Source organism: Butyricicoccus sp. Marseille-Q5471 (assembly GCF_951230135.1).
GTDB lineage: Bacteria > Bacillota > Clostridia > Oscillospirales > Butyricicoccaceae > Agathobaculum.
In genome coordinates this window covers 228,769-286,439 of the sequence record NZ_CATNVC010000002.1, presented here as the reverse complement: position 1 = coordinate 286,439, position 57,671 = coordinate 228,769, and the positions used below count along the sequence as shown (strand labels likewise).

The window sequence follows — 57,671 nt, the reverse complement described above, 5'->3', positions numbered from 1 at the left end:
AAGATTGGTTGAAGTATGTGTTAGTAATGCACTTCAAACCGATGCTTTCGATTGATACTTGCGCTTGCGATTACTACACAAGTGCTTTCGATTACCGAGAATAGTTTCATTAGTATTAAAATTATCAACCTTTGCCATGTCGAATGTTCATAAGGACAGTGAACATTCGGGAGATAGGAGTAATCGAAAGATTGCTCCTATCTTTCTTTTTATCCGTTTTTCAATTTGCGCAACTTGGTATACCTTATCCTGTGTCCCAAAATCGGTTAGAAGATTCTATGGAAAAATCCACTCGTAAAGTACATTAACCTCTTATTTAGCCGTCCGGATTCACCACGAAGAAGGCAGCAAGTATAACACTTGCTGCCTTCTTTTGTTTGCATTTTTCGGACAAGCACGGAACAATCCGTTAGTTGTCACAATCATTTCCCGCGCAGGGCGCGAGGTGCAAGGTAAACATCCCGTTATCCAGTTCCAGAATTCCCTCTTTTTTCAGGCGATTAAGTTCCGTCGAAAGCCCGCTGCGGTCGATAAACAGATAGTCGGCCAATTCCTGCTGTGTAAACGGAATGGCAAAGGGGCGTCCGTCTACCAGCTTCGCCTGCTCAAACAGGTAGGACAGCAGCTTCCGTCGGGTCGTTCTGCCGGATAGATGCACCATCTTTTGATTGAGCGTTACATATTTTTCAGCCAGCATGTGCACCAAATTTTCACTCAGCAGCTGATGCTGTCTGCAGGCATGGGGACAGGTGTGCAGAATCAAATCCACATCAATCAGCAACACCACACAATCGGTCTGCGCCACAACGTGAACAGGCAGATACTGATCCTTGGTGCAGCAGAAGGCATCGCAAAATAGCTGCCCGGGGTTAATTGAGCTGATGATACTTCTCCCGCCGAGCACATCCTCATACAGCGTATTGATGCGGCCGGCGAGGACGATGCCGAGCTTTGTCACCTGCTCGCCGGCCGCAAAAATCGTAGTGCCTTTGGTATAGGTGCTCTTTTTGGCCTGCAGGCATTGCAATAGCGGAAGCAGCGACGTTTCCTCCACGCCGGTAAACAAGGGATTGTCCTGATATAAATCTATGTGCTGTTCCATACCCATCCTCCTTGTTGAATTTTCAACATCATGATGGTTCTATTGTAATACAACCTGCGCATCCGGTCAAGTCCAACCGATATACGCAAAACCGGCAGCGGGAGCAATTGGGTGTCATAAAAAAAGTCATGGCCGCACCACTTAGGTGCAGCCATGACTTTTCTTTTTGGAAAACTAAGGTTGCGCTCATTTTTTCTCGTTCACCGCAATCCAGATTTCACAGGTGTAATTCGGGTTCTGCGTATCCGCTGAGGGGTAAACCTCTAACTCTACACCGTTGCCGTACTCATAATTACTCTGCGGAAAAAACTCCGTACAAATCTGCTGATACGTCTTCTGAAACGCGTCCGGCATTTTGCCTCTGCATGTAAAGACCGCGTAGGTATGCGCCGGAATCTCGATAAGCTCCAGACCCTTGTCCGTGACAGCCGTTCCATTATACTGCGCGCCGATTCCATAGGGAAAGGCTGAGTTGTCCATCTCGCCGGAGAAACAGATTCCAAGGATACCGCCGAACGCCTCAAAGCTGCCATACCTGCACAGAACATCCATCGTGCCATCCGCGCTGCACGCATTCCAAAATGCGGAGATATCGGCCGTAGCGGTTTCGCCTTGGGGCTTTGCAACCTGCTTCTTCTTGCAGATGACCTGAAACGCGTCTTTTGTCTCAATCCTGTAATCCATCGTGTTGCCTCCTGTTAAAATTAATTTGACTGACAGTCTGGAGAAGGATTTTACACTTCCGCCGTGCCTTGCATCGGTGGGACTGATCCCGTGAAACCTTGCAAACGCCCTTGAAAAGCTTTCCGGCGTGTCATACCCATATTTCATGGCAATGTCGATAACCTTATCGTTTTTTTGCTGCAGCTCATAGGCCGCAAGCGTCAGCCGACGCATACGAATATAATCGCCGAGCGAAAAACCGCAAAGCATTCCAAACATCCTTTGGAAATGAAACGAGGAAGAGCAGGCTTGCTTCGCCACTTCCTCGTAATCAATTTCTTCGGTCAGATGTGCTTCCGTGTAATCCAGCGCACGCTGTATTCCGGTAATCCAATCCATGAACCATTCTCCTTCTGTATGTCATTGATTATCGCAGGTTTTGGCGGAGAAAGCCTGACTTCCTGTGCGGTGTGATGTCAGATTTCAAAACACCACGGACAATACAGACCGTTCTTACACTGCCTTCACAGCACGCAGCTCAATATACCCCCGCTCTCCTCTGGGTTCCAGCTGAATCCGTGGATTGGTATCGTCCCACACATAGCCGATCACAGCAGGATCATAACGGTTCATCGCCGCCTGCACTGCCTCGATGGCCTTGCAGTAATCCTCCTCGGCAAAGGGCTCTCCCTGAAACATCAGGTACTTTGCAGCCGGCAGGTTGATGCTGTCAAAGCCTTCCGGTATCACGCCGTTGTAATCCGGCTCTACCTCAACACCCTGCACATATTCCGAGGTGCCCGGCGTACGGTACGCCATCGGCAGCCACAGACAAACCGGTTCACCGCAAAGCGACTTCATGCTGGTCAGGATTCCCCATACCTCACACCCGACCTCTTGGCAATAGTCAAAATATCCCGCTGCTGCCGTGCCGCGCTTAATAAGGACTCGCCGTGCCGGCTTATCGATAAGCTGAACAAATACATTTGCAACTGTTTCCATCTCATTTGGCTCCTTCCACAATTCACGAAATTTCACACCGTAGGCGGTGAACAGTGGCAAAGGCCCCGGGCATCGCGCATATTCACCGGGATTGCAGCCGAATTCGCGCAAGAATGCACGCTGATAGCCATCAACACTTTCAAATCCCGCATTATACGCTGCGTGAATGATTTTGCAGGGCTCATCCCGCAGCTGCAGCGCGGAGTGAGACAATCTAACCCGCCGAATATAGTCCGCAGGGGAAAGTCCGGTGAGCTCCTTGAAAATTCGCGCAGCGTAAAACGGCGAAAATAGCGCAGCATCGGCAAGCTCGGCCAGTGTGATTTGCTCGGTAAAATGTGCCGCAATATAGTCCTGCATTCTTTGCACGGCTCGGGTTTTCTCTGTCATCTGTTTCACCTCCTGACTCCTTGATTATCGCAGAGTGGAAAGAAAATTTCTCGACCATTCTTGCTGTGTTCAGTTTCAGACGGGTCTGCTGCTCCATTCACATCGGAGCTGTTGAAATCCAGTGTATCACAGATTGTACCGCATAACAAAAGAAACCTACACCGGAGGATTTTGACGAGTTTGGAGAGTCTCTTCAAGAAATCAATTGGCGGAAGGCGCGAAAGAAAGGAACATCGTCTTCTATGCTCGCAACTCTTCTGCTAGGCAGATTGACAGAACATCAAAAATCAACTAAATACGTGCGATGAGTATGCGCGGCACAACGGATAATCGTAGTATATTGGCCGGATCATTTCCCCCCTAGACCATCGCGCGGAGTTTTGCGCATGATTGCGGACGGGGAAAAGGAGCTGCTTCAAGCGGTATATTGGCGGCTCCATCTACCGGGGGGGCAGAAGTGCCGGACGGTCTGTCCCGCATTGTCGGCAATGACCTGTTCTGTAAGGTATAGGATTATGATGGAGAAAAAGAAAAAAGCCCCTGCGCGCGCAAAGGCTTTGAAGGTTACATGTTGAGTGCCAAGCTATTCTGCGGCCACTGTCAGGCAGCCATGACCGGCAAAACTTCTTTAGAAGAAAAGGTCGGAAACTGTTCACCAAAGAAAACGAGAGAGACAAAATCGCTTTAAAGCCCTTGAAACTGGCCAAAACATCGATGTGCTTACGAAGCGTATCTCTCGGATGCAAAATGGCTGTCCTGTGTAACACAGGACAGCCATTCTGATGTGACCATCGACGATTTGAGTTCGTTTTGGGTCAATTTGGTGGACCTGAAGGGATTCGAACCCTCGACCTCTCGGATGCGAACCGAACGCGCTCCCAGCTGCGCTACAGGCCCAAAAGATACTTTTCTCCGGTCAGCGGAGATATCTCCGCTTTCCCTTGACAATTTATAATTATACAGGTAGAATATTTGTATGTCAAGCCCTTTTTATGAAGGAGCTGGCAAAAATCGAGCGTATCAGCCAGATGCGCCAAAGGAGAGTAAAAATGAAAAACAGCGAAAAGACCATGGAAAAAATCGTCGCCCTTTGCAAGGGCCGTGGCTTCGTTTATTCCGGTTCGGAAATCTACGGCGGCCTTGCAAATACGTGGGATTACGGCCCGCTTGGTGTTGAGTTTAAGAACAACGTCAAGGCGGCATGGCGTAAGAAGTTCGTGCAGGAAAGCCAGTGGAACGTTGGCCTCGATTCTGCAATTCTGATGAATCCGACCACTTGGGTTGCTTCCGGCCATGTCGGCGGTTTTTCCGATCCGCTGATGGATTGCAAGGAATGCAAAACCCGTCACCGTGCCGATCAGCTGATTGAAGATACCACCGGCGAGAATCCAGCCGGCTGGTCCAACCAGAAGATGAAGGACTATATCGATGAGCATCAGATCGCCTGCCCCAACTGCGGCGGTCACAACTTCACCGATATTCGTCAGTTCAACCTGATGTTTAAAACCTTCCAGGGTGTTACCGAGAACGCAAAGAACGAGCTTTTCCTGCGCCCCGAGACGGCACAGGGCATTTTCGTCAACTTCCAGAACATCCAGCGCACCACTCGCCGCAAGATTCCCTTCGGCGTAGGTCAGGTGGGCAAGTCTTTCCGCAATGAAATTACACCCGGCAACTTTACCTTCCGTACCCGTGAGTTTGAGCAGATGGAGCTTGAATTCTTCTGCAAACCCGGCACCGATCTGGAGTGGTTTAAGTATTGGAAGGATGCCTGCCACAACTTCCTGCTTGCACTCGGCATGAAGGACGAAAATCTGCGTCTGCGTGACCACGATCCGGAGGAGCTCAGCCACTACTCCAATGCCACCACTGACATTGAGTTTATGTTCCCGTTTGGCTGGGGCGAGCTGTGGGGCATTGCCGACCGCACCGATTTCGACCTGAAGCAGCACCAGAACACCTCGGGTGTTTCGATGGAGTACTTCGATCAGGAAGCAAACGAAAAGTATATTCCGTACGTCATCGAGCCTTCACTCGGCGCAGACCGTGTGGCGCTTGCATTCCTGTGCGAGGCGTATGATGAGGAAGTGGTCGGTCAGGACAAGAACGGCAAGGACGATGTCCGCACCGTGCTGCGTCTGCATCCGGCACTTGCACCCTTCAAGGCCGCCGTACTGCCGCTTTCCAAGAAGCTGACTGAGCAGGCGATGCCGATTTGGCAGCAGCTCGCCAAGCAGTTCTCGGTGGACTTTGACGACGCCGGCTCAATCGGCAAGCGTTACCGCCGTGAGGATGAAATCGGCACGCCGATTTGTGTCACCGTGGACTTTGAGACCGAGCAGGACGGCTGCGTGACCGTGCGTGACCGCGATACGATGGAGCAGGAGCGCATCAAGATTGAGGATGTTGCGGCTTATATCGCAAAGAAAATCGAATTCTAATCCTGGTGGAGAGGGCGGTATTGCCTTCCTCATCCGAAAACGGACGCAACTGCGTCCGTTTTCTTTTTGTATGCGGACATAGGTGTGAGAAAAGGTAAAATTTGTGCAAAATCCGTGTTGTATTTTGATGCGCAATCCCCTATACTGTTTTCTGACTGAAAAGGGGGAGAAGGATGGATCGAAACGTAATTGCGAGCGCAGTGCTGTGCGGAGGCATGTTCTGGCTGCTCGACCTGACGCTGCGTATCATGACGGCAAGCTGGGAGTACTACCCGATATACATGCCTGTGCCGCATCTTTTTTCGCTGTGCTGGGGTGCGCTGTGCATGGTGCTGCTGTCATTTGTGCCGCATCACGCGGGGCAGGTGATGTATGGCCTGTGCTATGCGCTGTGGGGCGTTTATGCGGTTGTGCAGTATGGATATCATCGCATTTTCGATTCCTTTTTGTATCTATCCGACTTTCGCTTGGCGGGGGAGGGGGCAAATTACCTCGGCTTTGTGCGTCAGATTGTTGATTGGCAGTTCGTGTTGTTCGTGGTTTTGACGGTGCTTTTCGGTGTCATCGGCTGCAGCGTACTGCCTGATTTATCGGCTTTTCCAAAATGGAAGACCGGAGCGGTTTCCATCATCGCACTGGCAGTACTGCCCATGCTGTACGGCGCTGCGCCGGACGCAGCGGACTGGGATTCGTGGCAGTCGAGCGCGTATGAATACAGCCGATTTTCCTCATCAAGCTTTGATTTGGCGCTGACGGGCTTATATCAATATGTCGCCCGAGATGCGCAGCTTGCCTTTCGTGACGGGACAAATCAGCAGGTGCAGGCCGAGGCGGTCGATGCATTTTTTGACCAGAAGCCGCCGCATGAGAAAAACGAAATGACCGGTCTGCTGAAGGGCAAAAACGTCATTATGGTACAGCTCGAGAGCATAGACGACTGGGTTGTAAGCGATGAAACAACACCTACTCTCGCGCGTCTGATGCGGGAAGGCATAAGCTTCAGTAATTTTTATACTCCGCAGTACAGCTCGGGCTATACGTTCAATACCGAATTCGCCTGCCAGGCCGGCGTTTATCCGCCGGCAAGCGGAAACGCGGCTTATTCGCTCGGTAAAAATGTGTTTTCTCACTCGCTGGCCAACCGACTGGCAGAGCAGGGGTATACAACTGCCTCGTTCCACAAGAGCGAAAAGACCTTCTATAACCGCGGCGAGATGCATCGTGCGTTTGGCTATTCAGCCTATCATTCGGCGCTCGATTATGCCGAAGATGAGCTGCAGGCGGGCGTGGATCGCTTTCTGGTGGAATGTGATGAACTGTATGAGAAAATGACCGTGCGGCAGCCGTTTTGCGATTTTCTCATAACGTACAGCGGACATCTGGGGTATGATGAGCGGGACGAACTGACCTCTTACGCACTGGAGCAGTATCCGCAATATGCAGACCCCGACCGGGCATATGAGGTCAATGGCCTGCTTGCAAAGGCACGGCTGACGGATGATTTGTTTACCGCTCTGCTCACGCGATTGGAGCAGGACGGGCTGCTCGATCATACCGTGCTTGTGGTTTACGACGATCATTATGCCTATGGCCTGACCGATTCCGACCTGCTGCAGCGCTGTTCCGAGCAAGCGGGCAGCAGCATCTTGGAGAAAACACCTGCCTTTGTCTGGTACAAGGGGTGTACGCCGCTCGCAGTTGAGAAAACCATGCAGACGGTTGATTTGCTGCCGACGCTGCTCAACCTGTTTGGTTATGATGTGCCGCGCGAATTGCCCGGATATGATGCGTTTGATCTGAATTACGCAGGATGTGCAGTCTTTGCCGACCGCACATGGCTGACCGACCAGGCCTATGTCAAGAACGGCACGGTGCAGTGGAATAACGGCCTGACAGATGAGCAAATTGGCGAAATGAATCAATACGCCGCGCGGTTTGTCTCGGCCAATCTTGCCATACTGGACGCGGATTACTACCGTGACACTACCGCTTAAATGCCGCCTTTGGCGGCTTTTTTCTTTTTGGGGGTTGACAGGAAGAAGATTCCTCGCTATAATCATATCATTCCTATAATAATTATATGAAATGGAGGCGCGGGTGATGGGATTCTATTTTGATAAGCTGCTGCGCGCCAATTTCCGCTTCGGTCGAATGTGACGCTGCTTTTTGTACAACAATCCACCTATTGAACGACAAAAAGGAGCATTCTATTATGGCTACGATTAAGAACACGGAAAACTGGGCGTTTGAAACCAAGCAGCTGCACATTGGACAGGAAAGTCCCGACCCGGCGAGCGATGCGCGCGCTGTGCCGATTTACCAGACGACCTCTTATGTATTTCGCGACTGCGCACACGCGGCAGCGCGTTTTGGACTGACCGATCCGGGTAATATTTACGGCCGCCTGACCAATTCGACGCAGGACGTGCTCGAAAAGCGCATCGCGGCACTTGAGGGCGGCGTAGCAGCGCTGGCAGTTGCGTCGGGCGCGGCAGCACTGGCATACACCTTCCAGAATCTTGCCTTTGCGGGCGAGCATATCGTCGCAGCGAACACGATTTATGGCGGCACTTACAACCTGCTCGCGCACACGCTGCCCGAATACGGCGTAGCGACGACCTTTGTCGACCCCGATGCGCCGAACAGCTTTGCAGACGCGGTGCGCCCGAATACCAAGTGCATTTTTATTGAGACCATCGGTAACCCGAACGCCAATCTGATTGATATTGAGGCGGTCGCCAAGGTTGCGCATGACAACGGCATCCCGCTGGTCGTCGACTCGACCTTTGCAACGCCCTTCCTGCTGCGCCCGATTGAGTACGGTGCGGACATTGTTGTCCATTCGGCGACCAAGTTCATCGGCGGCCACGGCACTTCACTTGGCGGTGTAATCGTCGACAGCGGCAAGTTTGACTGGAAGGCATCGGGCAAGTTCCCGAGCCTGACCGAGCCGAATCCCAGCTACCACGGCGCGGTGTTCAGCGAGGTTGCAGGTCCGGCAGCCTTTGTTACCAAAATCCGTGCAGTGCTGCTGCGCGACACCGGCGCGGTGATTTCGCCGTTCAACGCATTCCTGCTGCTGCAGGGACTGGAGACACTGTCCCTGCGCGTCGAGCGTCATGTGGAAAATGCGCTGAAGGTCGTAGACTTTCTGAAGAATCATCCGCAGGTTGCGCGCGTCAATCATCCCTCGCTGCCGGAAAGCCCGTACAAACCGCTGTACGACCGCTACTTCCCGAACGGCGCGGCTTCGATATTCACGTTTGACATCAAGGGCGGCGCGGCAGAGGCGCAGGCGTTCATCGACCGTCTGGAGCTGTTCTCGCTGCTGGCCAATGTGGCGGACGCAAAGAGCCTTGTCATTCATCCGGCAACAACCACGCACTCGCAGCTTTCTGAAGCGGAGCTTAAAGAGCAGGGCATCGGACAAAATACGATTCGCTTGTCAATCGGAACCGAGAATATCCGTGATATTCTGGCCGATCTTGCGCAGGCGTTCTAAAGCTTGACATAAAAAATCCCGCCGGATTCGGCGGGATTTTTTTCACGTTACGATGCGTGCCGCTCGGCGTGGTTTTCACGGAACAGCATCGAGATACACCAGATGGCAGCAAGGCCGACGAGACCGTACACGATACGGCTGGGCACGCTCAGTTGTCCGCCAAGCAGTGCGGCGACTACGTCGTAGCCGAACAGGGAAATGCTGCCCCAGTTGAGGCCACCGATGATGACGAGAATCAGTGCGATTTTATCAGTAATCATATGCGATTCCTCCTTTTGCCGATAGTATGACCGAAAATAGGAGGGAAATACATTAAAAGAAAGAAAAGTGCCGCGGCGGACGCTTTCCTATCGGTTTACAGCTGTGAAAATACTTCGCCGATCGGTGCGTGAATGACCAAATCAGCGCGTTTGTCCGCAGATGTGGACGATTTGTTGACAAGTACCAGCTTGTTGCCGCGGTAGTAGTCAATGAGTCCCGCGGCGGGGTAGACCGCAAGCGAGGTGCCGCCGATAATCAGAATATCGGCATTTGCAATGTACGAAACGCTTTGGTTTATCACGTCGCTGTCAAGGCTTTCCTCATACAGCACCACATCGGGTTTAATCGTGCCGCCGCAGGTGCACTTCGGCACGCCTTTTCCCGCTGCGATTTCGCGCACATCATGGGGCCGCTTGCAGCGCATGCAGCGGTTGCGCAGCACCGAGCCGTGCAGCTCAAGCACCTCGCGCGACCCTGCCTTCTGGTGCAGGCCGTCGATGTTCTGGGTGACGATGGCGCGGCATTTGCCCTGCGCTTCCCACTCGGCCAGCTTTTTGTGAGCGGCGTTTGGCTCGGCGTCGAGCGCAAGCATTTTGGCGCGGTAGAAGCGGTAGAATTCCTCGGTCTGCGTCATAAAAAACGTGTGGCTCAGGATGGTTTCGGGTGGCCACTTCCACTGCTGGTTATAAAGTCCGTCCACCGAGCGAAAATCCGGAATGCCGCTCTCAGTCGACACGCCTGCACCGCCAAAAAAGACGATGTTGTCGCTTTTATCAATCCAGTCTCTCAGTTTTGCGATTTGTGCGTCCATGCAGGACTGCCTCCTTTTACTCGGTGAACGAGACGACGCCTTCCTTGCGCGGCTTTGCCGGGGTTTCCTTTGCGATGTAGCCGATGGCCGCCGAGCAGATGACGATGTGATCCTCGGGGACACCGTACTCCGTCAGCAGGTCACGCACGGCGGGTACGTCGCAGGTGACGCGCAGTTGATTAATCCAGCAGGAGCCAAGACCCAGCTCGGTTGCCATCAGCATGAGATTTTCCATCGCGGCCGCACCGTCGACAAAGGCGTGGTTTTCGTCGCGCTTGTAGGAGATGATAATGTTGACGGGCGCACCGTAAAAGTTGTATTCAGGGCCGCGATTGTCGGCCTCTGCGACCGCACGGGCAAGCTTCAGGGACTTTTCAGCGCTGTAAACCACAGTGAAGTGCCACAGAAATTTGCCCATGCCGGAGGGCGCCCATTCGGCGGCTTCGGTCAGTTTCAGAATCTGCTCCCTTGGCGGCAGCTCGGAGCGGAACGCACGCGTGGAGCGGCGGGATTTAATGATTTGCATCAGTTCGGACATGATAAAATCCTCCTTTGGTTCTCGATTATAAATATAGTATAGCCGTACGGTGCGGGCTTTTCAAGGCAAGGTGTACAAAAAACGGTTTTTGGTGTAAAATTTCTGTGAAAACACACGTTTCTGTGTTATACTAGTACAGATTTGAAAACGACAAACGGAGGATTGCACAGCTATGATTACTGTATCCGAACTGAGCCTTAATTTCAGCGGTGAGCCGCTGTTCAAGGATGTAAACCTGAAATTCACGGAGGGCAACTGCTACGGCGTGATCGGCGCAAACGGCGCGGGCAAGTCGACCTTCCTGCGCATTCTGTCGGGCGATTTGGATTCGTCGACCGGCACGGTATCGATTGCTGCCAAGACGCGCATGAGCGTGCTCAAGCAGGATCACTTCGCATTTAACGAGGAAACGGTGCTGAACACCGTGCTCGGCGGCAATGAGCGCCTGCTCGAGGTTATGCACGAGAAGGATGCCCTGTACATGAAGGACCCATTCACCGAGGAAGACGGCAACAAGGCTGCCGAGCTGGAAGCCGAATTTGCCGAGATGGACGGCTGGGACGCCGAGACCGAGGCGAGCCGTCTGCTCAACGGTCTGGGACTGGACGCGGACGCCATTTTGTACACCGAGATGAAGAACCTCGGCGACGGAGATAAGGTCAAGGTGCTGCTCGCCCGCGCGCTGTTCGGCAAGCCGGACATCCTGCTGATGGACGAACCGACCAACCATCTGGACGTGAACGCCGTGCATTGGCTTGAGGATTTCCTCGCCGATTTTACCGGCACAGTCGTCGTTGTATCGCATGACCGTCACTTCCTCAATAACGTCTGTACCCATATTGTCGATATCGACTACGGCAAGGTGCGCCTGTATGTCGGTAACTATGAGTTCTGGTATGAGTCCTCGCAGCTGATGCAGCGCATGATTAAGGATCAGAACAAGAAAAACGAGGATAAGATTAAGGAGTTGCAGAATTTTATTCAGCGCTTCTCGGCCAACAAGTCCAAGGCGCGTCAGGCGACCAGCCGCCGCAAGCTGATTGACAAGCTGTCGGTGGAAGAGCTACCGGCATCCTCGCGCCGCTATCCGTGGGTTGGTTTTACAACCGACCGCGAGGCAGGCAAGGACATCCTTGAGGTGCGCGGCATTTCCAAGACGATTGACGGCGAAAAGGTGCTCGACAACGTGTCCTTCATCGTCCGCCGCGATGATAAAATCGCCTTTATTTCGGATAACGAACTGGCCATGACCACGCTGTTCCAGATTCTCATGGGTGAGATGGACGCGGACGAAGGCTCGTTTAAGTGGGGGGTTACCACCTCGCAGAGCTATTTCCCCAAGGACAATAATGAGTACTTTGACGGCCATGAAGAGTCGATGATTGACTGGATTGCGCCGTATTCCCGTACTGATACGCTGGAATCCACGCTGCGCAGCTTCCTCGGCCGTATGCTCTTCTCGGGCGATGATGTGTATAAGCCGGTTCGCGTGCTGTCGGGCGGCGAGAAGGTGCGCCTGATGCTGGCTCGCATGATGCAGTTCGGCTCGAATGTGCTCGTGATTGACCAGCCCACCAACCACCTTGACCTGGAATCCATTACCGCAGTCAACAACGGCGTACGCGACTTCAAGGGCACGGTGCTTTTCGCGTCGCATGACCATGAGTTCGTCAACACCATCGCGACCCGTGTGATTGAGCTGCGTAAGCAGGGTGTGCTCGATAAGGAATGCACCTACGACGAGTTCCTCGAATTCCGCGAAGCCTACAAGGGCTGATGAAACGCGGCTTCCGGGGACTTGCCGTGCTGCTTGTGCTTGTCGCGCTCGTGTTTGCGTCGGCATCGCTTGTCGGCTGGGGCTGTCCGCTGCAGCGGCTGACCGGAATCGGCTGTCCGGGCTGCGGCCTGTCGCGCGCGGCAGCCGCGCTGCTGCATGGGGATTTTGCGGGCGCATTTCGCCTGAATCCCATGATTTATGTGCTGCCGCCCGTGTTTTTGTATGTGCTGTTCGGAAAAAAACCGCTGCTTGGCTCAAAAACACGGGAGCGCGTGCTGCTCTGGGGCGTGATTGCGCTGTGGATCGGCATCTGGGTAATCCGACTTATTACACATGATGTTGTAATATTTGCGTAACATATCACACAAGATGTAACAGAGACGTAAATTGACTTCGCCTTAGAAGCGAGGTACACTTATCTTGTAAAGAAATACAGAAGGGTGGGTGTATCGCCGTTGAAAAAGCTTTGTCGTTTGACCTCTACGCTGCTGGCCGTGCTGATGTGCGGGATGATTGCAGCGGGTGCGGCGTCGTCCTCCGTTGAACGTGTGCAGGAGGCCGGTTTCATGTCCGGCTACAGCGATGGACAATTTCATGCAGAGGATGTAGTGACGCGCGCCCAAATGGCGCAGATTATCTATACCATGAAGAACAACACCACGGACGCGAGCGCCTACGCAAAGCTGACCTCGTCTTTTACCGATATCAGCGGACATTGGGCGGTCGGCGCGATTAAGTACTGTGCGGCCTCCGGCGTCATCCGCGGCAAGACGGCAACCGCCTTCGCACCGGACGACAGCGTGACAGGGCTGGAAGCGGCAAAAATGCTGCTGGTCGGCTATTTGGGCAAGGACCCGACTAAGGAAGGGTTAAACGGCGCCCGATGGTCGCAGAACACCAAGACGCTCGGCAATCAGGCGGAACTGTTCGCGCAGATTGACGGAGCGCTCGATGAGCCGATTTCGCGCGGCAGCGTGGCGCAGATGATCTGCAACGCGCTTGATGCGAAGTGAGTCTTTTGCAAATCCCGGATTGTCAAAGCGCGCGGCTGCTGCCGCGCGCTTTTTGGATGTTCCGCACTTGCTAGAGATGCATTTTTTGTGGTATAATAATTGCCAAGCATCTATTATGCCGGGTGTTTTATCATCCGCTGAAATGACCCTTCAACACTGAGAGGAGAACTTAACATGACCCTGACTTGTCCGCACTGTCAACAGGAGAGCGAGCATGAGGCGCTTTCCCATATCAATATTGATCGAAATCCCGAGCTGCGGAGCAAGGTGCAGGATCTGTCCTGTTTTCGCGTCAAGTGTCCCAACTGCGGAGAGACGGTGCTTGCTGTTTATCCCTGCCTGTATCACGATATGGTGGGGCAGTTCATGGTCTGGCTTTGGCCGGAGGAGGAGCAGAGCGCGCCACATGCAGATTTTGATCCGCTCGCGGGTTACACGCTGCGCATCGTAGACAGCCTCAATGCATTTCGTGAGAAAATCAATATTCTGGATCTTGGCCTGGATGACCGCGCGGTAGAGATGATGAAGCTGCTGCTTTTCATGCGGCTCAAGCACGATCTGGACGTGGTCGAGGTCTTATTCCACGAACTCGACAACCGCACGGGCGATTTCCGTTTTGTCGCCGTGCTGTCCGATGGAGTGGAGCAGTATGCCGCAATGCCGGGTTCGATTTATCAGCAGCTGCGTACCGATATTGAGGAGCGTCTTTTCACCTCGGGCAAGGATTTTGCGCGCATCGACCTGCAATGGGCCGGAGAAGCGCTCGAAATGCTTCGCGAAGCGGAGTAAAAAAGACCTTCCCGAAGCGGGAAGGCCTTGCCTGTTTTGTTACAGGGGCAGGAAGGTTTGAATCAGCATGCCGCCGATGATGGCGAGTGCGAGCGTTGCCGTGATAATGGGCAGTGCGCGCTTGCGGCCGTCCTTGTCGCCTAGCAGCACGATATAGCCGAAGCCCGCGCCGGTCGACAGACCCGCGACCAAGGCGCCGAAGCTAATCGCGCCGGAGGAAAACAGCTCGGCCAGCAGCACGCTCATTGCGCAGCTTGGCACCAGTCCCAGCAGCGCACACAGCACCGGCTGGAGCAGGCTGTCCGCCAGCAGCAGAGTTGAGAGGCGATCTTCGCCAATCCATGCAATCACGAGATTGAGCGCGAACAGGATGACAAAGAGAAACAGCGCGGTTTTCAGTGTGCGCCAGATTACAATCGCGACCGGCGAACCTTCGCCACAGCCGCAGCTTTCCATCTCGATTTCAAGCGGCTCATCCGCTTTTACAATGGCCTGGCGGAACACGGTCACCTGCAAGAGATAACCGCCCACGACTGCGAGCACGAATTTGACAACGAGCAGCCAGACGACTTGGGAGACGCTTGCCCCGCCTGCGAGCAGCACGGGGACGGCCTCATCCGAGGTCGCGAGGAATACCGCGACCAGTGTCGCCGGCGCGAGATAGCCGGCAGAGAACAGCGCCGCCGCGGCGGCAGAAAAGCCGCACTGCGGCACCGTTCCTGCAAGCGCGCCGACCACCGGGCCAAACTGCGCCGCACGCGACAGCAGAGCGGGCGTACTGGTCAGCCGGTTTTCCACGTAGTACAAGAGCGCGTACACAATCAGCAGGAGCGGCAGCGTCTTGATGATATCCATAAAGGAATCAGAAAGAATTTCTAACAATAAAGTCACCTCACACAATTGGTTATAAAACGGTAAGTAATAGTATATCACAAAGGCGCGGATGGGTTCAAGCGGGATTTTGACATGTCCGCCGCAAATAAATCGGTAAGGAAACGATAAAACAATATGAATTTTAATGAATTAGGCATCGAAAAAAACATTTTACGCGCACTTTCAGAGGCGGGTTACAGCGAACCCACCCCGATTCAGGATAAAGCCATTCCGGCCGTCCTTGCGGGGCATGACCTGCTCGGCTGTGCACAGACGGGCACGGGCAAGACCTGTGCATTTTCGGTGCCGATTATCCAGCACTTAAACAACAAACCGAGCGAAAAGAATGCCATCCGTGCACTCATTCTGACCCCGACGCGTGAGCTGGCGCTGCAGATTTACGAAAATGTCTGCCAGTATGCACGTTACACCAGCCGCATGGCGGCGGTTATTTTCGGCGGCGTGTCGCAGGTGCCGCAGGTAGAAGCGATTGAGCGTGGCGCTGATATCCTGATTGCCACCCCCGGACGTCTGTGGGATTTGATGGGACAGGGACATGTACGGCTTGATAAGGTCGAGTTTTTTGTGCTCGATGAAGCCGACCGCATGCTCGACATGGGATTTTTCCCCGATGTCAAGCGTATCATCAAGTTCCTGCCGCAGCAGCGGCAGACGCTGCTGTTTTCGGCAACCATTCCGAACGAGATTGCCTCTCTGGCGAATAGTCTGTTGGAAAACCCTGTCCGCATTGCCATCACGCCGTCGGCGAAGCCGGTCGATTTGATTGAGCAGCAGCTCTATCTGGTGGAAAAAGCGGAGAAGCGGGAACTTCTGGCCGAGCTGATTCGTCAATATAACGTTGCGCAGACCTTGGTGTTCACGCGCACCAAGCACGGCGCTGACCGTGTCGCACGCGATTTGAACCGTGCGGACATCAAGGCGAAGGCCATTCATGGCGATAAGTCGCAGAATCAGCGTCAGACCGCATTGAATGATTTCAAAAACTGCAAAATCGCAGTGCTCGTCGCAACCGATATCGCAGCGCGCGGTATCGATATCAGCGAGCTGCCGCTTGTCATCAACTTTGAGATTCCGAATATTCCGGAGACTTATGTGCACCGTATCGGCCGAACCGGTCGCGCGGGACAGGAGGGCACGGCGATTTCGTTCTGCGACCGCAGCGAGCGGCCGTATCTGGCGGATATTGAAAAGCTGATTGGCCGCAAGATTCCGCTGGTGCGTGAAGTGCCGCATGTCCCCAAGGAGAACGAGACAGCGGGACAGGAGAGCGCACAGCGCCGCACGACCAATACCCGCACTCGCCGCAAGGCCGTGAGCGAGAACGCAACGGCGGAGCAGGTCGCGGCCGAGGTCGAGCGCGAGAAGCAGCAGAAGCAGAAGGCACGGCAGCAGAAGCCGGCCGCAGCCAAGGCGCAGACGAGACAGTGCGCACAGCAGCAGGCACAGGGCGATCAGCAGGCCAAGGCCGCTGCGCCGCGCCGCACCAGCCGCTCGGGCGGACGAGGCCGGCGAAACGATCCGTATTCGCGCTTTGAAAAGAACGAGCCGCGTTATGATGCACACACGCCTGCGCGTGCAGAGGCACTGTCAAACGAAGCGGCAGAGCGCATTCGCAAAAAAGTAGAAGCGTCGATTTCTGCGCGGACCGGTGCAAACGCACAGCCTGCGCATCGTCAGGACGCACAGACTGCCAAAACTGGGGGAGAGAGAAAAAATTCCAACACCCCGCGCCGCCGTTACCGCGGACGCCAAAAAGGCAGCAACTAAAAACGAACTTGTGGAGGAAAGCCGATGAACGGTGCACGACATCGCGTTGCCCTGGGGATGACCTGCTTTTTTCTTATCTGTATGACCATTATTTATCCCTTTTTGCTTTATACGCCGAACGCATTTGTATCCCGCTGGCGAGAGTGGTATATTGAAACGGCAATGGGCACGATGACACATCAGTGGCTCGCCACCTGGTTTATTCCGGGTGATATTATTGAAGAAGTGATGGTCAAACGCTATCTGATGAACCAGAAGCAGGCCGATTTGGTGAGCAATTGGGGAACTGAGACGGACAATGTGTCTGAGCAGACGGAAGCGTCCACGCCGCGAGGCAAGTTTTTTCAAACCTTTTCCGAGTTGGACCGTGAGAGCTTTGACGCTTTCGCGGCGGCCAATCCGGAGTACATAGCGGATGGATATGATCGGATTAACATTGATCTGATTGAAAATGCGACCAAAAAGAAGTATAACACCGGTTTGATCACCACACAGGGAGATCAAGTGCTGGCTATCAATGCGGAGCACGGTATTATGATCGTGCAGCTCACCGGCGAGGATGAACTGGGTATGGAGTATGCCGGCAAGCTTGCCATCTGCAAGAAGCCGGAGCGCGTCATGGTCGGTACGTGCAGCAATCTGTTTTCCTATGGTGCGTATGTGTCCGATATCGTCAGGGATTATGACGCAATGCTTGGCATCAATGCCTCCGGCTTTGCTGACTATGAGGGCAACGGCACGGGCGGTCTGCCATATGGCTTCCTCAAGAGCAATGGCGAAAAGCTGCAGTCTGCTGTGGGCAACGGGTGGAAAATCATCGGCTTTGATGAGGAAAACCGCTTGCAGATCGGTGCGTTTGAGGATACCTCAAACCTGCGAGACGGCGTGGAATTTCATCCGGCGCTGATTCTCAACGGGGAAAACGTTGTGCGGGACTCCGGACTTAACGAAGAGCAGCCGCGCACTGCTATCGGTCAGGCTAAGGATAAAACCGTGCTGATGATGGTGGTAGACGGTCGGCAGTCGCACTCTTTCGGCATTTCGATTGAGTCCTGCGCTGAGGTGATGGAAAAGTATGGCGCCTATCAGGCCTCGATGCTCGACGGCGGTTCGTCGTCCGTGATGGTCTATAACGGCCGCGAAATTACAAGCCCGACCACGCTGTCCAAAAACCCGGAGGGCCGCACGCTGCCTGACGCATTTTTGGTGAAATAAGTAAAAAAGAACGCGGACGATTGATTTCGTCCGCGTTCTTTTCTGTTAAGGTAGCTTTACCTTGTGGGGATAATCTCAAGCCAATAGCCGTCCGGATCGGCAATGAAATAAATGCCCATGGACGCGTTTTCAAAGCAAATGCAGTCCATCTTCTGGTGCAGCGTATGCGCCGCGGCGTAATCATCGACGCGGAAGGCCAGATGAAATTCGTTGTCACCGAGATTGTATGCACGATCCCAATCGCGCAGCCAGGTCAGCTCGAGCTGATGCGGCGTGACGCCGTCGCCCAGATAGACGAGAATAAAGCTGCCGTCCGTGGCTTCGTGGCGGCGCACCTCGGTCAGGCCGAGCGCCTCCTTGTAAAACGCGAGCGAACGGTCAAGATCGCGAACATTTAGGTTGTTATGAGCAAATGTAAATTGCATCGTGTTTTCCTCCTCGTTTTGGCTTGTCTTTAACGTACCACAATTCAGGGGAAAATACAATGGACATTACTGATGGACAATATCGAGGGGAGATGCTATAATTAGCGTGTACATTTGCGTCCGGAAGGAGGACGAAACCTTTTGAAGAAACGATTACTCAAGGGTCTGGAGATCAACCAGAACCTGTTTTTCGCACTGTTTTTAATCTTTGCACTGGTGGGTCTTTATTTCTCACTGCCCTACGGCCTCGTTGGCATCGTCATCTGCGTGATGATTCGGTTGGCCATCGTCCAACAGAGAATTGAGAGAAAAAACTGCCTGCAGGAATTGGCGGACAGCATCTCGATTGATGCCGGCGGATCGGTTGAGCCGTCTATTGTCCGTTCGCCGCTGCCGACGGTGCTGGCACTGGCGACGACGGGTGAGATTGTTTGGTCGAACGACATGTTTGACGAGCTCGCCGGTCAGTTTGACAGCGCACTGAATATGCGTCTGAGCACGCTTGCGCCAAGCTTTGAAACCCGCTGGCTGATTGAGGGCAAAAACCAGATGCCGGGTGAACTGCGCATGGGGCGGAATTCCTATCACGTATATGGCAACATGATTTCGAGCGGTGCGGGACAGATGATTCTGCTGTATTTCATCGACTGCACCGAGTATGTGCAGCTGCGGGATGCGGCTGAGACACGCCGGCCTGCCATTGCGATGATTGCGATTGACAACTATGAGGAACTGATGAAGAATGCGACCGACTCGGAAAAGTCGGCCATTATTGCAGGCATCGATAAGCGGCTGTTCTCGTGGTCGCGGGATTCCCGCGCCGTACTGCGCAAGTTTGATCGCGACAAGTATATTTTTGTTCTGGAAAACGCAGATCTTGACAAGCTTGCCGCAAAGAAATTTGCGGTGCTGCAGGAGGTACGTGAGATTCAGAACCATGAAGGCGTGCTTGCGACGCTGTCCATCGGCATCGGCCGGGATGGCGATACGCTGGCAGAGAGCTATCAGTACGCCGGACTTGCAATCGACATGGCACTTTCGCGCGGCGGCGATCAGACGGTTATCAAAAACCGCTACACCTTTGAGTTTTACGGCGGCCTGAGCGAAGAAATGGAAAAGCGCACCAAGGTCAAGTCCCGCGTGGTGGCCAACGCACTCAGCCAGCTGATTCGCGATTCGTCGCAGGTACTGGTTATGGGTCATAAGAACAGCGATATGGACGCCATCGGCGCGGCGGCCGGCATGGTCTGCGCGGCACGCTGCAAGGGCAAGCCGGTTCACATCGTGGTTGATCGACAACGCTCGGTAGCGACTGAGCTGATTGAAAAGCTTGAACGCATGCCGGAATATAAGGATGTGTTCATCAGCGCGGAGGACGCCATGATTATGTGCGACTTCAATACGCTGCTGATTGTGGTGGACGTCAACCGTCCAACCTATGTGGAGAGTGAAGCGCTCTTACAGTCAATTAACAAAATTGCGGTCATTGACCATCATCGCCGTGCGGCGGACTACATTGAAAACAGCGTTGTCAATCTGCACGAGCCTTATGCGTCTTCGGCATCCGAACTGGTCAGCGAGCTGCTGCAGTATTTGGTATCGACGACCGGCATTCTTGCGGGTGAGGCGGAAGCCATGCTCGCGGGCATTTATCTGGATACCAAGGGCTTTGCCACGCGCACCGGTGTGCGAACATTCGAGGCCGCGGCATACCTGCGCCGTGCAGGCGCGGAAGTGTCCGATGTGAAGAAGCTGTTCCAGTCCAGTTTTGTACAGTATATGGAGCGGCAAAAGCTGATTTCCTCGGCACGCGACTGCGGCCGGGGCGTCATTCTCGCCGTGACGGACGAAGCGGTCGACCGTATTGCAGCCGCACAGGCGGCGGATGAATTGCTGAGCATCATCGGCACGCGGGCGAGCGTAGTTGCGTTCCGCAGCGGGGATGATATGGCGGTGTCAGCACGGTCGAACGGTCAGGTCAATGTGCAGATTTTGATGGAGCGCATCGGCGGCGGCGGCAATCATTCTGCCGCGGGCGCGCAGCTGCGGGATACCACACCGGAGCAGGCGGAACGCCTCATTTCACTCGCAATTCAGGACTATCTTTCCGAGCATACCGGCGAGAGCGCCGAGGAAAACTGACATCATCGCGTCGGAGCACTGTCTCCGCCGCATGTTACAAAAAAGCTGAAAAGGAGCACGATTTATCATGAAGGTTATTTTGAAGGCAGACGTAAAGGGCAAGGGCAAGAAGGGCGAACTGATTGAGGTCAGCGAAGGCTATGGCCGCAATTTTCTGCTGCCCCGCGGTTTGGCTGATGCCGCTACCACGGACAATATGAATGTAAAGCGCGCGCAGGATGAAGCGCACGCACGCAAGATCGCACTTGACCAGCAGGCCGCGCGCGATGCGGCGGAGAAGCTGAAAATCAGCCCGGTCAAGGTGCCTGCCAAGGGCGGCGCAGGCGGCCGACTGTTTGGCGCGGTAACGAATAAGGAAATTGCTGAGGAACTCAAGAAGCAGTACGGACTGGACGTGCCCAAGCAGAAGATTGTGCTGGACGAGCCGATTAAGACCTTTGGCGTGCACAAGGTAAAGGCAAAGCTATATCAGGATATCGCAGGCGAGATTCTCGTACAGGTTGTCGAAGCGTAAAGGACGAAAATCATAACGAAAGGAGATGCGGCTTTGGATGAGCTTTTGATGCGGCAGGTGCCGCAGGACCTTTCGGCCGAGCAGTCACTCATTGGCTCGATGCTGGTCGATCCCAACTGCATCCCCGAGGTCATCGAGCAGGTGCGGGCGGATGACTTTTACGCAGAGGAAAACGCGCGTATTTTTGAGGTCATCTACTCCATGTTCAACGGTGCGCAGCGGATTGACCCGGTTACTGTGCTCGATATGCTGACCCGCATGGGGTATTATGACGATGCGGGCGGCCGCGCATACCTGTTCCAACTGATGGAGGTCACGCCCAACACGCGAAATGTCGGCGAATATGTGCGTATTGTGCGAGACAAAAGCCTGCTGCGGCAGATTTCGTCTGCGGGCGGGGAAATTCAGCAGATTGCGATGGAGGCACACGGCGAAGCGTCCGCAATTGCCGAACTGGCCGAACAGCGCATCTATAACATTCGGCAGGGGCGAGAAATCAAAGGACTGTCGCGCCTGAGCGAGGTCATTACGCAGCTTTATGCCGAGCTTGACGAACGCGCCAAGTCGGACAGCGATATTCCCGGTATGTCCACCGGCTTCCATGCGCTGGATACCGCGCTGACCGGCCTCAATAAATCCGATTTGATTCTGGTCGCCGCACGTCCCGGCATGGGTAAGACAGCCTTTGCGCTGAATCTGGCGCTAAATGCCGCCAAGGCGAGCGTCAAGGGCAAGCCCAAGGGATATAAAAAGGGCACGGGCGTTTGCGTGTTTCAGCTCGAAATGGGCAAGGAACAGCTCGCCAGCCGTTTTCTTTCCAGTGAAGCGCTGATTGAATCGCAAAAGCTCAAAACGGGCAACCTCGACGAGGACGATTGGATGAAAATCGCCCGCGCCTCGGGCGTGCTCGCAGGATTGAGCATCTACGTCGACGATAACCCGTCCATTACAGTTGCCGAGATCAAGGCCAAGTGTCGCCGTCTGGGCGAGGAACTGGGACTGATTGTCATTGACTATATTCAGCTGATGCATTCAGGCGGCAAACACAGCGACAACCGTGTGCAGGAGGTTGCAGAAATCTCCCGAAGCCTGAAAATCATGGCCAAGGAACTGAATATTCCGGTCGTCTGCCTGTCGCAGCTGTCGCGTGCGGCCGAGCAGCGCGCCGATAAGCGTCCGATGCTGTCCGACCTGCGTGAATCGGGTGCCATCGAGCAGGACGCCGATATCGTCATGTTTATCTACCGTGATGATTATTATGATGATGAGAGCGAGAGCAAAAACATCGCGGAAATCATCATCGCCAAGAACCGACATGGCTCAACCGGCACGGTAGAACTGCAGTGGGTTGGCCAGTACACCACCTTCTCCAACCCGGATCGCATCCATGGAGATTGATTTATTGCAGACCGTGCGGGACACGGTGGCGGCGCATAGAATGCTTGCGCCGGGGGAACGTGTGCTTGTCGCCCTATCGGGCGGGGCGGACTCTGTTGCGCTGCTGCGCGCGCTGTCGGCGCTCGAATACGAGGTGCACGCCTTTCATCTAAACCACGGCTTGCGCGGTGCGGAGGCCGACCGGGATGAGGCATTTGTGCGCACGCTGTGCGACACGCTGCGTGTTCCGTTGACCGTGGAACATGCCGATGTACGCGCTTATGCCGCCAAAACGGGGCAGAGCATTGAGACTGCCGCGCGAGAACTGCGTTATCAGCGTCTACATGCCTGCGCATGCGGCGGCAAAATCGCCACTGCACACACGGCGGACGATCATGCGGAAACCGTGCTGTTCCATCTGGCGCGCGGCACAGGCCCGAAAGGCTTGACCGGTATCCCGCCGGTGCGGGACGGCATTGTGCGGCCGCTGATTGATTGCTCGCGGGTCGAGGTTGAAGGCTATCTGAGCATGCTCGGGCAGGACTTTGTAACCGATTCTACCAATTTTGATACCGCGTACACCCGCAATCGCATTCGGCACGAAATCATGCCCGTGCTGCGGGAGATGAATCCGCGTCTGACGGATGCGGTGGCGCGTCTGTCCGCGCTGCTGCGGCAGGATGAGATATACCTTGCGGGAGAGACCGAACGTCTGCTGATGCAGGCGGCGCAGGATGGCGGCTGGTCGGCGGAGACGCTCGAAGAAGCGCCGGCGGCGATAAAAACACGGGCGCTGCGCGAGATATTGCACCGCGCGGGCGTCCCGCCGAAAGCGACGGAGGAGCGGCATATTGCATTGGTTTGCGCACTGCTGCACACTGCAAATCCGTCTGCCGCGTTAGACCTGCCCGGCGGGAGAACGGCGTGGCGAGAATACGGTGTCCTCCGGGTCGGCGTGCGCACATCTGCGTCGCCGAAGACCGAAATTCAACTGACTGTCCCGTTTGAAGGGCAGCTTTGGGATGACGGGCCACGGCTGCGCCTACGATTAGCCGAAAAAGACGAAGTTTTTTACAATTCATTCAATACTTTTTATGTGGATTGTGGTACAATAACTCTTGAGACTTTGACTGCCCGTCCGCGCAGAACAGGCGACCGCCTGCAGCTGACTGCGAACGGCGGCAGCAGAACGCTCAAAAAACTGATGATTGATCGACGAATTCCGCAGATGCGGCGTGATGAACTGGCGGTATTGACCGATGAAAACGGCATAATCGCGGTTCAGGCGATAGGAATTGATCATTCCCGCAGACCGCAAGGCGGTCGGACGCTTGAAATCCAATTTGAGGGGTAAAAAAGATGGCATATCAGATGAAGGATGATATTAAGGAAGTTTATTTCACGGAAGAGCAGCTTGCCGAAAAGGTAAAGGAGCTCGGTGAGCGCATTACAGAGGATTATCGGGATAAAAACCCGCTGATCGTAAGCGTGCTCAAGGGTTCTTACGTGTTTATGGCGGATTTGACCCGCGCAATTGACACACCGTGCAACGTTGATTTCATGGTGGTATCCAGCTACGGCAAGGGCATGAAGTCTTCGGGCGAGGTACAGATTATCAAGGACATCGAGCAGCAGATTGAGGGGCGTGACCTGCTCATCGTTGAGGATATCCTCGACTCGGGCGTGACGCTCAGCTACCTGATGAAAATTCTCAAGGCGCGCGGTGCAAAATCCATCCGCCTGTGTGCGCTGCTGACCAAGCCGGCACGCCGTAAGGTCGACATCAGTGTTGACTATCTCGGCTTTGAAATACCGGATGAATTCGTAGTCGGTTACGGCCTTGATTATGCCGAGAAATACCGCAACCTGCCGTACATCGGCATTTTAAAGCCGTATGTTTACGGCGGTGAATAAAATTTCTCCAAAGAAAGAGGTGTGATACCGATTTGAAAGGAAAAATGAAGGGCTTCGGCCTCTATCTCATCATACTGGTCTGTTTGCTGGCCGGTGTCAGCTATGTGCTCAGTCAGGCACAGCAGGGGCAGGAGTTGCAGTATTCGGATGTATACCGCTACTTCACCGAGGAAAAGGTGGATGCCTACTCGGTGGAAAACGGCGTGCTGACCATGCACCTGAAGGAAGAAAACCAGAACGTTACCTTTGATCTGGGCGATTACTTCAGCGTGTTCTACAATGACCTGAACGAGACCATTCAGACACAGATGCAAAACGGCGAGCTCAAACAGGTCAACTACAAGTCGCAGGACATCCCGTGGTGGGCGAATTTTGTCCCCTATGTGATTCTGCTCGTGCTGTTTGGCGCGTTCTGGTACTTCATGATGAACAAGCAGTCGGGCGGCGGCAGCGGCCCGATGCAGTTTGGCAAGGCGCGTGCGAAGCTCGCGCAGGACGATAAGCGCAAGGTCACCTTTGACGATGTGGCCGGTGCGGACGAAGAAAAGGCGGAGCTGCAGGAAATCGTTGAATTCCTGAAAAATCCGCAGAAATTCGTGCAGATTGGCGCACGCATCCCCAAGGGCGTGCTGTTGGTGGGCCCTCCGGGCACCGGTAAAACGCTGATTGCGCGTGCGGTTGCAGGTGAGGCCGGTGTGCCCTTCCTGTCGATTTCCGGTTCTGATTTTGTTGAGCTGTATGTCGGTGTCGGCGCGAGTCGCGTGCGCGACCTGTTTGAACAGGCCAAGAAGAACGCCCCTGCCATTGTCTTTATCGACGAAATCGACGCAGTGGGTCGTCAGCGTGGCGCAGGCCTCGGCGGCGGGCACGACGAGCGTGAGCAGACGCTCAATCAGTTGCTCGTCGAGATGGACGGCTTCGGTGCAAACGAAGGCGTTATCGTCATCGCGGCGACCAACCGAAAGGATATTCTGGACAACGCGCTGCTGCGTCCGGGTCGCTTCGACCGTCAGGTTTATGTCGGCGCACCCGATGTGAAGGGGCGTGAAGCCATTCTCAAGGTGCATGCGCGCAACAAGCAGTTTGATCCCGATGTGAAGTTTGATTCGATTGCCAAGACAACCGCAGGCTTTACCGGTGCGGATCTTGAAAATCTGCTCAATGAGGCGGCGCTGCTTGCAGCTCGCCGCAATAAGAAATTCATCACGCTCGAGGAAATCGAGGAGTCGCTCCTAAAGGTGGTCATGGGTGTTGAAAAGAAGACCCATATCATCACGGAGAAGGATAAAAAGCTGACCGCTTATCATGAGGCCGGTCACGCAATTTGTTTCCACGTGCTGCCGACGCAGGATCCGGTGCACCATGTGACCATTATCCCGCGCTCGTCCGGCGCAGGCGGCTTTACCATGCCGCTGCCCGAGGAGGATCAGGCATACCGTACCCGCCGGTATATGGAGGAGTACATCGTGGTCTGTCTGGGTGGCCGTGTGGCTGAGCAGCTGGTGATGGAGGACATCTCAACCGGTGCATACGGCGACATCAAGCAGGCGACCTCAATGGCGCGTGCCATGGTCACCAGCTATGGTATGAGCGATAAGATCGGCCCGATTGATTACGGCGCGGACAACGGCGAAATCTTCCTGGGACGCGATTTTGCGGCCGGTAAGGGTTATTCCGAGATGAAGGCTGCCGAAATCGACGAAGAAGTGCACCGCATCATCGAGGAAGCGCACCGTGCTTGTGAAAAGCTGCTGACCGAGCACACGGTTGAAATGACGCGTGTGGCCGAGTATCTGATTCGCAATGAAACTATGGACGGCGATACGTTCAAGAAGGTTTACGCGGGTGAGGTCGTGCCGGATAAAACAGTGGGCGATGATTTGATTACAGAACTGAAGCAGGACGCACCTGCTCAGACTGAGTTGACGCCCGAAGGCGAACGCAAGGAAAACCAAGAATAACACAAAACCCCTGCGGCGATTGCCGCAGGGGTTTTTATATGAAGCGTAAAAAGAGAGACCGCTGCATAAGCAGCGGTCTCGTTCTTTTGATTATCCGATTCCCCCGGGAATGAGGAAGCTGCAAATGACAACAATCGCCGCAAGCAGCACATAGACGTACTTGGCAAGGAAATCAAAGCCGCGGCCAATCGGCTTTTTGCGGCCAATCATGAGTTCTGCCTTAATCTTGGGCACACCCAGCACCCAGTAAATCATGACAGCGCCGAGCACAGCGCCAATCGGAACAACATAAATCGTGATAATATCCATCCACGTGCCCATCAGCGGTTCATATTCGATGAACAGGCCGACGATAAGGGTCGCCGCACCGGCGAGCAGCACTGCGGTTTTACGGCCGAGCTTCAGGCGGCTCTGTGCAGCCTCGGACACGGCTTCGAGCATGTTGGCAAGCGAGGTAATGCCTGCAAACAGCACCGAGAGGAAGAACAGGAAGGCGAACAGACGGCCTGCCGGCATCTGCTGAAACACGCGGGGAAGTGTGATGAACAGAAGCTTGGGGCCCGCCTGCGGGTCGAGCCCAAAGGCGAACACGGCAGGCAGCACGGCGAAGCCGGCGAGCATAGCGGCGCAGGTATCCAGTACAGCTGTCATGGTGGAGGAGTGAATGATATCCTCCTTGTCAGATAGGTACGAGCCGTAGATAATCATACCTGAGCCGGTGACGGACAGGGAGAAAAAGGCCTGACCCATCGCCATAATCCATGTTTTGGGATTGAACAGATAGCTCCAGTCAGGCACGAGCAGATACTTGTAGCCTTCCATTGCGCCGGGTAGAAAGGCCACGCGAATTGCGATGACGATGAACAGGATGAAAAAAGCGGGCATCATAACCTTATTGATTTTTTCAATGCCGCTGGATACGCCGCCAATCAAAATCAGCACCGTAATGACGACGACAATCACGTGCCACGGCACGCTGCTGAGGTGAGACGCGCTCATCTGCTCAAAGAAGACATCGGGCTCGGTGGACATCAGCGTGCCGGTCAGCGCGCCAAACGCTGAGCGCACGACCCAACCGACGATGATTGCGTATCCGATTGCAATGCCGAGTGAGCCGAACAGCGGGATTGACCCGAGAAATGCGCCGCCCTTTTTGCCGCGGGATTTCATCGCATGCTCATACGAGCCAATCGGGCCGGTGCGGGTCAGCCGGCCGAGCGCAAACTCGCCTGACAGTCCGACATAGCCGAACAGCGCCACAAACAGCAGATAGGGAATGAGGAAGGCCGCGCCGCCATACTGACCGGTGCGATAGGGGAACATCCAGATGTTGCCCATGCCGACCGCGGAGCCGACCGCAGCCAGCACAAAGCCGATTTTTGAGGAAAACGTTCCGTTTCCATTTTTTTGTTGCATCTTACCATACTCTCCGTTATTTTAACTGATAAACACCTAAAGTGCGTACTTTGATAGTATAACATGAAACCGGCTCGGGGACAAGTCAATGCGTATCCACACTTTTACCATAAATGTTTGTTCTAATTTGGCATAGGACACCGATGGAAAAGCCTTGCACCGTCACTTTGGCTAAATCACAGGTTAAAAATAGTAGTATTTTATCGAATCAACCCTTGCTTTGTAAGGCGGGGTATGGTATGCTAAATAAGCGTGAAAAAGACACTTGTCTTTTTGAGGAGGACAACGCATGATTAAGCCAAAATATTATCTGGTCGAGCGTACGCTGCTGCCCGAAGTTTTCCAACGGGTGATCGAAGCCAACGAGGCCATCGCCTCGGGTCATGCTTCCACGGCAAGCGAGGCTGCCCAGCAGGCGGGTCTGTCGCGCAGCGCATATTATAAGTATAAGGACGGCGTCCGTCCCTTCTTTGAGGTCACGACCGACCGTATCGTCACCTTCCACCTGATACTGCATGACAAGCCGGGTGTGCTGTCCAGCATTCTGGGGTTGATGGCCAAGTCGGGCGCCAATCTGCTGACGATCAATCAGTCCATTCCCATGCGCGGTCAGGCATTGGTCACCATCGCAGCGCGCACAGGGGAGATGAAATACTCGGTGGAGGAGCTGATGCACCGCGCCGAGCAGCTGGAAGGCGTCAACAAAATAGAAATCGTGGCGTCTGAATAACCAACAACTAACCCGGGAGGAACAGAAAGATGATAAAAGCAGCAATTATGGGGCATGGAACGGTCGGATCGGGCGTTTATGAAGTTTTTGAAATGAACGCTGACAAGATTGCCCGCGTCACAGGCGAGGCGGTCGAGGTCAAGTATGTGCTTGATCTGCGTGATTTTTCTGCGCTGTCCTATGGACATAAGTTTGTAAGCGACTTCGCAGTCATCGAAAATGACCCTGAAATCACGGTTGTAGCCGAGGTGATGGGCGGCGTGGGCGCGGCCTATCAGTTCACCAAGCGCCTGCTCGCTGCGGGCAAGAGCGTGTGCACCTCCAACAAGGAGTTGGTTGCAACGCACGGTGAGGAGCTGCTCAAGATTGCGGAAGAGCATAACGTGAACTACATGTTTGAAGCATCGGTCGGCGGCGGTATTCCGATTATCCGTCCGATGATTCAGTGCCTGGCTGCGAACGAATTTAACGAAATCTGCGGCATCCTAAACGGCACGACCAACTATATCCTGACACAGATGATTCACAACGGCGTCAAGTTTGAGGATGCACTCAAGCAGGCGCAGGTGAACGGCTATGCCGAAGCCGATCCCACTGCTGATATTGAAGGGCACGACGCCTGCCGCAAAATCTGCATTCTGTCCGATCTGGCCTTTGGCGACAAGTTTGAGCCGGACGAAGTGCCCTGCGAAGGCATTACGAAAATCACCCTTGAGGACGTTGCCAACGCCGATAAGCTCGGCTGCGTCATCAAACTGCTCGGCCGCGCGGTGCGCAACGAGGATGGCTCGGCTTATGCCTATGTTGCACCGCACCTGATTCGCAAGGAAAGCCCGCTGGCGGCGGTTGAGGACGTGTTTAACGCAATCATGGTCGACGGCAACGCAACGGGCGAGGTCATGTTCTATGGCAAGGGCGCGGGCAAGCTGGCAACGGCATCCGCCGTTGTTGCCGATATGCTCGACTGCATCGAGCACCGTGCACAGCGCCGTCGTATCTCGTGGGGAGATGGCTCGAAAAAGCTGCTCCGTCCGATTGATACACTCAAGAGCGCGTGGTATGTCCGCTTTAAGGGCACGCAGAGCGACCTTGAGAGCGTGCTGCCCGTGGACAGCGTGACCGAGCCGGCACACGGCGTAGTTGTGGTGCAGACGAGAAAAATGTCCACAGCCGAAATGCGCGAAAAGCGCGAAGTGCTTGCCCGGAAGGGGCAGGTACTCGCCGCGATGCGTATGCTGTAAGGAGGGACGATATGGTAAGAGTCACTGTCCCTGCCACGAGCGCCAATATGGGTTCGGGATACGATAGCATCGGTATTGCACTGGAATTATACAATGTGATTGACATCGAAGAGAGCGATCACATCGACATTATTGATAAAAACGGACAATTCGTGCCGAAAGATGCGCGGAATTTGATTTATCAGTGCGCCAAAAGGGTGTATGATGAATGTGGAAAGCCCCTCGCCGGTCTGAAAATCATTGAGGACTGCGCCATTCCGCAGACACGCGGTCTGGGTTCTTCGTCGGCCTGCACAGTGGCGGGTATTCTCGGCGCAAACGCGCTGTTGGGCGAGCCGCTGAGCCGGCAGGATGTAATTGATCTTGCGGCCACGATTGAGGGACACCCCGACAATTCCACGCCCGCGATTCTGGGCGGCTTCTGCGTCGCTTTGCTGGAAGATGGACACGTGTGGAACGTCCGCGTGCCGGTGCACGGCGCCATTGATTTTATCGTGTTCATTCCGGATTTCAAACTTTCAACCGAAAAGGCACGCGCTGTGCTGCCCAAGACGATTGCACACCACGACGCGGTCTTTAACCTCGCTCGCGCAGCCCTGCTCGCCGGTTCGCTGACGACCGGTAAGCTCGAAAATCTGGATGTTGCTACCGGTGACTGCCTGCACCAGCCCTACCGCTTCGGTCTGATAGACAACGGGGAGGACATCGTGCGCGGCGCAAAGGAATTGGGCGCACTGGGCACCTTTATTTCGGGTGCGGGACCGTCCATCATCGCATTGGTTTACAAGGGCGACCGCGATTACTTAACCCGCGCACAGGCCATGTGCAAGGAAAAATACCCGCACTGGAAGCCGATTGTGCTGCGCTGTGACGAGGTTGGTGCGGTCACCAAGTGGATTTGATTGTTCATCTGCCATATGGCAGGTTGGCATATAAGGAGGAAAAGTTACAAGTATGAGTCTTATTGTGCAAAAGTTCGGCGGCACCTCGGTTGCCAATACCGAACGACTGAAGAACGTGGCGGATATCGTGACCTCAACCGCGGCGGCTGGCAATCAGGTCATTGTCGTCGTTTCGGCGCAGGGGGATACCACGGATGATTTGATCGAAAAAGCTGCGGAGCTGAACGAGCGTCCGTCCAAGCGTGAAATGGATGTTCTGCTTAACACGGGCGAAATGATTTCCATGTCGCTGCTCGCGATGGCCATCCAGAAGCTCGGCTTCCCGGTCGTTTCGCTGACCGGTTGGCAGATTGGCCTTGAGACCGACAGCAATTATTCGGATGCTCGCATCAAGCGCATCGCGGGCGACCGTTTGAAGGCGGAACTGGACAATGGCCGCATCATTATCGTGGCAGGCTTTCAAGGAATCAATAAGATGGGCGACGTAACTACACTGGGGCGCGGCGGTTCGGATACGACTGCGGTTGCAATCGCGGCGACGGTAGGCGCGGACCTATGCCAGATTTACACCGATGTAGACGGCGTGTACACTGCCGATCCGCGTATCGTGTCCGGCGCACACAAGCTGGATACCATCACTTATGATGAGATGTTGGAACTGGCGTCTCTGGGCGCACAGGTGCTGCATAATCGCTCGGTTGAAATGGCCAAGAAGTATAATGTCGACCTTGAGGTCGTTTCCAGTTTTACCCGCAACCCGGGTACCAAAGTCAAGGAGGGCTCTCACATGGAAAAGTTGAATGTCAGCGGCGTTGCCCGTGACAATAAGTGCGCGCGCGTTGCGCTGATTAACCTGTCCGATACCCCGGGCACTGCGTTTAAGGTGTTCTCGCTGATGGCAAAGCACAATGTCAATATCGACATTATTCTGCAGTCGGTCGGTCGGGATAACAAGAAGTCCATTTCGTTTACCATTCCGGAGGAAGATGCAGAGCGCGTTACCGTGATTTTGAAGGACAATGCGGAAATGCTGGGTTATGAGGATGTTTCCATCAACACCAAGGTTGCCAAGGTTTCGATTGTTGGCGCAGGCATGGCCTCCAACTCCGGCGTTGCAGCTAAAATGTTTGAGGCACTTGCGATGGCGGGCATCAATATCCGTATGATTTCGACCTCTGAAATCAAGATTTCCGTGCTGATTAACGAAGAAGACAGCGAAAAGGCTGTCAAGGCAATTCATGAGCAGTTTTTTGGCGCGTAAAATATTGATAATTATTTATCAATCTCGTTGACAATCCGGATTTTGCAAGGTATAATAAACCTATACCAACCGATGACAAGAAAAGGAGAATCCACATGAAAAAGCTTTGGTGTCTGTTCCGCCGCCGCAATGCGACCGGCACGGAGAAGATCTGTGTAGCCCTGCAGGAGACCGAGGGCCGTGTTCGCACCTGCCCGTACGCGACTGAGGAAGAAGCAAAGGCTAAGTGCCCGGAGTACGCATTTAATAATCGCGCCGAGGGTGAAAGCGAAGGTATCGAGTAATTGCGCCTACATAAGCGCCGAAAACCCCGAAAGAGACGTCTTTCGGGGTTTTTTTCAATAAAAAAGGCACACGCAACCGCTGGTTGACAAAAAGAAACGGCGGGGTGGTGGTCAACAAGCGTGCTTTGCGGTAGGATGAAGACTGACAGAAAGGTGGGAGGCCATGACAACAGGCGAAAAAATCGCGGCGCTGCGCCGGGAATGGGGATTGAGTCAGGAAGCGCTCGGTGAGAAACTGGGGCTTTCGCGGCAAGCGGTATCCAAGTGGGAAGCGGATCAGGCCGTGCCGGGAATGGATAATCTGGTGGAGCTTGCACGGCTGTTCGGTGTGCCGGTGGACACGCTGCTGCGGCCGGATGAGCCATTGCCCGGGAAATCGGAGCAATCAGAGGAGCAAAATCCCCCGGAAACAGTATCCATTGATGATTGTTCTGACCCTCATATGCCAGAGTGGACGCGAAAGATGAGATGGATAATCTGGGGTGTCGCAGGACTGCTGTGTGCAAGCGTTGTGTGCAATGTGGTGTCACTGGTGTGGCTAAGTCAGCTGCAAAATCAGGTGAATTGGATTCCAAACGGGGGAACGGTTTATGTGCCTGCACCAACAGAATCGGATTCTGCAGAGTTTGTTGATAGTGATGTATCCTGCTCATACGACGGGGAGCAATTGACCTTTGACATTCGCGTGACACCACGCACTTTCGATGAAAGTGAAACGGCAAAAATCTCGCTGCGTAGTGAAGAACTTGCTGTGACAGGTGATGCCAAGGTGACGGATGGCAGCTATCAATGTTCGGTATCCATCCCACTGGCAGATACTGTATCACTCACGCTGATGCTGACCAAGGATGGTATCACACGCAATCTGCCTATACAGGAATATACAGATTTGAAGCGAGAATATCAGATGGAGGTACTAATACCTAGTACTGCGGTGTGGAGTGAGGGGCAGCTTTTTTTGAAGAGCGCTTCGGTTGAGGTGATTCCGGCAATGCAGGATTCAGTGTTAAGTAATTGGCCGGTCAGCGGCTACGCAACACTGTATATTGAAGGAAAAGACGTATCTGGTCCAGTGCCGTTGGAGGGTTTCGAACAGTTCGATCAAATCGGAATGGATGGTATGCTGTGGGACAGCGATGCGTTCCACTATACTACACTGACCTGTTCGTTTGGCAGTGAAAAATATCCATGTTCGGAATATGATTCGTATGAAGTGCGTGTCACACTGACAGACAATTTTGGACACGTCCAAGAGTATACACAGCGATAACGAAATAAAGCCGACCCCGAAGGGTCGGCTTTATTGTTTGTTGCATTAGCCAAGCAGCTTTTTCAGCCGCGCTGCCGCTTCAACGGTACGCTGCTGATCACCGAATGCGGTCAGACGGAAGAAGCCGTCGCCATTCGAGCCGAAGCCTGCGCCGGGCGTGCCGACAACGTGCGCGTTTTCGAGCAGGTAGTCGAAGAACTCCCACGAACCCATGCCGTTCGGGCACTTGAGCCAGAGGTACGGGCTGTTCTTGCCGCCCGTGTACCAGATGCCCAGTTCGTCGAGTGTCGCGGCGAGTACCTTGGCATTCTGCTTGTAATAGCCAAGCGTCTCTTTAATCTGCTTCATGCCTTCCTCGGTAAAGCATGCGGCAGCGCCCTTCTGTACAATGTAGGGCACGCCGTTGAACTTGGTGGTCTGACGGCGCAGCCACATCTTGTTCACCGTGCCGTCCATCAGCGCCTTGGGAACGACCGTCCAGCCGCAGCGTGTGCCGGTGAAGCCTGCCATCTTGGAGAAGGAGCAAAACTCAATCGCACAGGTTTCCGCACCCGCAATTTCGTAAATGGAGCGGGGCAGGTTTTCGTCCTCGATGAAGCACTCGTACGCTGCATCATACAGAATAACGGCGTTCATGCTGTTGGCATAGTCCACCCAAGCCTTCAGCCCTGCGCGGTCATAGGCCGCACCGGTCGGATTATTGGGTGAGCAGATGTAGATGATGTCAGCCTTGACGGACGCATCGGGCAGCGGCAGGAAGCCGTTTGTCTCGTTCGCGTCGGCAAATACGACCTTGCGGCCGGCCATGACGTTGGTATCCACATACACCGGGTAAACCGGGTCGGGAATGAGCACGGTATTATCCGCACCGAAAATATCCAGAATGTTGCCGAGATCGCTCTTCGCGCCGTCGGAGATGAAGATTTCGTCGGTCGCAAGGGTCACACCGTGATCCTTATAGTAGCCGACCAGCGCATCGTGCAGGAAGCCGTAGCCCTGCTCATCGCCATAACCCTTGAACGTTTCCTGCTTGGCCTGATCTTCGACTGCGGCGTGCATCGCATCGATGACAGCAGGTACGAGCGGACGGGTTACATCGCCGATGCTGAGCTTGATGATGTCAGCTTCGGGGTGCGCCGCAGCAAACTCGCGCTGCTTGCGGGCAACGGTGGAAAACAGATAGCTCTGTTCAAGATTTGCATAGTTGGGATTAATCTGCATGTTCTTGGCTCCTTTTCAGAGATGCCGCGACAAACGCCTTGAACAGCGGATGTGCGCGGTTGGGGCGGGATTTGAATTCGGGGTGGAACTGCACGCCGATATAGAACGGGTGGGTCGGAATCTCGACCGTCTCCACCAGCTCGCCTGTGGGTGATGTGCCGGTAATCAGCATGCCCTTGGATTCGATGGCTTCACGGAATGCATTGTTAAACTCATAACGGTGGCGGTGACGCTCGGAAATCATATCCGCGCCATATGCATTCGCCATAATTGTGCCGGGACGCACCTTGCAGGGATACGCGCCCAAACGCATCGTGCCGCCCTTTTTGGAAACGCCCTGCTGGCTCTCCATCAGGTCGATGACACGGTGGTTCGAATCGGGATCAAACTCGCTCGAGTTTGCGTCCGCAAAGTCGAGCACATTGCGTGCATAGCTCATGACCGCGATTTGCATGCCCAGGCAAATACCGAAGTAGGGGATACCCTGTGTGCGCGCATAGTTGGCGGCGCAAATCATGCCCTCAACGCCGCGGCCGCCGAAACCGCCGGGCAGGATGATGCCGTCTACCTCGCCGAGCAGCTTGTCCACAGAGGATTCGTTGATCTCCTCGGAGTCAACCCAGTCGATATCGACAAAGCACTCTGTCTCGTAGCCGCCGTGCTGCAGCGCTTCAGCGACCGAGAGGTACGCATCGTGCAGCTTGACGTATTTGCCGACCAGTGCAATCTTAACATGATGCTTGCGCGCGGCAATGCGGGCGAGCATATCGGTCCATTCGGACATATCGCCCTTGGGCGCGCCGATGGCGAGCTCACGGCAGACGATGTCGGACAGGTGACTCTCCTCGAGCATCAGGGGTGCCTGATACAGCACGGGCAGCGTGCGGTTTTCGATAACGCAGTCTTCCTGCACGGTGCAGAAGAGTGCAATCTTGCGCTTGATTTCCTCGTCCAGCGGCTGATCGACGCGGGCAACGATGATGTCAGGGGAAATGCCAAGGCCGCGCAGTTCCTTAACGGAGTGCTGGGTGGGCTTGGACTTGGGTTCGTTCGAACCCGAGATAAAGGGCACGAGCGTTACGTGGATAAACAGGCAGTTGCGGCGGCCGACTTCGGTCGCGACCTGCCGGATGGCTTCAAGGAAGGGCTGAGATTCGATGTCGCCCGTTGTGCCGCCGATTTCGGTGATGACAACATCGGCCGAGGTCTTCTTGCCGACCGAGTGGATGAACGACTTAATCTCGTTGGTGATGTGGGGGATGACCTGCACGGTTTCGCCAAGGTATTCACCGGCGCGCTCCTTATTGAGCACATTCCAGTACACCTTGCCGGTGGTCAGATTGGAGAACTTGTTGAGGTCCTCGTCGATAAAGCGCTCGTAGTGGCCGAGATCCAGATCGGTTTCGGCGCCGTCCTCGGTGACGTACACTTCGCCGTGCTGGAACGGACTCATCGTGCCGGGGTCAACGTTAATATACGGATCGAGCTTCTGCGCCGCGACCTTCAGGCCGCGCATTTTGAGCAGACGACCCAGCGAGGCCGCCGTGATGCCCTTGCCCAGTCCGGAGACAACGCCGCCGGTTACGAAAATGTATTTGGTCATATTTCGATTTCCCCCTCAAAAACGGTAGTGGCCGCGCCGGTCATCAGCACGGTTTGATCGGTATAATGAATGGTCAGGTCGCCGCCGCGCAGGTGGACGGTGATATCCTCACCCTTGCGCGCATGGCCGTTCAGGCAGGCCGCCACGCCGACTGCACATGCGCCCGTGCCGCAGGCCCAGGTTTCCCCCGAGCCGCGCTCCCATACGCGCATCTTGAGCGAGCCGTCCGGCATAACGTTGACGAACTCGGTATTGACGCGCTCGGGAAAGAGCGGATGATGTTCAAACTTGGGACCGATGCGCGTCAGGTCGAGCGTATCGACATCCTCATCGAGGAAAATGACGCAGTGCGGGTTGCCCATGGAAACACAGGTGATGTGATAGACCTTTTCATCTACGACCAAGGGTGCGTCGACGGCAATCTCACCGTCGAGGTCGACCGGAATGTCGCGCGGGGTCAGGATGGCCGCGCCCATATCGACACAGGCGGTCTCCATCTTGCCGTTTTGAACGGAAAGTGTAAGCGTTTTAACGCCTGAGAGTGTGTCAACCGTGATTGTCGTGCGGCCGTCGACCATACCATTGTCGTACAGGTATTTGCCGACACAGCGGATGCCGTTGCCGCACATTTTTCCCTCGGAACCGTCGGCGTTAAAAATGCGCATCTGCGCATCCGCCCGATCGGAAGGGTTAATCAGGATGATGCCGTCGCCGCCGATGCCAAAGTGCGGCTCGCTCAGCCGAATGGAAAGCGCTTCCGGGTCGGCAATCGTTTGCTCAAAGCAGTTGAAATAGATGTAGTTGTTGCCGCAGCCGTGCATCTTGGTAAAGGACAGCTTCACGCGCAATCACTCCTTAATATACAAAAAATGGCATATGAGACGGAATCTTGACGGAATCCGACTCATACAGTATCAGTATATCATATGTAAGTTTTCCTGTAAAGCCGAACATCGGGGTACAAAAACGCTCTATATCGTCCATTCTGACCAAATTGACGGAGAATATTTATAAAATACAACGGAAAACAAAAATAAGAAAACAGGGCAAAGGCCGCATGCTTTGCCCTGTCTTTTACTCCTCGTGGGTGTTCAGGATTTCTTCGGCGACCTGCCGCTTGGTTAGCCGGCTGTCCATTGCCCTCTTTTCAATGTAAGCGTGCGCCTCGGGCTCGGTCATGGCACAGCACTCAATCAAAATACATTTTGCCCGGTCAACCAGGCGAATATCCTCAATACGCTTCAGCAGCTTGCGGTTTTCGCTCTGCAGGCCGGTCAGCCGTGAGCGGGAAGCGCGGGTCATGCGCAGCGCCTGCAAAAACAGGGCGCGGTTCAGTGGCTTCGGAATGACGAACACGCCGTCGTCTTCAACCCGTTCAGCGACCGCGTCGCTCATTTCCGCCTTCACAATAATCATCACACCCGCCAGACTGTCCTGCGCCGCGGTCTGTGCCAGCTCGTGGCCGAATTCATCGGGCAGGGGCGCGTTGATGAGAATGAGGTCATATTCCTGCTCGACCAGAATGCGGCGTGCCTCCGCGCCCGAAAGGGCGGAAAGGGTCTGCGCCTGCACGCCGCAGGCCGTTAAAAACTGTGCAAGCATGGTGTGCGATTTCTCTGTGGAGGATACGATTAAAACTCGTTCCAACTTGGCTCCCCCTCCTTTAGCTGTGTGTACGATTCCCTCTGATCAATACCGCTCGAAATAGAGAATGCGTTCGGCGGAAAGCTGATCGTCAGCCGTGGCTAGGAGGTCGTGCTCGGTCTGCTTGGAGGCAAAGAAGCTGTTCCGGGTCTTTTCGGGCAGAATGCCGGAGATAAATTCGCTGCCGGAAGCACATTTGATTGCTTCGCAGAGCGAAACGGGAAGCGCCTGATAGCGTTCGCGCACGTCATCCGGTGCGGTGAAGAGATTGACATCGCACGCGGGGGCGAGCACGGTTTTCTGTTCAATGCCATCAAGGCCTGCATGAATGAGCAGCGCAAAAATGATATAAGGATTGATGCAGCCATCCAGCGCGCGCACCTTGAGGCGGTTGGGCGTACCCGCCGCCGTTAGTGGGATGACGATGAGCGGAGAGCGGTTCTGATGTGACCAGGTGATATACTTGGGCGCTTCATATTCGCCCAAACGCGAATAGGAGTTGGTCAGCGGATTTCCGAAAATTGTCATTTCCGCGGCACGGCGGAGAATGCCGGCGACAAAGTGCCGCCCATCCTCGGATTCATCGAACGAGGGCAGGAAAACGTTCTTGCCGTTTTTGTGGAGTGAAATGCTCAGGTGTAGGCCGCTGCCCGGCGCGTCCGGCAGGGGTTTGGGGAGGAACGAAGCGTATAGGCCGCTCGCGCTTGCCATCGATTTGACAACCGACTTAAAGGTCACAAAATTGTCTGCGGCCTCCATCACATCGGCGTAGCGGAAGTCAATTTCGTGCTGGCCGGGGCCCTGCTCATGGTGCGAGGATTCGGGCTGAATGCCCATTTCCTCAAGTGTCAGGCAGATTTGGCGGCGCACGTTTTCGCCCTTGTCAAGCGGTGCGATATCGAAATACTCGCCATGGTCGTGCGGGATGATAGTAGGGTGTCCGTTGTCGTCCTGCTCAAAGAGATAAAACTCACTCGCCGTGCCCATGGTCAGCGAATAGCCTGCCGCACGCGCCCGCTTCATTGCAAGACGCAGAATGTGGCGGCCGTCTCCCTCAAAGGGATCGCCGTTCGGATAGCGGATGTCGCAGTAGAACCGCACAACACGACCCTGCGCAGGCCGCCACGGCAGTACGGACAGCGTTGCCGGGTCGGGGAAGAGCAGAAGGTCGGAATCCTCGATGTTGAGGAAACCCTTGAGCGCGGCGGCGTTGAAGTGGATGCCCTGCTCAAACGCGCGCGGCAGCTCGGTGGGCATGATGGCGATGTTTTTCTGGTTGCCGAAGATATCGCAGAACGCCAGCCGGATAAACTTGACGTCGTTTTCCTCGATAAACTGCACGACTTCATTCATGGTGTAATCCAAAGCCGCAACTCCTTCCAAAATCGATCAGTTAAAGGTGTAAAGCTGCTTGTAGCCCGCCTCGGGGTTGGGCGTCAGCACAAAAAACCGCTGGGATGCAAGCGCCTCGGCGTCGCCGCCAAACAGCTTGCAGTAGTCATTGATATAGGGACGGATATCGGCCAGATCGGCTTCGGTCGCTTCGCTGATGCGCACCTGTCGCGGCAGGCCGGTCGGCATATGCTCACATCTTAACACAATTTTGCCGCCATGCATACCCGTGCCGCAGAAATTGTTGACCGGATACGCGCCGTCCTGTCCGATGCCGAGCACCAGAATCAGACCGCCCGCTTGGTACTCGCCGAGGAAGGAGCCTGCCTTGCCGCCGATGATAACAGCAGGGTTTTTATCCTGATAGGCCTTCATGTGGATACCGGCGCGGTAGCCGCAGTTGCCCTCAATAAAGATACGCCCGCCGCGCATGCCGTAGCCGCAGGCGTCTCCGCAGTTGCCGTGGATGATGATGTCGCCGTCGTTCATCGTATCGCCGACGGCCTCCTGCGCGTTGCCGAATACCTCGAGCGTAGAGCCGTTGAGATACTGGCCGAGTCCGTTGCCCGGCGTGCCGTGAATGGTGATGGTTTTGCCGGTCGAGCCGCAGCCGAGATAACGCTGGCCGATTACATGCTCCACCGTAATTTCCTTGTCTGCGGTCGCACGGACCTCTTCATTTACCTGCTTATAGTAGGTCAAATTCGCTTGTACAGTCATCAGTGTGCGCCTCCTAACTGTTTTGCGCGCTCGGCACGGGAGAATGCCATCAGCTGCGGCTTTTCGCGGATGAGGTCAAAGTCGATCGAGGACAGCGGCACCTGCTCGCGGATGAGCGAGGTGTAAATGCCCGCGCGGTCGACCTCGCCAATCAGGATAAAGCCCTTCAAATGGTCGTCCTTGGTGACGAGAAGCTTGTAATTGCCGTCTTCTTCGGTAAGGTACTCCTCTCCCTCGTAAGAACCGGCGGTAATCATGTGCAGTCCCATGAAGCCGGAGGCGTTCATCGGGATGGCCTTGTTGAAGCCGCGGTCGCCGCCCGCCATGTTCATGCCGGCAGTTTCGCCCTGCATGTAGGCGTTGGGCAGGATGGCGAGGATGCGGTCGGTCTCGGCCGCGATGTCGTGGGAGACGGTGCAGTCGCCTGCGGCGTAAATATCCGCAACGGTGGTGGCCGAATGGTCGTTAATCAGGATGCCCCGGTTGACGGCGCAGCCTGCCTCGGCGGCAAGCTCGGTGTTCGGACGAACGCCGACCGCGACGACGAGGATGTCAAACCCGACCGTTTTACCGCTTTTGAGTGTAGCGGAATCGGCAGTGAACTGCTCGACACTGTCCGCAAGCAGAAATTTGACGCCCTTGCTCTCAATATGCTTCTGGATAATAGACGCAGGCTTTTCGGTCAAAACGTTGGGCAGGATGCGGGGCGCGAGGTCGATTACAGTGACCTCGGATACGCGCTGATAGATACCCTCGGCACATTTCAGGCCAATCAGACCCGCACCGACAATCAGCACGCGCTTGTCATTGGCATCACCCAGCATCGTGTCAAGGTGCTTTGCGTCGTCGAGCGTCATAAAGCTGGTCTTGTTTGCAACCTCGTCCAGACCGTTCATCGGTGGGACGAAGGGGCGCGAGCCGGTGCAGACGCACAGCTTATCGTAGGGGACGGTCTCGCCGCTTTCCAGCGCCACGGTTTTGGCGGCAGAATCGATTTGGGAAACGGTCTTGCCGAGCATCGCCGTTACGCCGTTGTCCTCATAAAAGGAGGCCGGGCGATACTGAACCATCTTCTCTTCGGTTGTTTTGCCGAGCAGCAGATAGGAAATCAGCGGACGGCCGTACACGGGATACGGCTCGGAGGAAATGACCGTAATGGGACTTGTTTTATCTACGACGCGGATGCCTTCAATCACGCCGACGGCGGCGGTGCCGTTGCCGATAATCACATAGTTCATGTTGTTCACCTCTCCTCGTATACAATGGCCTTGTTGGGACAACCCTCAACGCACATCGGCTGACCGTGGGAATTTTTCTGGCACAGCTCGCACTTCTGAATCGCGCCTGTGTCACCTGCGGACAACGCGCCGTAGGGGCAGGACAGGATGCAGGTGTAGCAGCCGACACATTTGTCGGAATCAATGTGTACCGCGCCGCTTTCGATCGTCAGCGCACCCGAGATACAGCCCTTGACGCAGAGCGGATCCTCACAGTGGCGGCAGGAAACGGCGAAGGAAATGTTGTTGCGCTCCTCAATCTTAATGCGGGGCGCGATTTTATGATCCCGCAGCGCTTTGACCATCGACGACTTGCCCGAATTGGCGAATGCGCAGTAATATTCGCAAAGGTGGCAGCCGAGACACCATTTTTCGTTGACGTAAACCCTTTTCATGTCCGATTCTCCTCCTTATTCGCCCGCGTGCTTGATGCCGAGAATCTCAAGCTCTTTTTCGTTCAGACCCAGGCCGCGCAGCATCAAACGGTTGCCGCGCAGTGCCTCGATCGAGTTAATGCCCATGCCGCCCATCATCTCTTTGAGCTCATGATCCCACGCGGTGACGAGGTTGACCAGACGCTGAGAGCCGATGTCGGGATTGAGCCGCTTGACCAGCTCGGGACGCTGGGTCGCGATGCCCCAGTTGCACTTGCCGGACTGGCAGGTGCGGCACAGGTGGCAGCCGAGTGCGAGCAGGGCAGAGGTTGCGATGTAGCACGCATCCGCACCGAGCGCGATGGCCTTGAGCAGGTCGGCCGAGTTGCGGATTGAGCCGCCGACAACCACCGAAACCTGATCGCGGATGCCCTCGTCGCGCAGACGCTGGTCGACCGCCGCAAGTGCAAGCTCAATCGGAATACCCACGTTGTCGCGGATGCGGGTCGGAGCCGCGCCCGTGCCGCCGCGGTAGCCGTCGATGCAGATGACGTCCGCGCCCGAGCGGGCAACGCCGGACGCAATCGCCGCAACGTTGTGCACGGCTGCGATTTTGACCATGACAGGCTTCTTGTACTCAGTTGCTTCCTTGAGCGAAAAGACCAGCTGACGCAAATCCTCAATCGAGTAAATATCGTGGTGCGGTGCGGGGGAGATGGCGTCCGTGCCTTCCGGAATCATACGGGTCTTGGAGATATCGGGACCGACCTTAAGACCGGGCAGATGTCCGCCGATGCCGGGCTTTGCGCCCTGACCCATCTTGATTTCGATGGCGGCGCCAGCTTCCAGATAATCCTTATGTACACCGAAGCGGCCGGATGCAACCTGCACAATGGTATGCGGGCCGTACTGATAGAAATCCTCGTGCAGACCGCCCTCGCCGGTGTTGTAATAGGTGCCCAACTCGACAGCTGCGCGGGCAAGGGATGCGTGCGCGTTGTAGGAAATCGAGCCGTAGCTCATTGCGGAGAACATAATCGGCACATTCAGCTCGAGCTGTGGGGTCATATTGGGCACGATGTGTCCGTTTTCGTCACGCTCAATATGGCCGGGCTTCTTGCCGAGGAAAGTCTTGGTCTCCATCGGCTCACGCAGCGGGTCGATGGAAGGGTTGGTCACCTGCGATGCGTTAATCAGGATTTTATCCCAGTAAATCGGAAACGGCTCCGGATTGCCCATCGAGGACAGCAGTACACCGCCCGTGCCTGCCTGTCGGTAGACCTCGGAAATGGCCTTGCCCGTCCAGTTGGCGTTTTCCTTAAAGGTGTGATCGGTCTTGACAATCTTGAGTGCGCGCGTCGGGCAGAGTGAAACGCAGCGGTGGCAGTTGACGCACTTGGATTCATCCGCGGTCATGTAGCCGAAGTCGGGGTCATATTTGTGCACTTCGTTTGCGCACTGTCGTTCGCAGGCGCGGCAGGAAATGCAGCGATCCATATTGCGCACGACCTCATATTCCGGATATAAGAAATCGATAGCCATTAGTTGTTCCCTCCATCATTTAAGGATACGATGACGGCCTCGCCGCCGCGGGGCGCCCAGATGTTGTCAAGCGTGGGTTCGATTGCGCGGATTGCGCATTCCTCGGAAGCGATGTAGACCGAGTCGCCCTTTTCGCCTACAACCATCGAGCGCAGCTTCAAACGATCGTTGAGTGCCATCAGGCCGCCCTCGTAGCCGACGAGGATAGAAAACGGGCCGGTGACCATCAGCGACGCAAAGGCGTTTCGCAGATAGGTCAGGCGTTCGCGCTCGGCGGGTTCCTGCTTTTCAATGGTAGACCAGAACGGAGCGGCAATGACGCGGCTGATTTCCTCCAGCGTCAGGTGCAGCTTGCGGCCGAGGTAGTCGATGATATAGGTGATGACCTCGGTATCGGTCAGCAAATCGCAGGAATAGCCGAACATCTCAATGAAGCGGCGGTTTGCGTCATAAGAGGAGATTTCGCCGTTATGTACCACCGTGGTGTCGAGCAGCGCGAACGGGTGTGCGCCGCCCCACCAGCCGGGGGTGTTGGTCGGATAGCGTCCGTGGCAGGTCCACGAGTACGCCTCGTAGTTTTCCAGCATATAATATTCGCCGACATCCTCCGGAAAGCCGGAGGCCTTGAACACGCCCATGTTCTTGCCGGAGGAGAAAATGTACGCGCCGTCCAGCTCATGGTTGATGCGGATGACAAAGCGGGCTACGTATTCACACTCATCGAGCTGGCTTGCGGTCAGCTTGGTGTTAAGGGGGGAGACGAAATAGCGCCAGATCATCGGCTCATCGGTGATGCGGGGATGACGGCGGGTCGGAATCTTCGAAAGGTTTACAATATCGAAGTGCTTTTCAAGCTGCGCCTCACAGCTTTCCTTTGCCGCCTGCGTATCATAGAACACATGAAAGGCGTAGTAGTCGGCATACTCGGGGTAAATACCGTAGCCGGCGAAGCCGCCGCCCAGGCCGTTGGAACGGTCGTGCATGGTGCGGATGGAATCGATGATGCGTGTGCCGTTCTCTCGCTGGCCGTCCTTGTGGAAGATGCCGGAGATCGCGCAGCCGGCGGGGATACGGACTTGACCTTCTTTTTGTAACATGCTTGCTTCCTCCTTATATGTGGGTCGCTGCTTTTTGCCCTGCCCGGGGGCTTCGCGTAGGAAATGCTTTATATTATAATGTTTTCCACCGCGAATCATTAACAAAATAAAAAGGCGCCCGCCATAGCTGAGGGAGGAAATGCCTGAATCCTCAGCTATGGCGGACGCCTTTGTCCGCTTTTCATTTTATAGTAGGCGGTTGTTCCCGTCAAGCGCATTTATTGCGAATTGTACGATTTTCTGCATGTTGCATAAAAGATAGGCGACAAATAGATACAAATTAACTATCTTGCAATAAATCTTTCAAAAAGAAAAAAAGTGTGCGGCTGAGACTTGACAAAGAAAGGTTCGGTGGATATAATTCAGAGTGTAAACAGCAAAGGCGCTGTGGGAACACGACCCGCAGCGCCGTTTTTTATTTATTTCACTTTGTTGTCCATTTATATTAACATAGTAAGGAGCGATACGTTCTATGAGCACAGCAAGCAACGTCCCCGAGCTGTTCGGCAGCATGGTCTTTAGCGAGACCGTCATGAAGGAACGCCTTCCCAAGGACATCTTCAAGAAACTGAAGAAGACCATGCGCGAGGGTACGGCAATCGACGCCGATGTGGCCGCCGTCGTGGCCACCGCGATGAAGGACTGGGCAGTCAGCAAGGGTGCAACCCACTACACCCACTGGTTCCAGCCGATGACCGGCATCACCGCTGAAAAGCACGACTCGTTCATTTCGCCCACCGATGACGGCGGCGTTATGATGGAGTTCTCGGGCAAGGAGCTCATCAAGGGCGAGCCGGACGCATCCTCCTTCCCCTCGGGCGGTCTGCGCGCCACCTTTGAAGCCCGCGGCTACACCGCATGGGACCCGACGAGCTACGCGTTCGTTAAGGACGGCTCTTTGTACATTCCGACCGCATTCTGTTCGTACACCGGCGAGATTCTTGACAAGAAGACCCCGCTGCTCCGTTCGATGGATGCCATCAGCAAGCAGGCCTGCCGCGTACTCAAGCTGTTCGGCAAGGATGTGAAGCGCATCACCACGACCGTCGGCCCCGAGCAGGAGTATTTCCTGATTAACAAGCATGATTACGCACAGCGCAAGGATCTGATTTTCACCGGCCGCACGCTGTTCGGCGCAAATCCCCCCAAGGGTCAGGAGATGGAGGATCATTACTTCGGTTCGATCCGCCCCCGCGTTGCCGCCTTTATGCAGGAGCTCGATGAGGAGCTGTGGAAGCTCGGTATCTTTGCCAAGACCAAGCATAACGAGGTAGCGCCGGCACAGCACGAGATGGCGCCGGTGTTCACCACCACCAATATTGCAACCGACCACAACCAGCTGACCATGGAGGTCATGAAGCGCGTTGCGCAGAAGCATGACTTCATCTGCCTGATGCACGAGAAGCCGTTCGACGGCGTCAATGGTTCCGGCAAGCACAACAACTGGTCTCTTTCGACCGATGAGGGCGAAAACCTGCTCGAGCCCGGCAAGAGCCCGAGCCAGAACGCGCAGTTCATCCTGTTCCTGACCGCGGTTATCAAGGCTGTGGATGAGTATCAGGATCTGCTCCGCATCTCGGTTGCAAGTGCGGGCAACGACCACCGTCTGGGTGCGAACGAAGCGCCTCCGGCTATCGTTTCCATGTTTATCGGCGACGAGCTGCAGGCTGTTCTCGACGCAATCGAGTCCGGCGCTGATTATACCGATATGACCAAGACCAAGATGAGCCTGGGCGTTCCCGTTCTGCCGTCCATCCCGAAGGATACGACCGACCGCAACCGTACCTCGCCCTTTGCCTTTACCGGCAACAAGTTCGAGTTCCGTATGCTCGGTTCTACCTTTAACATCGCCTGCACAAACATTATGCTCAATACTGCAGTTGCAGAAGAGCTGCGTGTCTTTGCGGATGAGCTGGAGGGCGCAGAGGACTTCCCGGCAGCGATGCTCAAGTTGGTGCAGCGTGAGATTAAGGCGCACAAGCGCATTATCTTCAACGGCAACGGCTATGACGATGCATGGGTAGTCGAGGCGGAAAAGCGCGGTCTGCTCAACTGGAAGTCGACCGACGTTGCACTGCCGCACTACACGGATGAGAAGAACGTCGAGATGTTCGTCAAGCACGGCATATACACACCGACCGAGATGGATTCCCGTGAGGAGACGCTGCTCGAAGAGTACGCGAAGACCCTGCACATCGAGGCGCTGACCATGAGTGATATGGTTCGTCAGGAAATCGTTCCCGCGTGCATTGCGTATGAGAAGGAACTGGCGGGCGCTGTCAAGGATAAGAAGGAAATCGGCATTGCCGGCGGCGCAGAGCAGTCCATGCTGAGCGACATTTCTGCCCTGACAGATACTCTGTACACCAAGTGCACCGCGCTGGAAAAATGCATTGCCGACGTACCGGATGCTTCGCCCGAAGACATCGCGCACTATTATCATGACGTAGTCATTCCTGCAATGGAAGCGGTTCGCGAGCCGGCTGACAAGCTGGAATCCAAGGTCGGCAAGACCTACTGGCCGTTCCCGACTTACTCGGATATCCTGTTCTACGTGTAACACACATTGGCGGTTCTTAATATCTTGTTTGTAAAATAGTTTACAATACACAATGGCGTGTATTTCCTCGTTTCCTGAAAAGGAGCGGCGGAAATACACGCCACATTTATTTTCAGGGGGTTTTACAATGGACATCACAGCACTGGCATCTTCTGTCAACGTAGGCTGGACCTTGATTGCCGCGGCGCTCGTTTTCTTTATGCAGGCGGGCTTTGCAATGGTCGAGACCGGTTTCACCCGTGCCAAGAACGCGGGCAACATCATTATGAAGAATCTGATGGATTTTTCGCTCGGCACGCCGATTTTTTGGATTATCGGGTTTGGCATCATGTTCGGATCGGCCAACGGATTTTTCGGCGGCTTTGACTTCTTCGCCGACGGCGTTGTCGGCGAGGGATTTGACTGGACGACGCTGATTTTCCAGACCGTGTTCTGCGCGACCGCTGCGACGATTGTATCGGGCGCCATGGCGGAGCGCACCAAGTTCTCGTCTTACTGCATTTATTCCATGGTCATTTCGGCCTTAATCTATCCGGTTTCCGGTCACTGGATTTGGGGCGGCGGCTGGCTCTCTGAGCTGGGTTTTCATGATTTTGCAGGTTCCACTGCGGTGCATATGGTTGGCGGCGTTGCGGCGTTTGTCGGCGCGACGATTCTCGGCCCCCGCATCGGCAAGTACACCAAGGATGGCAAGCCGCGCGCGATTCCCGGTCACTCGCTGACGCTCGGCGCACTCGGCGTGTTTATCCTGTGGTTCTGCTGGTTCGGATTTAACGGCGGCTCTACCGTTGCGCTGTCCGACGGCGCAGCCGAAACCGCAGCGCGTGTGTTTGTTACCACCAACCTTGCGGCAGCGGTTGCGACCGTTACCGTTATGTGTATTACCTGGATTCGCTACAAGAAGCCTGACGTTTCGATGACGCTGAACGGTTCGCTGGCCGGTCTGGTCGCCATCACTGCGGGCTGCGATATGGTAACGCCTGCCGGTGCGGCTGCAATCGGCATCATCGCCGGTTTCATCGTGGTATTTGGCATCGAATTTGTTGACCAGAAGCTCAAGGTCGACGATCCGGTCGGTGCGGTTGGTGTACACGGTCTGTGCGGCGCAGGCGGCACGATTCTGACCGGTCTGTTCGCGTACTACAACGGCAATGATATCACACGCGAAGGCCTGTTCTACGGCGGCGGCGCACACATGCTCGGCATCCAGATTCTCGGTGTTGCCGCAGTCATTGCGTGGGTTGCCGTGACCATGACCATCGTGTTTCAGGTCATCAAGCACACCATTGGTCTGCGCGTGACCGAGGCTGAGGAAATTCAGGGTCTGGACGTCAAGGAACATGGCCTGACCTCTGCTTACGCCGATTTCATGCCCGTTGTTCCGAGCGTTATGGGCACGAAGTCCGGTGAAAAGTCCGCGAAGGAGCATGCGCTCTCCGAGCCCGCGGTTGCGGTGGAAAAGGCGGTTCCGGTGATGAAGATTACGACCGAGGGCGGCGAACACAAGCTGTCCAAGGTGGTTATCATCACAAAACAATCCAAGTTTGAGGAACTGAAAAACGCCATGAACGAAATCGGCATTGCCGGCATGACAGTCACCAATGTCATCGGCTGCGGCACGCAGAAGGGCGCCACCGAGTACTACCGCGGTGCGGAGGTCGATGTGACCTTGCTGCCCAAGCTCAAGATGGAGATGGTAGTATCCAAGGTGCCGGTCAGCCTTGTGGTGGACACCGCCAAGAAGGTGCTGTACACCGGACACATCGGTGACGGCAAAATCTTCGTTTACGATGTGGAAAATGTCATCAAGGTCCGTACCGGTGCAGAGGGTTACGACGCGCTCCAGTACGACGATTGATTCTCCAAATGCTGCATACATGTGCGAAAGGATGCTCTTCGGAGCATCCTTTTCTTGCGCTTTTTCGCGGAACATACTATAATGGAAGATGATTTTGAAACGGGAGCAAAGATGATGAAACGATTTTTAGCGGCGCTGCTGCCGCTTTTTTGTCTGACGGCGTGTGCGCCCAAAGCGCAGGAATATTCCACCGACTTTTTCGCAATGAACACCTTTATGCAGGCGCGCGTACTGGGACAGGATGCCCAGCAGACGGCGACCGCAGTCGAGCAGCGCGTCAATGCGCTGGACAAGCTGCTCAGCCGCACGCGGGAGGACAGCGAAATCTATCGCCTGAATCACGCAAACGGTGCAGCGATTGAAACAGAAGCGGCAGCGTACATTGCGCTCGCCCTGCCGCAGATTGAAGCGACGAGCGGCAGCTTTGACCCGACTGTTGCGCCGCTGACCGACCTTTGGGGCATTGGCACAGAGGCCGCACACGTGCCTGCGCAGGAGGAAATCAATCAGGCGATGGCACATGTCGGCTGGGAGAATATTCAGGTAAACGGCAGTCAGGTCACATTGAAAAACGGCGCGGAAATCGACCTTGGCGGCATTGCGAAGGGCGCAGCGGCAGACGAGTGCGCGCAAATCCTGCGGGACGCGGGCAACGAAGGCTTGCTTGCGCTCGGCGGCAATATTTACGCCGTCGGCACCAATAACGGCAAGCCGTGGGTCGTGGGCATCGCCGACCCGGACGATACCGCCGACTACCTTGCGACCGTCGCGGTGCAGGAGCTTTCGGTGGTCACCTCGGGCGATTATGAGCGGTATTTTGAGCAAGACGGCAAGCGGTATCACCATATTTTTAATCCCGCGACCGGCTATCCCGCGGATAGCGGCTTGCGCGGCGTAACCGTGATTGACCAAAGCTCGGTGCGTGCGGATGCAATGACGACCGCTTTGTTTGTGATGGGGTTGGAAAAGGGCATGGCATTCTGCGAGCAGAATGAGATTGCGGCCGTATTTATTACATCGGAAAAAGAGATTTATACAACCTCCAAGGTGTCGGAAATCTGCGAATTCTCCTTTGTGGGCGAAGATAAGGGTTATACCTATGCTTCGTAGGCTCAAATGGGGAGATGCCGTTATCATTGCGGCCGTTCTGCTCGGTGCGGCGGCACTTGCGGTGGTTTTGGCGGTTCAGACGGCGGGCGACCGGCTGTATGCCGAAGTTTGGCGGGGCAGTGAGTTGATTGAGCGGGTGGCGCTGACCGATACGACCGAACAGACCATCGAGGTGGACGGGCATAATACGGTTATTCTCTCCGGAAAAACTGCCCGCATGGCGCAGGCGGATTGTCACGATCAGGTGTGCGTGCGCACGGGAACGCTGACGCATGCGGGGCAGGTCGCAGTCTGCCTGCCGAATAAAATGATTGTGAAATTAGTTGGTGCGTCGAGTGAAGTTGACGTGATTGTATCGTAAAGAGGTGGAATGCATGAAACTCAAACGCTTGACGCTTTGCGGTCTGCTTACCGCCCTTGCAATTGTTCTGTCGATTGCCGAACGTCTGTTTCCGCTTGATGCGGTGATTCCTGTGCCCGGGGTGAAGCTGGGTCTGGCAAATGTTGTGACACTCTTTGCACTGACCCGCCTGCAGCCGCGTGATGCGCTTGCGATTTTGGTTTGCCGCGTCGCGCTGTCCTCGCTGCTGCTCGGCAGCATCACCGGATTTCTGTTTTCGATGACAGGAGGGCTGCTGTCACTCCTCGTCATGCAGGCGCTGCTGCATATCGAGGGACGCTTCTGCTCGCTCTTGGGTGTCAGCGTGGCAGGTGCGGCGGCGCATAACATCGGTCAAATTATTGCCGCGATCTTCTGGATGGGGACGGGTGCGGTGATTGCTTATCTGCCGTTCCTGTTGGTGATGGCGGTGCCGCTTGGTCTTGTGACCGGCCTCACCTGCTCGGTCGCGCTGTCACATTTGAAAAAAATAAATTTTAGCGTATAAAGTGAAAAAAGCCTCCCATACTATGAGCAAACACGCAAGGAGGAAATGCAATGAAAACGCTTATCGCTATGCTGGCGCTGTTGGCCATGTTGACCGGCTGCGGCTGCACAAACACGGCAACTACCCCGAATGATACTGGAAACAATGGTACAACCAACGGTACGACCAACGGCACGACCAATGGCACCGCCAACAACGCCGGCACCACCGACGGTACGCTGGGCGGCAATGTTGAGCAGGATTTGAATGACGCAGGCAATGCAGTTGCAAACGGCGCTAAGGACGTTGGCGATGCAGTAACCGGTCAGAATGATCGCGCTAACACCAATAACACGACGGACAAAGGTACAGGTGTAACGACTGAGAACAACACGGTCGTTCCGTAAATAGAGACTCAAAAAAACAGCTTTCAAACGAAAGCTGTTTTTTTATGCCGATAAAAAGCGGACGGGATGAACCGTCCGCTTTGTGTTATACCTGCGTTGTAAAAATTTGATAGCCCTGCTTGTTCAGGTTGTCAATCAGGCGCTTGGCATGCTCTACACCGCCGACCTCGCATACAACCTGAATGATGGCTTCGCCGATGTCCAAATCCGCTTGTACGCGGTCGTGCTGGAACAGAATAATGTTCGCATTCTGTTCAGCGACCAGATGAGCGAAGCGCTCCAGTGCGCCGGGTGCGTCAGGCATGACTGTGGAGAACTTCAGGTGACGGCAGCGAGTGACCAGACCCTTTTCCACAATCTTGTGGATAAAGGATACATCAATATTGCCACCCGAGAGGATGCAGACAACTTTTTTGCCCTTGATATCGACCTTGCTGCCAAGCACGGCTGCAAGAGAGGCTGCGCCGGAGGTCTCAACGACCTGCTTGGTGCGTTCGAGCAGCAACAGTACGGTGGAGGCGATTTCGGCATCGGATACAGTGACCACGCGGTCAACATACTGCTTGATGTATTCAAAGGTAGTCGTGCCGGGGGTCTTGACCGCGATGCCGTCCGCAATGGTGCGCACGGTTTCGGAAGGTGTCAGCTCACCTACACGGAGCGAATTGGCGACCGCAGGCGCACCCTCTGCCTGCACACCGATAATCTGAATGCGGGGATTAATCTGCTTGGCGCAGGCTGCAACGCCCGAAATCAGGCCGCCGCCGCCGACTGGTACGAAAATCATATCGACAAACGGCAGATCGCGCAGGATTTCCAGTGCAATGGTGCCCTGACCGGCCATGACATCCTCGTCGTCAAACGGATGGATGAATTCGGCGCCGGTTTCTTCGCAGATTTCGCAGGCGCGGGCATAGGCTTCATCATAAATATTGCCGGCCAGCACGACCTCGGCGCCATAGCCCTGCGTGGCAGAAACCTTGGCAATCGGGGTGGAGCGGGGCATGACGATGGTGGACGGCACGCCGATTGAGCTTGCCGCGAAGGCCACGCCCTGCGCGTGGTTGCCCGCGGAGGAAGCAACGACGGCCTTAAGCCCGCCCTCGGCATAGCGCTTCATGATTTTGTTAAACGCGCCACGCACCTTAAAAGAGCCGGTCTTCTGCTGGTTTTCATATTTTAAATAAACTTCGGCCCCGGTCATATCCGAAAAGGTGTGCGAGGTCGAAAGCGGAATGTCATGGATGACGTTTTTCAGCCGATCCTCGGCCGCTTCAAAATCCTTTAATGATAGCATGATTTCTCTCCAATTATCATAGTACTTTTTATCTTAGCACCATTTTAGCAGGTTTGCAAGAAAAAAGGAGGCACTGTCCGGCAGGACAAATAAAGGAGAAAGATGTGTTGCCATTCCGCAGGGGCTTTGTTATACTTGTAACATAGATAAAGTGTGCGATGGAGGAAAAGGCATGGACGAGCAAAACACAGGCTTTCGCAGTGCGGTCTTCGGCGGATTTAAGCGCGAAGATGTGCTGCGCTACATAGAAGAGGTCGATCGGCGGTATTTTGAGCAGACGGACACCATGCAGAAGCAGCTGACCGAGTCGCAGAATGCGCTGCAGGAACTGCGCGAGCAGAATGCACTGCTGACGGAGAAAAACGCCGAGTTGCTCGAACGGTTGGGCGAAATGACGCTGGACGCTGACAAGGTGCGTACACAGCTTGACCAGATTGAAAACGGCTTTACGCTGCAAACCACCGAAATCGAGGCGCAGAGCGCCCGCGCCACCGCACTGGCGGAGGAAAATGAGCGCCTTGCCGGAGAAAATGAGCGGTTGAGCGCGCGCTGCGGCGAATATGAGGCGAGCAAGGAAAAAATCGCCGAGATGGAGCTTTCCGCCTATCGCCGCGCCAAGCAAATCGAAGAGGACGCAAAGCATGAGCTGCATAAGCTGCGCCGGCAGTCGATGGAGCTGATCAGCGAGGTCAAGCATCAGCTGGATGCAACAAAGGAAAACTACCGCGCCGTGCTGTCGCGCAGCCAAGCCGAGTCGGCTGAAATGGCACGCAAGGCGGGAGAGGTGCTCGGTGAACTAGACCGCATCAGCGGCACGCTGGGCAAATCCGAGCCGCCGATCAGCGAGACGGGCGTCAAGAACAAGAACGGCCTGCGGGACGTTCTCAATAACCTGCGCCCGAAAACGGAGGAATAAGCATGGCACATTACGATTTAAAGACCGAACAGCTCAAGGAAATGGCATCCCGTCTGCGAGCGGGTGATACAGTCACGCTGACCGGTATGGTCTATACCGCGCGCGACGCGGCGCACAAGAGAATTGTCGCAGCGATGGACGCGGGAGAAAGCCTGCCGTTTGATTTGGACGGCGCGGCGATTTACTATGCCGGCCCGACGCCGGCGAAGCCGGGACAGGTCATTGGTTCGGTCGGCCCGACTACCTCGGGGCGTATGGATCCGTTTGCACCACGGCTGCTGGATGCGGGCCTGAGCTGCATGATTGGCAAGGGCGTGCGCAGTCAGGCGGTTCAGGATGCAATGGCGCGTAACGGCGGGGTGTACATGGTCGCAATCGGCGGTGCGGGTGCAGCCAAGGCGGCAAGCATCAAGAACGTCGAGGTCATCGCGTATGACGAGCTGGGCTGTGAGTCGGTCAAGCGGCTGACGGTCGAGAATTTTACAGCCATCGTGTCGCAGGATTGCGTAGGCGGCAACCTGTATCGCGAGGGCGTAGAAGCTTATAAAAAGCAAGGGGATTAGGGGATTAAAGGATATCCTGTGAGAGGGATAGGGAGGATATAATTCAGTGCGCAAGTTTGAAACCGATGTACAACTGCTCAAGTACCGCGTGCTCAAAGAGGTTGCGGCGCGCGCGTATGACGGCAATTTAATGGAAAGCTACTACGAGATTCCCAAAATCATTTCACCCGGCCCCAAGGCGACCATGCGGTGCTGCATTTACAAGGAGCGCGCAATCGCACAGGAGCGTGTGAGACTGGCGATGGGCGGTGATCGCCGCAACCCGAATGTGATTGAGGTCATTCCGATTGCTTGCGATGAATGCCCGGTCGAACGGTATCAGGTCAGCGAATCGTGCCGCGGCTGTATTTCACAGCGCTGCATCAAGAACTGCCCGAAGAACGCCATCACCAAGTCCAAGAGCGGCAGGGCCATCATTGATCCTGATGCCTGCATCGAATGCGGCAAGTGCGCTAAGGTTTGCCCCTATGGAGCAATTACCGAGCATGTGCGTCCCTGCGAACGCGCATGCAAGGTGGGCGCAATCAAGATGAATGAGGAAAAGAAGGCGGGCATCGAACTGGATAAGTGCATCGCCTGCGGCGCGTGCGTCTATCAGTGCCCGTTCGGCGCGATTATGGACAAATCCTTCATGGTTGACGCAATCAATATCATCAAGAACGCGCGGGGCGGTGAAAACTATCGCACGGTTGCAATTGTCGCGCCTGCGCTGGCGGCACAGTTTGAGGATGGCAGCCTGGGGCAGGTCGTGAGCGGTATCCGCGCACTCGGTATCGACTACGTGGTAGAGGCTGCGGTGGGTGCGGATATGGTGGCCTCCAAGGAGACGGATGAACTGGTCGAAAAGGGATTTCTGACCTCGTCCTGCTGCCCGGCGTTCGTTGATTACATTCAGAAACAAGTGCCGGAGCTTGCCGGCAAGATTTCACATAATCTATCACCGATGGCGGAGCTTGGCCGGTATGTTAAGGTCAACGCAGAAATGCCGGTCAAAACGATTTTCATCGGCCCGTGCACGGCGAAAAAGGCCGAGCAGCGCAAACCGACCGTTGACCTGTGGATTGACTGCGTAATTACCTTTGAGGAACTGCAGGCAATGCTTGACGCCAAGGAAATCGACATGTCGGTCATGGATGAAACCGCCATGGCGGACGCTTCTCCGTGGGGTCGTATTTTCGGTCGTTCCGGCGGCTTGACGGAAGCGGTGCTCGAAGCCGCCCGCGAGAAGGGTCTGGATTTTGAGGTCAAGGCGGAGGTCTGCGACGGTATCGAGGCCTGCAAGCTTGCGCTGCTTAAGGCCAAAGCGGGCAAGCTGGACAAGAACTTCATTGAGGGCATGGCCTGCGTCGGCGGCTGTGTGGGCGGCGCGGCAAGTCTCAACCACGAGCCGAAGAGCCGCATGAAGGTCGATAAGTACGGAGAGAAGGCTGAAAACCGGGAAATCAAGACCGCACTCCAGAATTACAAAGTTCAAGTGTAAAGCGAAACGCACAGAACACACATAAAACGCCCCCTTCGGACATATCTTTGATTGCAAAGAACGTCCGAGGGGGGATTTGTTTTGAGACTGGGATTCCGACGCACGGCAGTGCAGGTGGTCTGCACGGTGCTCGCGTTGTGCGGTCTGATCGGTCTGGTACGGGGCGGTGCAGACAGCGTGACGGCGTTTGGAGAGGAAGTGGCGGTGCGCGTACCGATTCTAATGTATCACAGCATTTTAAAAGATGGCGCACGGCAGGGAAAGTACGTAATCAGCCCAGATGTATTGGGAGCCGATCTCGATTATCTGAAAAAAGAAGGATATGAAACCATCACGGTGAGCGACTTGCTCGCCTATGTAGATGGCAGCGGGCAGCTGCCTGCAAAGCCGGTTATGATCACTTTTGATGATGGGTATTATAACAATTATGTATATGCCTATCCGCTGCTTAAGGATCGTGGTATGCGCGCGGTAATTTCAATTATTGGCTACCAAACGGATTTCTTTTCGCAAAATGGTCAGGAAAATGCGTACTGGTCACACCTGAAGCTGGAGCATCTGAGCGCAATGCAGGATGTCATCGAAGTGCAGAACCATTCGTGGAATCTGCATGAATACGGCGAGCGGCGCGGATGTCTGCGGCGCAGGGGAGAGGATCAGTCGAGCTATGCGAATTTCCTGCGACAGGATACCGAGCAGACACAGGAATTGCTGACTGAGGCCGGACTGCCGACGCCGCAGTGTTATACCTATCCGTTCGGCGCGTGTTCGGACGAGAGTGAACAGATTCTCAAGGATATGGGATTTCTGTGCACGCTCGGCTGCGAGGAGCGGGTTAATACGGTGACGCGCGATCCGGAATGTCTTTATGAAATGGGACGGTTTAACCGTCCGACAGTGATGTCGACGGCGGCCTATATGAAAAAAGCGCTGGGAGAGTGATGAGGTGGAGTGCATGCGTTTTTCTGAGCTGCATTGCCGTGAAGTAATCAACCTGTGCGACGGTGCGCGGCTGGGCGAAGTGAGTGATTTGATGTTCGATCAGGTCGGGGGCAATATCACAGCAATCATTGTGCCGGGACGCGGTGGTATGCTGGGGTTGCTGGGGGCAAGGGACGAATGTATCATCCCTTGGAATTGTATCGAGACACTTGGGGAAGACTATATATTGGTTAGATGGAGAAAATAGGAAGAGGACAGGTGAAAATAGCAAAATTTGCTGTGGAAGAGCCGCTTGGTGGCGGGAAAAGGTTGACAAATATTCGCATGGACATTATACTAATCATTGTGTCGAAAATTCGCTGATATAGGAATTCCGACGAATCACGCGGGCAGAGCACAAACGAAGTTTTGTCCTGTTTTGCGGACTCCTGACAGCGGGAATTGTAAAATTGGGAGGAAAAATGAAAATGAAGAAGCTCTTGAGCGCTATGCTGGCGGCAACAATGGCGCTGACCATGCTGGCGGGCTGCGGTTCGCCCTCCAACGCACCGGCGGACAACGGTACACCGGCAGGCGACAAAGGAACGGCGGAGCAGACCGGTAAGTTTGCACCCATTGCAAAGGAAGACATTAAGGTTGGCGTAATCCACATCACCGATCCGGCGGAAGGCTCCGGCTACACCTACACCCACGATTTGGGTGTGCAGGGTATGCAGAAGAATCTGGGTCTGGAGGACAGCCAGATTGTCCGCAAGATCAATGTAAACGACTCCGATGCAACCGCAATCCAGACTGCACTGGAAGAGTGCGTGGAAGAGGGCTGCAATGTCATTTTCGCAACCTCCTGGGGTTATATGGACTATGTTGAGCAGATGGCTGCCGAATATCCGGAAGTGCTGTTTGCACACGGTACCGGCTACAAGTCCAACGGGGAAAACTTCACCAATTACTTCGGTAAGATTTATCAGGCGCGTTACCTGTCCGGTATCGCAGCGGGCCTGAAGACCCAGTCGAACAAGATTGGCTATGTGTCTGCACAGGGCGCTGAAAACGGCGAGTGCACCTCTGGCATCGATGCATTTGCAATGGGCGTTGAGTCTGTCAACCCCGATGCTAAGGTATTCGTTAAGGTTACCGGCAACTGGTTCGATCCCGAGGGTGAGGGACAGGCTGCTGAAGCGCTGATTAGCTCCGGCTGCG

General features: G+C 55.0%; 54 protein-coding genes and 1 tRNA gene (2 of these 55 only partly in view). 34 read left to right on the top strand and 21 right to left on the bottom strand.

The genetic code is table 11. The annotated features are described in order from the left end of the window. On the top strand, positions 1–12 hold the final stretch of the coding sequence (locus tag QOX26_RS03885; RefSeq protein ID WP_283673572.1) for a hypothetical protein. Its footprint begins 399 nt before the window's first position; only the last 12 of its 411 coding nucleotides appear in the window; its start codon lies off the left edge, out of view; its stop codon occupies positions 10–12. Positions 13–409: 397 nt separating this feature from the next. Here QOX26_RS03885 and QOX26_RS03880 read toward each other — a convergent pair whose 3' ends face one another. From QOX26_RS03880 to QOX26_RS03865, 4 genes are all read right to left on the bottom strand, one after another. Beyond that, a complete protein-coding gene (locus tag QOX26_RS03880; RefSeq protein WP_283673571.1) occupies positions 410–1,102 on the bottom strand; it encodes a Crp/Fnr family transcriptional regulator in 693 nt (230 codons plus the stop codon). Between the two features lie 186 nt (positions 1,103–1,288). Further along, positions 1,289–2,164, bottom strand: a complete 876-nt coding sequence (locus QOX26_RS03875; protein ID WP_283673570.1) for an effector binding domain-containing protein — start codon at positions 2,162–2,164, stop codon at positions 1,289–1,291. A gap of 114 nt (positions 2,165–2,278) precedes the next feature. Next, positions 2,279–3,157, bottom strand: a complete 879-nt coding sequence (locus QOX26_RS03870; protein ID WP_283673569.1) for a helix-turn-helix domain-containing protein — start codon at positions 3,155–3,157, stop codon at positions 2,279–2,281. Positions 3,158–3,978: 821 nt separating this feature from the next. Then, positions 3,979–4,054 (bottom strand) — tRNA-Ala (locus tag QOX26_RS03865). A 152-nt stretch (positions 4,055–4,206) separates the two neighbouring features. Between QOX26_RS03865 and QOX26_RS03860 the strand changes: the two genes are divergently transcribed. The 3 genes from QOX26_RS03860 to QOX26_RS03850 all read left to right on the top strand — a co-directional run bounded on the left by QOX26_RS03860 (position 4,207) and on the right by QOX26_RS03850 (position 9,100). Then, complete coding sequence (locus QOX26_RS03860; protein WP_283673568.1) at positions 4,207–5,598, top strand: glycine--tRNA ligase; 1,392 nt, start codon at positions 4,207–4,209, stop codon at positions 5,596–5,598. A gap of 173 nt (positions 5,599–5,771) precedes the next feature. Then, positions 5,772–7,592, top strand: a complete 1,821-nt coding sequence (locus tag QOX26_RS03855) for an LTA synthase family protein (protein WP_283673567.1) — start codon at positions 5,772–5,774, stop codon at positions 7,590–7,592. Between the two features lie 218 nt (positions 7,593–7,810). Beyond that, on the top strand, positions 7,811–9,100 hold the full coding sequence (locus QOX26_RS03850) for an O-acetylhomoserine aminocarboxypropyltransferase/cysteine synthase family protein (RefSeq protein WP_283673566.1): 1,290 nt from the start codon (positions 7,811–7,813) through the stop codon (positions 9,098–9,100). 47 nt (positions 9,101–9,147) lie between these two features. On the opposite strand, the gene QOX26_RS03845 is transcribed toward QOX26_RS03850, so the two are convergent. The 3 genes from QOX26_RS03845 to QOX26_RS03835 all read right to left on the bottom strand — a co-directional run bounded on the left by QOX26_RS03845 (position 9,148) and on the right by QOX26_RS03835 (position 10,710). Then, positions 9,148–9,360 carry a DUF378 domain-containing protein gene (locus tag QOX26_RS03845; RefSeq protein ID WP_283673565.1) on the bottom strand — a complete coding sequence of 71 codons (213 nt, stop codon included), beginning with the start codon at positions 9,358–9,360 and terminating at the stop codon, positions 9,148–9,150. 95 nt (positions 9,361–9,455) lie between these two features. Next, positions 9,456–10,172, bottom strand: a complete 717-nt coding sequence (locus QOX26_RS03840; protein WP_283673564.1) for an NAD-dependent protein deacylase — start codon at positions 10,170–10,172, stop codon at positions 9,456–9,458. Positions 10,173–10,188: 16 nt separating this feature from the next. Beyond that, complete coding sequence (locus tag QOX26_RS03835) at positions 10,189–10,710, bottom strand: nitroreductase family protein (RefSeq protein WP_283673563.1); 522 nt, start codon at positions 10,708–10,710, stop codon at positions 10,189–10,191. A gap of 172 nt (positions 10,711–10,882) precedes the next feature. Here QOX26_RS03835 and QOX26_RS03830 point away from each other — a divergent pair, with 172 nt between their 5' ends. From QOX26_RS03830 to QOX26_RS03815, 4 genes are all read left to right on the top strand, one after another. Then, positions 10,883–12,487, top strand: a complete 1,605-nt coding sequence (locus QOX26_RS03830) for an ABC-F family ATP-binding cassette domain-containing protein (RefSeq protein ID WP_283673562.1) — start codon at positions 10,883–10,885, stop codon at positions 12,485–12,487. Next, entirely contained in the window at positions 12,487–12,843 is a 357-nt protein-coding gene (locus tag QOX26_RS03825; RefSeq protein ID WP_283673561.1) for a DUF2752 domain-containing protein, read from the top strand. The genes QOX26_RS03830 and QOX26_RS03825 overlap by 1 nt, the downstream gene beginning before the upstream one ends. Before the next feature lie 99 nt (positions 12,844–12,942). Next, positions 12,943–13,500 carry an S-layer homology domain-containing protein gene (locus QOX26_RS03820; RefSeq protein WP_283673560.1) on the top strand — a complete coding sequence of 186 codons (558 nt, stop codon included), beginning with the start codon at positions 12,943–12,945 and terminating at the stop codon, positions 13,498–13,500. A 174-nt stretch (positions 13,501–13,674) separates the two neighbouring features. After that, the gene (locus QOX26_RS03815; RefSeq protein WP_283673559.1) at positions 13,675–14,289 is read left to right on the top strand and encodes a CpXC domain-containing protein; all 615 of its coding nucleotides are present in this window, start codon (positions 13,675–13,677) and stop codon (positions 14,287–14,289) included. 39 nt (positions 14,290–14,328) lie between these two features. On the opposite strand, the gene QOX26_RS03810 is transcribed toward QOX26_RS03815, so the two are convergent. Beyond that, a complete protein-coding gene (locus QOX26_RS03810) occupies positions 14,329–15,180 on the bottom strand; it encodes a putative manganese transporter (RefSeq protein ID WP_283673558.1) in 852 nt (283 codons plus the stop codon). 117 nt (positions 15,181–15,297) lie between these two features. Here QOX26_RS03810 and QOX26_RS03805 point away from each other — a divergent pair, with 117 nt between their 5' ends. Further along, positions 15,298–16,950 carry a DEAD/DEAH box helicase gene (locus QOX26_RS03805; RefSeq protein WP_283673557.1) on the top strand — a complete coding sequence of 551 codons (1,653 nt, stop codon included), beginning with the start codon at positions 15,298–15,300 and terminating at the stop codon, positions 16,948–16,950. Positions 16,951–17,031: 81 nt separating this feature from the next. Next, positions 17,032–18,165, top strand: a complete 1,134-nt coding sequence (locus QOX26_RS03800; RefSeq protein WP_283673556.1) for a phosphodiester glycosidase family protein — start codon at positions 17,032–17,034, stop codon at positions 18,163–18,165. A 56-nt stretch (positions 18,166–18,221) separates the two neighbouring features. Here QOX26_RS03800 and QOX26_RS03795 read toward each other — a convergent pair whose 3' ends face one another. Further along, on the bottom strand, positions 18,222–18,590 hold the full coding sequence (locus QOX26_RS03795; protein WP_283673555.1) for a VOC family protein: 369 nt from the start codon (positions 18,588–18,590) through the stop codon (positions 18,222–18,224). Between the two features lie 141 nt (positions 18,591–18,731). On the opposite strand from QOX26_RS03795, the gene QOX26_RS03790 reads away from it, so the two are divergent. The 6 genes from QOX26_RS03790 (at position 18,732) to ftsH (ending at position 26,498) form a co-directional block, all read left to right on the top strand. Further along, positions 18,732–20,732, top strand: coding sequence for a DHH family phosphoesterase (locus QOX26_RS03790; RefSeq protein ID WP_283673554.1), 2,001 nt, complete (start codon positions 18,732–18,734; stop codon positions 20,730–20,732). A 67-nt stretch (positions 20,733–20,799) separates the two neighbouring features. Continuing rightward, positions 20,800–21,246: a 50S ribosomal protein L9 gene (gene rplI, locus QOX26_RS03785; RefSeq protein WP_283673553.1), complete on the top strand. Its 447-nt coding sequence runs from the start codon at positions 20,800–20,802 to the stop codon at positions 21,244–21,246. Positions 21,247–21,294: 48 nt separating this feature from the next. Continuing rightward, positions 21,295–22,644 (top strand): replicative DNA helicase, encoded by a 1,350-nt coding sequence (gene dnaB / locus QOX26_RS03780; protein WP_283673711.1) that lies wholly within the window; start codon positions 21,295–21,297, stop codon positions 22,642–22,644. Beyond that, positions 22,634–23,977: a tRNA lysidine(34) synthetase TilS gene (gene tilS / locus QOX26_RS03775; RefSeq protein WP_283673552.1), complete on the top strand. Its 1,344-nt coding sequence runs from the start codon at positions 22,634–22,636 to the stop codon at positions 23,975–23,977. The genes dnaB and tilS overlap by 11 nt, the downstream gene beginning before the upstream one ends. A gap of 5 nt (positions 23,978–23,982) precedes the next feature. Then, on the top strand, positions 23,983–24,537 hold the full coding sequence (hpt, locus tag QOX26_RS03770; protein WP_283673551.1) for a hypoxanthine phosphoribosyltransferase: 555 nt from the start codon (positions 23,983–23,985) through the stop codon (positions 24,535–24,537). 44 nt (positions 24,538–24,581) lie between these two features. Beyond that, positions 24,582–26,498 (top strand): ATP-dependent zinc metalloprotease FtsH, encoded by a 1,917-nt coding sequence (gene ftsH, locus QOX26_RS03765; protein WP_283673710.1) that lies wholly within the window; start codon positions 24,582–24,584, stop codon positions 26,496–26,498. Positions 26,499–26,588: 90 nt separating this feature from the next. Here the strand turns inward: ftsH and QOX26_RS03760 are convergent, their stop codons facing one another. Further along, positions 26,589–27,914, bottom strand: a complete 1,326-nt coding sequence (locus QOX26_RS03760; protein ID WP_283673550.1) for a sodium-dependent transporter — start codon at positions 27,912–27,914, stop codon at positions 26,589–26,591. Positions 27,915–28,203: 289 nt separating this feature from the next. On the opposite strand from QOX26_RS03760, the gene QOX26_RS03755 reads away from it, so the two are divergent. The 6 genes from QOX26_RS03755 to QOX26_RS03730 all read left to right on the top strand — a co-directional run bounded on the left by QOX26_RS03755 (position 28,204) and on the right by QOX26_RS03730 (position 33,602). Next, complete coding sequence (locus QOX26_RS03755) at positions 28,204–28,644, top strand: ACT domain-containing protein (protein WP_283673549.1); 441 nt, start codon at positions 28,204–28,206, stop codon at positions 28,642–28,644. A gap of 29 nt (positions 28,645–28,673) precedes the next feature. Further along, positions 28,674–29,885, top strand: coding sequence for a homoserine dehydrogenase (locus tag QOX26_RS03750; protein WP_283673548.1), 1,212 nt, complete (start codon positions 28,674–28,676; stop codon positions 29,883–29,885). An 11-nt stretch (positions 29,886–29,896) separates the two neighbouring features. Next, positions 29,897–30,787 carry a homoserine kinase gene (gene thrB / locus QOX26_RS03745; protein WP_283673547.1) on the top strand — a complete coding sequence of 297 codons (891 nt, stop codon included), beginning with the start codon at positions 29,897–29,899 and terminating at the stop codon, positions 30,785–30,787. 52 nt (positions 30,788–30,839) lie between these two features. Next, the gene (locus tag QOX26_RS03740) at positions 30,840–32,048 is read left to right on the top strand and encodes an aspartate kinase (protein ID WP_283673546.1); all 1,209 of its coding nucleotides are present in this window, start codon (positions 30,840–30,842) and stop codon (positions 32,046–32,048) included. 95 nt (positions 32,049–32,143) lie between these two features. Continuing rightward, a complete protein-coding gene (locus QOX26_RS03735) occupies positions 32,144–32,332 on the top strand; it encodes a hypothetical protein (protein WP_283673545.1) in 189 nt (62 codons plus the stop codon). A gap of 163 nt (positions 32,333–32,495) precedes the next feature. Continuing rightward, the gene (locus QOX26_RS03730) at positions 32,496–33,602 is read left to right on the top strand and encodes a helix-turn-helix domain-containing protein (protein ID WP_283673544.1); all 1,107 of its coding nucleotides are present in this window, start codon (positions 32,496–32,498) and stop codon (positions 33,600–33,602) included. 45 nt (positions 33,603–33,647) lie between these two features. Here the strand turns inward: QOX26_RS03730 and QOX26_RS03725 are convergent, their stop codons facing one another. From QOX26_RS03725 to QOX26_RS03680, 10 genes are all read right to left on the bottom strand, one after another. Then, the gene (locus tag QOX26_RS03725; RefSeq protein WP_283673543.1) at positions 33,648–34,823 is read right to left on the bottom strand and encodes an LL-diaminopimelate aminotransferase; all 1,176 of its coding nucleotides are present in this window, start codon (positions 34,821–34,823) and stop codon (positions 33,648–33,650) included. Continuing rightward, positions 34,813–36,426: a CTP synthase gene (locus QOX26_RS03720; RefSeq protein WP_283673542.1), complete on the bottom strand. Its 1,614-nt coding sequence runs from the start codon at positions 36,424–36,426 to the stop codon at positions 34,813–34,815. Before QOX26_RS03720 ends, QOX26_RS03725 begins: the two co-directional genes overlap by 11 nt. After that, complete coding sequence (dapF, locus tag QOX26_RS03715) at positions 36,423–37,268, bottom strand: diaminopimelate epimerase (RefSeq protein WP_283673541.1); 846 nt, start codon at positions 37,266–37,268, stop codon at positions 36,423–36,425. The genes QOX26_RS03720 and dapF overlap by 4 nt, the downstream gene beginning before the upstream one ends. A gap of 232 nt (positions 37,269–37,500) precedes the next feature. After that, positions 37,501–38,073, bottom strand: coding sequence for an ANTAR domain-containing response regulator (locus tag QOX26_RS03710; protein WP_283673540.1), 573 nt, complete (start codon positions 38,071–38,073; stop codon positions 37,501–37,503). Between the two features lie 42 nt (positions 38,074–38,115). Beyond that, positions 38,116–39,435 carry a glutamine synthetase family protein gene (locus QOX26_RS03705; protein ID WP_283673539.1) on the bottom strand — a complete coding sequence of 440 codons (1,320 nt, stop codon included), beginning with the start codon at positions 39,433–39,435 and terminating at the stop codon, positions 38,116–38,118. A 24-nt stretch (positions 39,436–39,459) separates the two neighbouring features. Continuing rightward, positions 39,460–40,182, bottom strand: coding sequence for a glutamate synthase (locus QOX26_RS03700; RefSeq protein ID WP_283673538.1), 723 nt, complete (start codon positions 40,180–40,182; stop codon positions 39,460–39,462). Continuing rightward, positions 40,182–41,420 carry an NAD(P)/FAD-dependent oxidoreductase gene (locus tag QOX26_RS03695; RefSeq protein ID WP_283673537.1) on the bottom strand — a complete coding sequence of 413 codons (1,239 nt, stop codon included), beginning with the start codon at positions 41,418–41,420 and terminating at the stop codon, positions 40,182–40,184. Before QOX26_RS03695 ends, QOX26_RS03700 begins: the two co-directional genes overlap by 1 nt. Positions 41,421–41,425: 5 nt before the next feature. Then, positions 41,426–41,854 carry a 4Fe-4S dicluster domain-containing protein gene (locus QOX26_RS03690; RefSeq protein WP_283673536.1) on the bottom strand — a complete coding sequence of 143 codons (429 nt, stop codon included), beginning with the start codon at positions 41,852–41,854 and terminating at the stop codon, positions 41,426–41,428. Positions 41,855–41,869: 15 nt separating this feature from the next. Then, positions 41,870–43,375 (bottom strand): glutamate synthase-related protein, encoded by a 1,506-nt coding sequence (locus tag QOX26_RS03685; RefSeq protein ID WP_283673535.1) that lies wholly within the window; start codon positions 43,373–43,375, stop codon positions 41,870–41,872. After that, positions 43,375–44,472: a class II glutamine amidotransferase gene (locus QOX26_RS03680; protein ID WP_283673534.1), complete on the bottom strand. Its 1,098-nt coding sequence runs from the start codon at positions 44,470–44,472 to the stop codon at positions 43,375–43,377. The genes QOX26_RS03685 and QOX26_RS03680 overlap by 1 nt, the downstream gene beginning before the upstream one ends. 472 nt (positions 44,473–44,944) lie before the next feature. Between QOX26_RS03680 and QOX26_RS03675 the strand changes: the two genes are divergently transcribed. The 6 genes from QOX26_RS03675 to QOX26_RS03650 all read left to right on the top strand — a co-directional run bounded on the left by QOX26_RS03675 (position 44,945) and on the right by QOX26_RS03650 (position 51,273). Beyond that, entirely contained in the window at positions 44,945–47,032 is a 2,088-nt protein-coding gene (locus QOX26_RS03675) for a glutamine synthetase III family protein (protein WP_283673533.1), read from the top strand. Positions 47,033–47,159: 127 nt separating this feature from the next. Continuing rightward, complete coding sequence (locus tag QOX26_RS03670) at positions 47,160–48,890, top strand: ammonium transporter (protein ID WP_283673532.1); 1,731 nt, start codon at positions 47,160–47,162, stop codon at positions 48,888–48,890. 114 nt (positions 48,891–49,004) lie between these two features. After that, on the top strand, positions 49,005–50,000 hold the full coding sequence (locus tag QOX26_RS03665; RefSeq protein WP_283673531.1) for an FAD:protein FMN transferase: 996 nt from the start codon (positions 49,005–49,007) through the stop codon (positions 49,998–50,000). Then, positions 49,990–50,361 (top strand): NusG domain II-containing protein, encoded by a 372-nt coding sequence (locus QOX26_RS03660; protein ID WP_283673530.1) that lies wholly within the window; start codon positions 49,990–49,992, stop codon positions 50,359–50,361. The genes QOX26_RS03665 and QOX26_RS03660 overlap by 11 nt, the downstream gene beginning before the upstream one ends. Positions 50,362–50,374: 13 nt before the next feature. Next, positions 50,375–50,887, top strand: coding sequence for a Gx transporter family protein (locus tag QOX26_RS03655; RefSeq protein WP_283673529.1), 513 nt, complete (start codon positions 50,375–50,377; stop codon positions 50,885–50,887). 50 nt (positions 50,888–50,937) lie between these two features. Further along, a complete protein-coding gene (locus tag QOX26_RS03650) occupies positions 50,938–51,273 on the top strand; it encodes a hypothetical protein (protein WP_283673528.1) in 336 nt (111 codons plus the stop codon). A gap of 85 nt (positions 51,274–51,358) precedes the next feature. Here the strand turns inward: QOX26_RS03650 and ilvA are convergent, their stop codons facing one another. Continuing rightward, complete coding sequence (ilvA, locus tag QOX26_RS03645) at positions 51,359–52,570, bottom strand: threonine ammonia-lyase (protein WP_283673527.1); 1,212 nt, start codon at positions 52,568–52,570, stop codon at positions 51,359–51,361. Between the two features lie 172 nt (positions 52,571–52,742). Between ilvA and QOX26_RS03640 the strand changes: the two genes are divergently transcribed. From QOX26_RS03640 to QOX26_RS03615, 6 genes are all read left to right on the top strand, one after another. After that, a complete protein-coding gene (locus QOX26_RS03640) occupies positions 52,743–53,486 on the top strand; it encodes a hypothetical protein (protein ID WP_283673526.1) in 744 nt (247 codons plus the stop codon). Between the two features lie 2 nt (positions 53,487–53,488). After that, a complete protein-coding gene (locus tag QOX26_RS03635; protein ID WP_283673525.1) occupies positions 53,489–54,049 on the top strand; it encodes a FumA C-terminus/TtdB family hydratase beta subunit in 561 nt (186 codons plus the stop codon). Positions 54,050–54,095: 46 nt separating this feature from the next. Next, on the top strand, positions 54,096–55,529 hold the full coding sequence (locus tag QOX26_RS03630; protein WP_283673524.1) for a 4Fe-4S dicluster domain-containing protein: 1,434 nt from the start codon (positions 54,096–54,098) through the stop codon (positions 55,527–55,529). Positions 55,530–55,610: 81 nt separating this feature from the next. Continuing rightward, positions 55,611–56,471, top strand: coding sequence for a polysaccharide deacetylase family protein (locus tag QOX26_RS03625; RefSeq protein WP_283673523.1), 861 nt, complete (start codon positions 55,611–55,613; stop codon positions 56,469–56,471). Positions 56,472–56,484: 13 nt separating this feature from the next. After that, positions 56,485–56,718 (top strand): PRC-barrel domain-containing protein, encoded by a 234-nt coding sequence (locus QOX26_RS03620; protein WP_283673522.1) that lies wholly within the window; start codon positions 56,485–56,487, stop codon positions 56,716–56,718. Between the two features lie 220 nt (positions 56,719–56,938). After that, a protein-coding gene (locus tag QOX26_RS03615) for a BMP family ABC transporter substrate-binding protein (protein WP_283673521.1) crosses the window boundary here: on the top strand, positions 56,939–57,671 show its 5' portion. The gene runs 428 nt beyond the window's last position; only the first 733 of its 1,161 coding nucleotides appear in the window; it begins with the start codon at positions 56,939–56,941; the stop codon falls past the right edge of the window.

Coding starts and splice junctions, on each gene's coding strand:
- QOX26_RS03730 (WP_283673544.1), top strand. CDS start 32,496: ATGACAACAGGCGAAAAAATCGCGGCGCTGCGCCGGGAATGGGGATTG.
- QOX26_RS03680 (WP_283673534.1), bottom strand. CDS start 44,472: ATGTTACAAAAAGAAGGTCAAGTCCGTATCCCCGCCGGCTGCGCGATC.
- QOX26_RS03855 (WP_283673567.1), top strand. CDS start 5,772: ATGGATCGAAACGTAATTGCGAGCGCAGTGCTGTGCGGAGGCATGTTC.
- QOX26_RS03620 (WP_283673522.1), top strand. CDS start 56,485: ATGCGTTTTTCTGAGCTGCATTGCCGTGAAGTAATCAACCTGTGCGAC.
- QOX26_RS03845 (WP_283673565.1), bottom strand. CDS start 9,360: ATGATTACTGATAAAATCGCACTGATTCTCGTCATCATCGGTGGCCTC.
- QOX26_RS03700 (WP_283673538.1), bottom strand. CDS start 40,182: ATGACTGTACAAGCGAATTTGACCTACTATAAGCAGGTAAATGAAGAG.
- QOX26_RS03830 (WP_283673562.1), top strand. CDS start 10,883: ATGATTACTGTATCCGAACTGAGCCTTAATTTCAGCGGTGAGCCGCTG.
- ilvA (WP_283673527.1), bottom strand. CDS start 52,570: ATGCTATCATTAAAGGATTTTGAAGCGGCCGAGGATCGGCTGAAAAAC.
- QOX26_RS03665 (WP_283673531.1), top strand. CDS start 49,005: ATGAAACGATTTTTAGCGGCGCTGCTGCCGCTTTTTTGTCTGACGGCG.
- QOX26_RS03815 (WP_283673559.1), top strand. CDS start 13,675: ATGACCCTGACTTGTCCGCACTGTCAACAGGAGAGCGAGCATGAGGCG.
- QOX26_RS03675 (WP_283673533.1), top strand. CDS start 44,945: ATGAGCACAGCAAGCAACGTCCCCGAGCTGTTCGGCAGCATGGTCTTT.
- QOX26_RS03740 (WP_283673546.1), top strand. CDS start 30,840: ATGAGTCTTATTGTGCAAAAGTTCGGCGGCACCTCGGTTGCCAATACC.
- QOX26_RS03685 (WP_283673535.1), bottom strand. CDS start 43,375: ATGGCTATCGATTTCTTATATCCGGAATATGAGGTCGTGCGCAATATG.
- QOX26_RS03670 (WP_283673532.1), top strand. CDS start 47,160: ATGGACATCACAGCACTGGCATCTTCTGTCAACGTAGGCTGGACCTTG.
- QOX26_RS03870 (WP_283673569.1), bottom strand. CDS start 3,157: ATGACAGAGAAAACCCGAGCCGTGCAAAGAATGCAGGACTATATTGCG.
- QOX26_RS03635 (WP_283673525.1), top strand. CDS start 53,489: ATGGCACATTACGATTTAAAGACCGAACAGCTCAAGGAAATGGCATCC.
- QOX26_RS03695 (WP_283673537.1), bottom strand. CDS start 41,420: ATGAACTATGTGATTATCGGCAACGGCACCGCCGCCGTCGGCGTGATT.
- QOX26_RS03760 (WP_283673550.1), bottom strand. CDS start 27,914: ATGCAACAAAAAAATGGAAACGGAACGTTTTCCTCAAAAATCGGCTTT.
- tilS (WP_283673552.1), top strand. CDS start 22,634: ATGGAGATTGATTTATTGCAGACCGTGCGGGACACGGTGGCGGCGCAT.
- QOX26_RS03840 (WP_283673564.1), bottom strand. CDS start 10,172: ATGGACGCACAAATCGCAAAACTGAGAGACTGGATTGATAAAAGCGAC.
- dnaB (WP_283673711.1), top strand. CDS start 21,295: ATGCGGCAGGTGCCGCAGGACCTTTCGGCCGAGCAGTCACTCATTGGC.
- QOX26_RS03875 (WP_283673570.1), bottom strand. CDS start 2,164: ATGGATTGGATTACCGGAATACAGCGTGCGCTGGATTACACGGAAGCA.
- hpt (WP_283673551.1), top strand. CDS start 23,983: ATGGCATATCAGATGAAGGATGATATTAAGGAAGTTTATTTCACGGAA.
- QOX26_RS03750 (WP_283673548.1), top strand. CDS start 28,674: ATGATAAAAGCAGCAATTATGGGGCATGGAACGGTCGGATCGGGCGTT.
- QOX26_RS03805 (WP_283673557.1), top strand. CDS start 15,298: ATGAATTTTAATGAATTAGGCATCGAAAAAAACATTTTACGCGCACTT.
- rplI (WP_283673553.1), top strand. CDS start 20,800: ATGAAGGTTATTTTGAAGGCAGACGTAAAGGGCAAGGGCAAGAAGGGC.
- QOX26_RS03640 (WP_283673526.1), top strand. CDS start 52,743: ATGGACGAGCAAAACACAGGCTTTCGCAGTGCGGTCTTCGGCGGATTT.
- QOX26_RS03660 (WP_283673530.1), top strand. CDS start 49,990: ATGCTTCGTAGGCTCAAATGGGGAGATGCCGTTATCATTGCGGCCGTT.
- QOX26_RS03735 (WP_283673545.1), top strand. CDS start 32,144: ATGAAAAAGCTTTGGTGTCTGTTCCGCCGCCGCAATGCGACCGGCACG.
- ftsH (WP_283673710.1), top strand. CDS start 24,582: ATGAAGGGCTTCGGCCTCTATCTCATCATACTGGTCTGTTTGCTGGCC.
- QOX26_RS03725 (WP_283673543.1), bottom strand. CDS start 34,823: ATGCAGATTAATCCCAACTATGCAAATCTTGAACAGAGCTATCTGTTT.
- QOX26_RS03880 (WP_283673571.1), bottom strand. CDS start 1,102: ATGGAACAGCACATAGATTTATATCAGGACAATCCCTTGTTTACCGGC.
- QOX26_RS03860 (WP_283673568.1), top strand. CDS start 4,207: ATGAAAAACAGCGAAAAGACCATGGAAAAAATCGTCGCCCTTTGCAAG.
- QOX26_RS03795 (WP_283673555.1), bottom strand. CDS start 18,590: ATGCAATTTACATTTGCTCATAACAACCTAAATGTTCGCGATCTTGAC.
- QOX26_RS03650 (WP_283673528.1), top strand. CDS start 50,938: ATGAAAACGCTTATCGCTATGCTGGCGCTGTTGGCCATGTTGACCGGC.
- thrB (WP_283673547.1), top strand. CDS start 29,897: ATGGTAAGAGTCACTGTCCCTGCCACGAGCGCCAATATGGGTTCGGGA.
- QOX26_RS03690 (WP_283673536.1), bottom strand. CDS start 41,854: ATGAAAAGGGTTTACGTCAACGAAAAATGGTGTCTCGGCTGCCACCTT.
- QOX26_RS03835 (WP_283673563.1), bottom strand. CDS start 10,710: ATGTCCGAACTGATGCAAATCATTAAATCCCGCCGCTCCACGCGTGCG.
- QOX26_RS03655 (WP_283673529.1), top strand. CDS start 50,375: ATGAAACTCAAACGCTTGACGCTTTGCGGTCTGCTTACCGCCCTTGCA.
- QOX26_RS03850 (WP_283673566.1), top strand. CDS start 7,811: ATGGCTACGATTAAGAACACGGAAAACTGGGCGTTTGAAACCAAGCAG.
- QOX26_RS03825 (WP_283673561.1), top strand. CDS start 12,487: ATGAAACGCGGCTTCCGGGGACTTGCCGTGCTGCTTGTGCTTGTCGCG.
- QOX26_RS03755 (WP_283673549.1), top strand. CDS start 28,204: ATGATTAAGCCAAAATATTATCTGGTCGAGCGTACGCTGCTGCCCGAA.
- QOX26_RS03800 (WP_283673556.1), top strand. CDS start 17,032: ATGACCATTATTTATCCCTTTTTGCTTTATACGCCGAACGCATTTGTA.
- QOX26_RS03720 (WP_283673542.1), bottom strand. CDS start 36,426: ATGACCAAATACATTTTCGTAACCGGCGGCGTTGTCTCCGGACTGGGC.